Annotated in this window: 56 protein-coding genes (2 of these 56 cut by a window edge); 33 read left to right on the forward strand and 23 right to left on the reverse strand. The window is 72.9% G+C overall.

Annotated features, from left to right (window positions below; genetic code table 11):
* Positions 1-303, forward strand: partial view of a replicative DNA helicase gene (dnaB, locus tag N542_RS0109825; protein ID WP_051551575.1) — the 3' end only. 1,071 nt of this gene lie to the left of the window's left edge; the window shows 303 of its 1,374 coding nt (coding positions 1,072-1,374); the start codon falls outside the window, past its left edge; the stop codon is at positions 301-303.
* A 40-nt stretch (positions 304-343) separates the two neighbouring features.
* Positions 344-739: a RidA family protein gene (locus N542_RS0109830; protein ID WP_036507226.1), complete on the forward strand. Its 396-nt coding sequence runs from the start codon at positions 344-346 to the stop codon at positions 737-739.
* Position 740: 1 nt separating this feature from the next.
* Here the strand turns inward: N542_RS0109830 and N542_RS0109835 are convergent, their stop codons facing one another.
* A complete protein-coding gene (locus tag N542_RS0109835) occupies positions 741-1,352 on the reverse strand; it encodes a DUF1684 domain-containing protein (protein WP_028643772.1) in 612 nt (203 codons plus the stop codon).
* A gap of 24 nt (positions 1,353-1,376) precedes the next feature.
* Positions 1,377-2,024 carry a TetR/AcrR family transcriptional regulator gene (locus N542_RS0109840; protein WP_051551650.1) on the reverse strand — a complete coding sequence of 216 codons (648 nt, stop codon included), beginning with the start codon at positions 2,022-2,024 and terminating at the stop codon, positions 1,377-1,379.
* 90 nt (positions 2,025-2,114) lie between these two features.
* Here N542_RS0109840 and N542_RS0109845 point away from each other — a divergent pair, with 90 nt between their 5' ends.
* Genes N542_RS0109845 through N542_RS24235 form a run of 4 tightly spaced genes read left to right on the forward strand, consistent with a single transcriptional unit; the run spans position 2,115 to position 5,205 of the window.
* On the forward strand, positions 2,115-2,999 hold the full coding sequence (locus N542_RS0109845; RefSeq protein ID WP_051551576.1) for an alpha/beta hydrolase: 885 nt from the start codon (positions 2,115-2,117) through the stop codon (positions 2,997-2,999).
* Positions 2,996-3,493 (forward strand): GNAT family N-acetyltransferase, encoded by a 498-nt coding sequence (locus N542_RS0109850; RefSeq protein ID WP_028643775.1) that lies wholly within the window; start codon positions 2,996-2,998, stop codon positions 3,491-3,493. The genes N542_RS0109845 and N542_RS0109850 overlap by 4 nt, the downstream gene beginning before the upstream one ends.
* A gap of 13 nt (positions 3,494-3,506) precedes the next feature.
* Positions 3,507-4,157 (forward strand): GNAT family N-acetyltransferase, encoded by a 651-nt coding sequence (locus N542_RS0109855; protein ID WP_231482587.1) that lies wholly within the window; start codon positions 3,507-3,509, stop codon positions 4,155-4,157.
* Entirely contained in the window at positions 4,150-5,205 is a 1,056-nt protein-coding gene (locus N542_RS24235) for a S1C family serine protease (RefSeq protein ID WP_051551577.1), read from the forward strand. The genes N542_RS0109855 and N542_RS24235 overlap by 8 nt, the downstream gene beginning before the upstream one ends.
* Position 5,206: 1 nt before the next feature.
* Here the strand turns inward: N542_RS24235 and N542_RS0109865 are convergent, their stop codons facing one another.
* From N542_RS0109865 to N542_RS0109910, 10 genes are all read right to left on the reverse strand, one after another.
* Positions 5,207-5,782, reverse strand: a complete 576-nt coding sequence (locus N542_RS0109865; RefSeq protein ID WP_028643777.1) for a GNAT family N-acetyltransferase — start codon at positions 5,780-5,782, stop codon at positions 5,207-5,209.
* A gap of 61 nt (positions 5,783-5,843) precedes the next feature.
* The gene (locus N542_RS0109870; RefSeq protein WP_028643778.1) at positions 5,844-6,152 is read right to left on the reverse strand and encodes a cupin domain-containing protein; all 309 of its coding nucleotides are present in this window, start codon (positions 6,150-6,152) and stop codon (positions 5,844-5,846) included.
* The gene (locus N542_RS0109875) at positions 6,149-7,558 is read right to left on the reverse strand and encodes an NAD(P)/FAD-dependent oxidoreductase (RefSeq protein ID WP_028643779.1); all 1,410 of its coding nucleotides are present in this window, start codon (positions 7,556-7,558) and stop codon (positions 6,149-6,151) included. The genes N542_RS0109870 and N542_RS0109875 overlap by 4 nt, the downstream gene beginning before the upstream one ends.
* Complete coding sequence (locus tag N542_RS0109880) at positions 7,548-8,852, reverse strand: aspartate aminotransferase family protein (protein WP_028643780.1); 1,305 nt, start codon at positions 8,850-8,852, stop codon at positions 7,548-7,550. Before N542_RS0109880 ends, N542_RS0109875 begins: the two co-directional genes overlap by 11 nt.
* A gap of 119 nt (positions 8,853-8,971) precedes the next feature.
* A complete protein-coding gene (locus N542_RS0109885) occupies positions 8,972-10,465 on the reverse strand; it encodes a CoA-acylating methylmalonate-semialdehyde dehydrogenase (RefSeq protein ID WP_028643781.1) in 1,494 nt (497 codons plus the stop codon).
* A gap of 114 nt (positions 10,466-10,579) precedes the next feature.
* Positions 10,580-12,094: a class I adenylate-forming enzyme family protein gene (locus N542_RS0109890; protein ID WP_028643782.1), complete on the reverse strand. Its 1,515-nt coding sequence runs from the start codon at positions 12,092-12,094 to the stop codon at positions 10,580-10,582.
* A complete protein-coding gene (locus N542_RS0109895; RefSeq protein WP_028643783.1) occupies positions 12,091-13,077 on the reverse strand; it encodes an acyl-CoA dehydrogenase family protein in 987 nt (328 codons plus the stop codon). The genes N542_RS0109890 and N542_RS0109895 overlap by 4 nt, the downstream gene beginning before the upstream one ends.
* 14 nt (positions 13,078-13,091) lie before the next feature.
* Entirely contained in the window at positions 13,092-14,312 is a 1,221-nt protein-coding gene (locus tag N542_RS0109900; RefSeq protein ID WP_028643784.1) for an acyl-CoA dehydrogenase family protein, read from the reverse strand.
* A gap of 97 nt (positions 14,313-14,409) precedes the next feature.
* On the reverse strand, positions 14,410-15,027 hold the full coding sequence (locus N542_RS24240) for a TetR/AcrR family transcriptional regulator (RefSeq protein WP_036507228.1): 618 nt from the start codon (positions 15,025-15,027) through the stop codon (positions 14,410-14,412).
* Between the two features lie 17 nt (positions 15,028-15,044).
* On the reverse strand, positions 15,045-16,406 hold the full coding sequence (locus N542_RS0109910; RefSeq protein ID WP_036507230.1) for a cytochrome P450: 1,362 nt from the start codon (positions 16,404-16,406) through the stop codon (positions 15,045-15,047).
* An 88-nt stretch (positions 16,407-16,494) separates the two neighbouring features.
* Here N542_RS0109910 and N542_RS0109915 point away from each other — a divergent pair, with 88 nt between their 5' ends.
* On the forward strand, positions 16,495-17,103 hold the full coding sequence (locus N542_RS0109915) for a TetR/AcrR family transcriptional regulator (protein WP_028643786.1): 609 nt from the start codon (positions 16,495-16,497) through the stop codon (positions 17,101-17,103).
* Positions 17,104-17,178: 75 nt separating this feature from the next.
* A complete protein-coding gene (locus tag N542_RS0109920; RefSeq protein WP_028643787.1) occupies positions 17,179-18,711 on the forward strand; it encodes a PucR family transcriptional regulator in 1,533 nt (510 codons plus the stop codon).
* On the opposite strand, the gene N542_RS0109925 is transcribed toward N542_RS0109920, so the two are convergent.
* Complete coding sequence (locus N542_RS0109925; protein ID WP_028643788.1) at positions 18,708-19,289, reverse strand: hypothetical protein; 582 nt, start codon at positions 19,287-19,289, stop codon at positions 18,708-18,710. The genes N542_RS0109920 and N542_RS0109925 overlap by 4 nt on opposite strands.
* A gap of 94 nt (positions 19,290-19,383) precedes the next feature.
* Complete coding sequence (locus N542_RS0109930) at positions 19,384-20,028, reverse strand: LysE family translocator (RefSeq protein WP_028643789.1); 645 nt, start codon at positions 20,026-20,028, stop codon at positions 19,384-19,386.
* 64 nt (positions 20,029-20,092) lie between these two features.
* On the opposite strand from N542_RS0109930, the gene N542_RS24245 reads away from it, so the two are divergent.
* The 8 genes from N542_RS24245 to N542_RS0109970 all read left to right on the forward strand — a co-directional run bounded on the left by N542_RS24245 (position 20,093) and on the right by N542_RS0109970 (position 27,997).
* Positions 20,093-21,304 (forward strand): YibE/F family protein, encoded by a 1,212-nt coding sequence (locus N542_RS24245; RefSeq protein ID WP_051551580.1) that lies wholly within the window; start codon positions 20,093-20,095, stop codon positions 21,302-21,304.
* Positions 21,305-21,325: 21 nt separating this feature from the next.
* A complete protein-coding gene (locus N542_RS0109940; protein ID WP_028643790.1) occupies positions 21,326-22,420 on the forward strand; it encodes a carbohydrate kinase in 1,095 nt (364 codons plus the stop codon).
* Complete coding sequence (locus N542_RS0109945) at positions 22,417-23,343, forward strand: pseudouridine-5'-phosphate glycosidase (protein WP_028643791.1); 927 nt, start codon at positions 22,417-22,419, stop codon at positions 23,341-23,343. Before N542_RS0109940 ends, N542_RS0109945 begins: the two co-directional genes overlap by 4 nt.
* Before the next feature lie 212 nt (positions 23,344-23,555).
* Positions 23,556-24,668, forward strand: a complete 1,113-nt coding sequence (locus N542_RS0109950; RefSeq protein WP_028643792.1) for a glycosyltransferase family 4 protein — start codon at positions 23,556-23,558, stop codon at positions 24,666-24,668.
* Complete coding sequence (locus tag N542_RS24250; protein ID WP_155992962.1) at positions 24,665-25,525, forward strand: SGNH/GDSL hydrolase family protein; 861 nt, start codon at positions 24,665-24,667, stop codon at positions 25,523-25,525. The genes N542_RS0109950 and N542_RS24250 overlap by 4 nt, the downstream gene beginning before the upstream one ends.
* A 163-nt stretch (positions 25,526-25,688) precedes the next feature.
* Positions 25,689-25,838, forward strand: a complete 150-nt coding sequence (locus N542_RS0109960) for a hypothetical protein (protein ID WP_155992964.1) — start codon at positions 25,689-25,691, stop codon at positions 25,836-25,838.
* 12 nt (positions 25,839-25,850) lie between these two features.
* A complete protein-coding gene (locus N542_RS0109965; protein ID WP_028643794.1) occupies positions 25,851-27,500 on the forward strand; it encodes a DUF429 domain-containing protein in 1,650 nt (549 codons plus the stop codon).
* Positions 27,497-27,997 carry a hypothetical protein gene (locus N542_RS0109970; RefSeq protein WP_028643795.1) on the forward strand — a complete coding sequence of 167 codons (501 nt, stop codon included), beginning with the start codon at positions 27,497-27,499 and terminating at the stop codon, positions 27,995-27,997. The genes N542_RS0109965 and N542_RS0109970 overlap by 4 nt, the downstream gene beginning before the upstream one ends.
* A 1-nt stretch (position 27,998) precedes the next feature.
* Here N542_RS0109970 and N542_RS0109975 read toward each other — a convergent pair whose 3' ends face one another.
* The gene (locus N542_RS0109975; RefSeq protein WP_028643796.1) at positions 27,999-28,463 is read right to left on the reverse strand and encodes a group II truncated hemoglobin; all 465 of its coding nucleotides are present in this window, start codon (positions 28,461-28,463) and stop codon (positions 27,999-28,001) included.
* Positions 28,464-28,596: 133 nt separating this feature from the next.
* On the opposite strand from N542_RS0109975, the gene N542_RS0109980 reads away from it, so the two are divergent.
* Positions 28,597-29,124 carry a mycothiol transferase gene (locus N542_RS0109980; RefSeq protein ID WP_028643797.1) on the forward strand — a complete coding sequence of 176 codons (528 nt, stop codon included), beginning with the start codon at positions 28,597-28,599 and terminating at the stop codon, positions 29,122-29,124.
* Between the two features lie 36 nt (positions 29,125-29,160).
* Here the strand turns inward: N542_RS0109980 and N542_RS0109985 are convergent, their stop codons facing one another.
* The 3 genes from N542_RS0109985 to N542_RS0109995 all read right to left on the reverse strand — a co-directional run bounded on the left by N542_RS0109985 (position 29,161) and on the right by N542_RS0109995 (position 32,673).
* Complete coding sequence (locus tag N542_RS0109985; RefSeq protein WP_028643798.1) at positions 29,161-29,805, reverse strand: NADPH-dependent F420 reductase; 645 nt, start codon at positions 29,803-29,805, stop codon at positions 29,161-29,163.
* A gap of 90 nt (positions 29,806-29,895) precedes the next feature.
* Positions 29,896-31,359, reverse strand: coding sequence for an SDR family NAD(P)-dependent oxidoreductase (locus tag N542_RS0109990; protein WP_028643799.1), 1,464 nt, complete (start codon positions 31,357-31,359; stop codon positions 29,896-29,898).
* A 27-nt stretch (positions 31,360-31,386) separates the two neighbouring features.
* The gene (locus N542_RS0109995; RefSeq protein ID WP_028643800.1) at positions 31,387-32,673 is read right to left on the reverse strand and encodes an MFS transporter; all 1,287 of its coding nucleotides are present in this window, start codon (positions 32,671-32,673) and stop codon (positions 31,387-31,389) included.
* A 55-nt stretch (positions 32,674-32,728) separates the two neighbouring features.
* On the opposite strand from N542_RS0109995, the gene N542_RS0110000 reads away from it, so the two are divergent.
* Positions 32,729-33,205, forward strand: coding sequence for a DUF427 domain-containing protein (locus N542_RS0110000; protein WP_028643801.1), 477 nt, complete (start codon positions 32,729-32,731; stop codon positions 33,203-33,205).
* 64 nt (positions 33,206-33,269) lie between these two features.
* Here the strand turns inward: N542_RS0110000 and N542_RS24255 are convergent, their stop codons facing one another.
* A complete protein-coding gene (locus tag N542_RS24255) occupies positions 33,270-34,298 on the reverse strand; it encodes a glycoside hydrolase family 6 protein (RefSeq protein WP_197025921.1) in 1,029 nt (342 codons plus the stop codon).
* 16 nt (positions 34,299-34,314) lie between these two features.
* Positions 34,315-34,920, reverse strand: coding sequence for a maleylpyruvate isomerase N-terminal domain-containing protein (locus tag N542_RS0110010; RefSeq protein ID WP_028643802.1), 606 nt, complete (start codon positions 34,918-34,920; stop codon positions 34,315-34,317).
* A 100-nt stretch (positions 34,921-35,020) separates the two neighbouring features.
* Here N542_RS0110010 and N542_RS0110015 point away from each other — a divergent pair, with 100 nt between their 5' ends.
* From N542_RS0110015 to N542_RS0110060, 10 genes are all read left to right on the forward strand, one after another.
* Positions 35,021-35,368 carry a YciI family protein gene (locus N542_RS0110015; protein WP_028643803.1) on the forward strand — a complete coding sequence of 116 codons (348 nt, stop codon included), beginning with the start codon at positions 35,021-35,023 and terminating at the stop codon, positions 35,366-35,368.
* 5 nt (positions 35,369-35,373) lie between these two features.
* Positions 35,374-36,594: an RNA polymerase sigma factor gene (locus tag N542_RS0110020; protein ID WP_155992968.1), complete on the forward strand. Its 1,221-nt coding sequence runs from the start codon at positions 35,374-35,376 to the stop codon at positions 36,592-36,594.
* Complete coding sequence (locus N542_RS0110025; protein WP_028643805.1) at positions 36,591-38,498, forward strand: M3 family metallopeptidase; 1,908 nt, start codon at positions 36,591-36,593, stop codon at positions 38,496-38,498. The genes N542_RS0110020 and N542_RS0110025 overlap by 4 nt, the downstream gene beginning before the upstream one ends.
* Positions 38,499-38,860: 362 nt before the next feature.
* Positions 38,861-39,592, forward strand: coding sequence for a PadR family transcriptional regulator (locus N542_RS0110030; RefSeq protein WP_028643806.1), 732 nt, complete (start codon positions 38,861-38,863; stop codon positions 39,590-39,592).
* On the forward strand, positions 39,589-39,951 hold the full coding sequence (locus tag N542_RS0110035) for a DUF1707 SHOCT-like domain-containing protein (RefSeq protein ID WP_028643807.1): 363 nt from the start codon (positions 39,589-39,591) through the stop codon (positions 39,949-39,951). Before N542_RS0110030 ends, N542_RS0110035 begins: the two co-directional genes overlap by 4 nt.
* Before the next feature lie 150 nt (positions 39,952-40,101).
* Complete coding sequence (locus N542_RS24260) at positions 40,102-40,407, forward strand: DUF3311 domain-containing protein (RefSeq protein WP_081795156.1); 306 nt, start codon at positions 40,102-40,104, stop codon at positions 40,405-40,407.
* Positions 40,404-42,044: a monocarboxylate uptake permease MctP gene (gene mctP / locus N542_RS0110045; protein ID WP_028643808.1), complete on the forward strand. Its 1,641-nt coding sequence runs from the start codon at positions 40,404-40,406 to the stop codon at positions 42,042-42,044. The genes N542_RS24260 and mctP overlap by 4 nt, the downstream gene beginning before the upstream one ends.
* 43 nt (positions 42,045-42,087) lie before the next feature.
* On the forward strand, positions 42,088-42,612 hold the full coding sequence (locus N542_RS0110050) for a PadR family transcriptional regulator (protein WP_028643809.1): 525 nt from the start codon (positions 42,088-42,090) through the stop codon (positions 42,610-42,612).
* Positions 42,609-43,313, forward strand: coding sequence for an ABC transporter ATP-binding protein (locus tag N542_RS24265; protein WP_081795119.1), 705 nt, complete (start codon positions 42,609-42,611; stop codon positions 43,311-43,313). Before N542_RS0110050 ends, N542_RS24265 begins: the two co-directional genes overlap by 4 nt.
* Complete coding sequence (locus tag N542_RS0110060) at positions 43,310-44,647, forward strand: FtsX-like permease family protein (RefSeq protein ID WP_028643810.1); 1,338 nt, start codon at positions 43,310-43,312, stop codon at positions 44,645-44,647. The genes N542_RS24265 and N542_RS0110060 overlap by 4 nt, the downstream gene beginning before the upstream one ends.
* 3 nt (positions 44,648-44,650) lie before the next feature.
* Here the strand turns inward: N542_RS0110060 and N542_RS0110065 are convergent, their stop codons facing one another.
* Positions 44,651-46,372 carry a cholesterol oxidase substrate-binding domain-containing protein gene (locus tag N542_RS0110065; RefSeq protein WP_028643811.1) on the reverse strand — a complete coding sequence of 574 codons (1,722 nt, stop codon included), beginning with the start codon at positions 46,370-46,372 and terminating at the stop codon, positions 44,651-44,653.
* 142 nt (positions 46,373-46,514) lie between these two features.
* On the opposite strand from N542_RS0110065, the gene N542_RS0110070 reads away from it, so the two are divergent.
* Both N542_RS0110070 and N542_RS0110075 read left to right on the forward strand, forming a co-directional pair.
* Positions 46,515-47,777 carry an acyl-CoA dehydrogenase family protein gene (locus N542_RS0110070; protein WP_028643812.1) on the forward strand — a complete coding sequence of 421 codons (1,263 nt, stop codon included), beginning with the start codon at positions 46,515-46,517 and terminating at the stop codon, positions 47,775-47,777.
* Positions 47,774-48,355: a hypothetical protein gene (locus tag N542_RS0110075; RefSeq protein WP_028643813.1), complete on the forward strand. Its 582-nt coding sequence runs from the start codon at positions 47,774-47,776 to the stop codon at positions 48,353-48,355. Before N542_RS0110070 ends, N542_RS0110075 begins: the two co-directional genes overlap by 4 nt.
* 87 nt (positions 48,356-48,442) lie before the next feature.
* Here the strand turns inward: N542_RS0110075 and N542_RS0110080 are convergent, their stop codons facing one another.
* A complete protein-coding gene (locus N542_RS0110080) occupies positions 48,443-49,408 on the reverse strand; it encodes an LLM class flavin-dependent oxidoreductase (RefSeq protein ID WP_028643814.1) in 966 nt (321 codons plus the stop codon).
* 145 nt (positions 49,409-49,553) lie between these two features.
* On the opposite strand from N542_RS0110080, the gene N542_RS24270 reads away from it, so the two are divergent.
* A complete protein-coding gene (locus tag N542_RS24270; RefSeq protein WP_051551582.1) occupies positions 49,554-51,158 on the forward strand; it encodes a DUF1800 domain-containing protein in 1,605 nt (534 codons plus the stop codon).
* A 19-nt stretch (positions 51,159-51,177) separates the two neighbouring features.
* Positions 51,178-52,458, forward strand: coding sequence for a DUF1501 domain-containing protein (locus N542_RS24275; protein ID WP_051551583.1), 1,281 nt, complete (start codon positions 51,178-51,180; stop codon positions 52,456-52,458).
* Here the strand turns inward: N542_RS24275 and N542_RS0110095 are convergent, their stop codons facing one another.
* Positions 52,459-53,376, reverse strand: coding sequence for a GNAT family N-acetyltransferase (locus N542_RS0110095; RefSeq protein ID WP_036507478.1), 918 nt, complete (start codon positions 53,374-53,376; stop codon positions 52,459-52,461). It lies immediately after the preceding gene.
* A 132-nt stretch (positions 53,377-53,508) separates the two neighbouring features.
* On the opposite strand from N542_RS0110095, the gene N542_RS24280 reads away from it, so the two are divergent.
* A protein-coding gene (locus tag N542_RS24280; RefSeq protein WP_051551584.1) for a DUF1800 domain-containing protein crosses the window boundary here: on the forward strand, positions 53,509-54,861 show its 5' portion. It continues 213 nt past the right edge of the window; 1,353 of the gene's 1,566 nt are visible here — the first part of the coding sequence; the start codon lies at positions 53,509-53,511; the stop codon falls past the right edge of the window.

Raw genomic sequence — 54,861 nt, forward strand, 5'->3', positions numbered from 1 at the left:
CGGCAGATCAAGCTGCTGGCCAAGGAGCTCGAGCTCCCGATCATCGCGCTCTCCCAGCTCAACCGTGGTCCCGAGCAGCGCGGCGACAAGCGCCCGATGATGAGCGACCTGCGTGAGTCCGGCTCGCTGGAGCAGGACGCCGACATGGTGATCCTGCTGCACCGTGACGACGTCTACGAGAAGGAGTCGACCCGCCCCGGCGAGGCCGACCTGATCGTGGCGAAGCACCGCAACGGTCCGACGCGGGACATCACGGTCGCCTTCCAGGGCCACTACTCGCGCTTCGTCGACATGGCCCACTGAGGGGCACTCGCGGCGGCGGCCGATGCGCGATCATCGACGCATGGGTGTCGAGCTGATCCGTTCCGAAGCGCTGGCCGACACGGCGCCGTACGCCTATGCCGCCGTGGTGGCGCCGGGCAGCCTGGTCTTCACGGCGGGGGCCTGCCCGCTCGACGGCCACGGTGTCGTGGTGGCTCCCGGTGACGTGGCCGGGCAGGCGGCCCGCGTGATGGACAACCTGGTCCTCGCCCTGGCGGCCGCCGGGTGCGGACTCGGCGACGTCGCCACGTCCACGGTGTACGTCGCCTCCGCCGACCGGGCGGACCTGGTCGCGGCGTGGCAGGTCGTGCGGGCCGCCTTCGGCGACCACGACGCACCGAGCACCCTGCTCGGGGTCGCGGTGCTCGGCTACCCCGACCAGCTGGTCGAGGTCGAGGCGGTCGCCGTCCGGCCCTGACTCAGAGCCGCTCGCCGGCCTCGACCCGGGCCGGGATCGTGTTGCCGGCCGGGGCGAGGGGGCAGCGCCAGCGGTCGTCGTAGCGGCACGACGGGTGGTAGGCGAAGTTGAGGTCGAGCACCAGGTGCTCGTCGTCACCGCCCAGCCAGGAGCCCTTGGCGGTGTCGACCAGGTAGCGCCCGGCGCCGTACGACCCGTGGCCGGCGGTGCCGTCGCGCAGCGGGACGAAGATCCCGCCGCCGTACTGGTGCAGCCACCAGACGTCGAGGCTCCCACCGACGGGGTCCGGCAGCTCGACGCGCCCGATCCGGCGCAGGGTGACCGACCCGTCGTTGCCGCCGTCGACGTCGCGGTCCTCGGGCTCGGCCTGGAGCACCGCGAGCTCGAAGCGGAGCGCGGGGTCGTAGGGCCAGTACGAGATGCCCGACTCGAGCAGCTCGGCGGAGGCGGCGATCGGGCTCTGCGGGTGCGTCGCGAAGAGCTCGCCCCGGCCCTCGCGCCAGAGACGGTGGCCGTCGGCCGGGTCGCTCTCGGCACGCACGGCGGCGTACAGGCTGGCCACCCGCGTGCGCCAGTCGACGAGGGTGAGCGCGGAGTTCACGGGGGAGGGCATGGCCCCAGCCAACCACCGGGTCGGTCAGGGTCGGGGGGCGACTGACGACAGCCGGTCGCGGACGGCGCGCTTCGCCTGCTCGTAGACGCCGGGGCGGCCCAGGAGCGAGCGCAGGTTGGCCGAGTCCAGGTAGGCGTCCAGCTCGTAGGCCAGCTGGGTCGGATCGAGGTCGGCGACGACCTCGCCGACCTCCTGGGCACCGGCGATGGTCTCGGCGATCAGCCCGAGCCACTCCTCGTCGAGGGCGGCGAGAGCGTCACGGACCTCGCCGGGACGAGCGGCGTACTCGTGGGAGGCGCGCGCGAAGAAGCAGCCGCCGGGGAAGCGCCGGTCGCTGGAGTACTCCAGCCAGGCGTCCAGCAGCCGGCGGACGCGGGCGAGGCCGGGAGGCGTCTGCAGGGCCGGCTCGATCACGGTGTGCACGAAGATCGCGCGGGCGGCGCGGATGGTCGCGAGCTGCAGCCCCTCCTTGGTCCCGAAGTGCGCGATCAGGCCGCTCTTGCTGATCGCCAGGTCCGTGGCCAGCCGGCCGATCGAGAGCCCGTCGAGACCCTCGATGGAGGCGACGTCGACGGCGGCCGCGAGCACGGTGCGCCGGGTGCGGTCGCCGCGGCGTACGCGCCCGTCGGTCGCCGGCTGCCCGGTCGGCTCCTCCGTCAGTTGCTCGGTCATCATCGTCAGCCTACGGGCCGGAAAGGGATTGACATGGCGAACTAATAGTACGACCGTTCGATAGATAAGTCACCGTCCGAGAGGATCGCCATGACCGACACCTCCGCCCACCTGGCGGCGACCACCCGACGCCCCGGGGCGGCTACGGCGGTCATCGGCACCGCGCTGAACGCGACCGGGCGCGTCGCCCCCGCACTGGCCGGCCGGCTGGCCCTCGAGCTGTGGCGCCGGCCCGGCGGCCCGGCCGACGTGCGCCGCGACGAGCGCACCGTCCACGACGCCGCGCGCCGCAGCCGCGTCGGTGCCGACGGCGAGGTCGCCGCCTACGCCTGGGGCGACGGCTCCCGTCCGGTGCTGCTCGTCCACGGCTGGGGCGCCCGCGCGTCCCGGTTCGCCGACCTGGTGACCGGCCTCCTCGCGGCCGGCCTCAGCCCGGTGGCGTACGACGGGTGGGGCCACGGCGACACCCCCGGCTCCGCGCGCACGATCCTCGAGCACCGGCGGGTCATCGCTGAGCTCGAGCAGCTCCACGGACCGTTCGGGGGCGTCGTCGGGCACTCCTTCGGGGTGCCGGTCGCGCTGTACGCCGTCCGCGACGGCCTGGCCGCCGACCGGGTCGTGACGATCAGCGGGATGAGCGACTTCGGCTACCTGGTCGAGACGTTCTGCGCCCGGCTCGGGCTGCGTCCACCGCTCGACGACGAGCTGCGGCACGCGATCGAGCGGGCGTTCTTCGCGGGCGACACCGGCATCTGGGAGCGGTTCTCGGCCCAGCCGATGCCGGGATGCGAGGCACTCGTCGTCCACGACGCCGGCGACACCGTGGTCGACCCGGTGCAGGCCGAGCGCCTGGTGTCCGCCCTCGGTGCCACCGCCCGCCGGGTCGAGACCGGCGGGCTGGGGCACGGCCGGATCCTGCGCGACCCCACGGTCATCGCCACGACCGTGACGTTCCTCGGCAGCGGTCGGGCATGAGCGCCCTGCGGATCCGCCCGGCCGGGGTGCAGGACCGGGAGCTCGTGGCGGGGCTGCTGCGCGAGCTGTCCCCCGACTCGGCCTACCTCCGCTTCCAGACCGGGATCGGGGTCGAGCCGGCGCCCGGCCTGGTGGCCGCCCTGATCCCCGACGGGCTGCGCGGCAGCGCCCTCCTGGGCCTCGTGGACGACCGTCTCGTGGCGCACGGCCTGTGGGTGCGGGTCGGAGCCTCGCCGGTCGCCGAGATCGGCATCGTGGTGGCCGATGCCCAGCAGGGGCAGGGGATCGGGACCCGGATCGCGAGCGCGCTGATCGCCGACCTGGCGGCTCGAGGCATCGACCGCGTGGAGGTCTTCGCCAGCGCGACCAACGTGGCGGTGACCCGGATGGTGGCCCGCCAGGCGCCCCACGCCGTGCGCGACCGGGACGGCGCCACCGTCACCTACGCCTTCGCGACACCGCCTCGCCGGGTCGCCGTACGCACCGTGGCCTGACACCCTGGGGCCCGTGCCCCTGATCGAGGTCCGTCCCTACGACGTCGCCGACCGTGCCGAGCTGGTGGAGGTCGTCTTCGAGGCCGCCGGCGAAGGGGCGCCGAGCTCGGAGGTGTGGGGTCACCACGCCTCGCTCGCGGAGGTCTACCTGACGCCGTACCTCGACCTGGAGCCGGAGTCGGTGTTCGTGGTCACCGTCGACGGCCGGCCCGCCGGCTACCTGGCGGGATGTGTCGACGAGTCGGCGTTCCCGAGCGAGCAGGAGCGCACCTCGGCGGCGATCAGGAGGCACCGGCTCTACCGGATGCCCGGCCCGCGTCGCTTCTTCGTGCAGGCGGCTCTCGACGCCGCCCTCCTCAGGCTGCGTCGGGTCCCCATCGCCGGCGAGCTCAGCGACCCGCGCTGGCCGAGCCACCTGCACATCGACCTGATGCCCGCGGCCCGCGGCTCCGGCGCCGCCACCCGGCTGATGGAGCTCTGGTTCGAGCGCGTGCGGTCGGTCGGCTCCCCGGGCTGCTACCTGCAGACGTCGGCCGAGAACGACCGGGCGGTGGCGTTCTTCGAGCGCGTCGGCTTCCGGCGGTACGGCGACAACCCGGTCGTGCCGGGCATGCGGTACGCCGGCGCCCGGATGCACCAGCAGACGATGGTCTGGGATGCCTGACCGGGTGCGGCGCTGGTGGTGGCCGACGAGCGTCGCGGTCGCGGCCGTCCTCGGCTGCGCGGTCGGCGCGCTGGTCGTCGTCGCCACGCAGGACGACGACCCGCTGTCGGCCTGCCCCGCGACGACGGTCGCGCGCGACGTGCTCCCCTCGGTGGTGACGATCTCGGTGGCCACGCCCGAGGGCAGTGGCGGCAACGGCACCGGTGCGATCGTGCGCGACGGCGGCTACATCCTGACCAACGAGCACGTCATCTCCGCCGCGGTCGACGGCGGTGGGCGGCTGAGCGTCCACTACAGCAACGGCGAGACGTCACCGGCCACCCTCGTCGGCGCCGACTTCACGACCGACCTCGCGGTGATCCGAGCGGACGACGGTGGCTACCACCGGCCCCTCCTGGAGCACGGCGACTCCGACGCCGTACGCGTCGGGCAGCCGGTGGTGGCGCTGGGTGCGCCGCTCGGGCTGTCCAACACGGTGACGGCCGGCATCGTCAGCGCCCTCGGCCGCTACGTGCCGATCCCGGCCGACACCGGCGAGGTCGCCCACCTGCTCGACGCCATCCAGACCGACGCGTCGATCAACCCCGGCAACAGCGGTGGTCCGCTGGTCGACTGCACCGGAGCCCAGGTCGGGGTGAACTCCGCGATCTCGACGGTGCCGAGCGCCGACGGCGTCGCGGGCGGAGGCAGCGTCGGGCTCGGGTTCGCGATCCCGATGAGCATCGCCGACCCGATCGCCGACCAGCTGATCGAGACCGGCCGGGTGGCACACCCGGTGCTCGGTCTCGGCGCCCGTGCGGTCGACGACGATCCCACGGACGTGCCGTCGGGCCTCGAGGTGACGGCCGTGGTGCCGGGTGGTCCCGCCGCCGGGGCCGGCCTGGCGGTCGGCGACCTCATCACCGAGATCGACGGCGACCCCGCCCAGCACACCGAGCAGCTGGTGCTGGTCAGCCTGCGCGGCGAGGTCGGCGACACCGTCGCGATCACCTACCTCCGAGCCGGCGACCGGCGCAGCACCGAGCTGACGCTGGCCGCTCCGCGCTGAGCTACCGCGCCGCCCGCCACTCCTCGGCGAGCAGCGCGTAGGTCATCCCGTCGACCCACCCCCGGGTGCGGTGCAGCGAGTCGCGCACGGCGTACTCCTCGCGCCGCATGCCCAGGCGCTCCATCAGCCGCCACGACGGCGCGTTGTCGGCGAAGCAGAGCGCCTTGACCCGGCGCAGGCCCAGGTCGTCGAAGCAGATCCGGAGCAGCTCGGCGGCCGCCTCGGTGGCCAGCCCGCGGCCGGCGTACGCCGGGTCGAGCACCCAGCCGATCTCGGCCTGGCTGCCGGTGGCCGCGGCGGCGACGTCGGACTGCGCCCAGGCGTCGGTGATGCCGAGGTAGAGGTCGCCCACGACCCGGCCGTCGTGCTCGAGGACCAGGGTGCGCGAGACGCGGTCCGGGTCGGCCATCAGCGCGGCGTACCGCTCCGCGTCGGAGAAGTCGTGGCCGAGCCACTCGTAGACCGACGGGATCCGGCGGATCTGCCAGGTCGGCTCGACGTCGGCCGCGGTCATCGGGCGGATCACGAGCCGGGCGGTGCGCACCGGCCAGGCGACCGCGCTGAGGTCCTGGGTCATGGCGCCAGTGTGGTGTCTGGGGGCCGACCGCGTCGCGTGCATTTGCGCTCGGTGCCGGTGCTCAGCGGGAGACGTACACCTTGCGCAGGGTCTCGGCGACGGTCCAGGTCGTGCGCTCGCCGGCGCGCAGCCGCAGCGCCAGGCCGGGCACCAGCTCGACCACCTCGCCGTCCTCGAACCGCACCGTGCCGCGGCCGGCCAGGATCACGCAGACCTCGTCGACCTCGGTGTCCTCGACGGTGCCGGGAGCCATCTCCCACACCCCGACGTCGCAGCCGCCGAGGCGGGCGAGGGCCAGGGTGTGCTCGGGGCCGAGGTCCGCCGCGAGCAGGTCGGGGTTCAGCACCCTGCCGGCGTCCGGAGCACTCATGAGTCGAACCCCAGGCCGACCGCGTCGAGCGTCCGGAGGAAGAGGTTGCGACGTCCCCCGCGGTGGTCGGCCCGGTCCAGCGACCAGCGGGTTGCGTTGATGCCGATGGAGGCGAACGGCTCGGGCGGGAAGGGCAGCGGCGTGCGACGCACCATCTCCAGCCGGGTGCGCTCGGTCGAGAGCCCGGACAGCCGGTCGAGCATCACCTCGGCGGCGAACCGGGTCGCGCCGACGCCCAGCCCGGTGAAGCCGGCGGCGTACGCCACCCGTCCACGCGACGCGAGACCGTGGAAGGCGACGAACCGGGTGGAGGTGTCGATCGCGCCGGCCCAGCGGTGGCTGAAGCGCAGCCCCTCCAGCTGGGGGAAGGCGGCGAGGAAGTGGGTGGCCAGCGCGGTGAACGTCTCCGGTCGCTCCTCGTACGCCGCGCGCACCCGCCCGCCGGTCGGGTAGACGGCGTCGTACCCGCCCCAGAGGATCCGGTTGTCGGCGGTCAGCCGCGAGTAGTGGAACTGGTTGGCCAGGTCGCCCAGTCCCTGCCGGTGAGACCAGCCGATCGACGCCAGCTGCGCGTCGGTGAGCGGCTCGGTCATCAGCACGTAGTCGTAGACCGGCACCGTGAGCATCCGGGTCCGGCGCAGCAGCGAGGGGAAGACGTTGGTCGCCAGCGCGACCCGGTCGGCGGTGACCGGCCCGCCGGTGGTGCGGACCACGACCGGTCCGCGGGTCGGCGCGTCGAGGTCGGTGACCCGGGTGCCCTCGTGGATCTCGACGCCGAGCTCGGCGGCGACGCGGGCCAGCTCGCGGGCCAGCCGGGCCGGGTGCACCAGCGCGCAAGAGTCGCGCTCCCACTCACCGGCCAGGAAGAGCGGGCTGTCGATCTCGGCGCGGACCGCGTCGCGGTCGAGGAAGTCGGGCGACCCGCGCAGCCACTCGACCTGGTGGGGCTCCACGGCGACGCTGAGGCTGCCGGTGCGCTCGAACTGGCAGTCCAGCCCCAGGTCGCGCACGTCGGCCTCGAGGGCGTCCAGGTTCGCGGCGCCGAGCCGCTCGAGCGCGTCGTACTCCTCGGGCCAGCGGGAGCGCCCGTTGTCCTCGCCGTGCGTCAGGCTGGCCTCGCAGAAGCCGCCGTTGCGCCCGGACGCCGCCCACCCGATCGTGCTCGCCTCGAGCAGCACCACCCGGGCGCCGGGGTTGCGGCGCTTCGCGAGCACCGCGGTCCACAGGCCGCAGTAGCCGCCGCCGACGACGGCGAGGTCGGCGGTCGTCGCGCCGACCAGGGCCGGGTACGTCGTGCCGGGCGCGTCCTCGAGCCAGAAGACGCCGTGCCGCGAGCCCGCGAGGGCCGCCCGGACGACGGAGCTCGCGGGCGCGTGCTCCTCGTACGCCGTGCGGCTAGCCGGCATGCACGTCGCCCGCCTTGAGCCCCTCGTCCAGGATCGCGAGCCCCTCGCGCGCCTCGTCGTCGCTCATCGTGCACGGGGGCACGACGTGGATCCGGTTGGTGTTGGCGAAGGGCAGCAGTCCGGCGCCCTTGCAGGCGGCGACGACGTCGTTGAGGCCGGCGGGCGACAGCATCGCCCTGGTGTCCTGGTCGGTCACCAGGTCGAGCGCCCAGAACGCACCCACACCCCGGACCTCACCGACGCAGGCGTGGCGCGACGCCATGTCGACCAGGGCGGGCCCGATGACCTCGCGGCCGAGCCGGTCGGCGTTCTCCACGATGCCCTCGTCGCGCATGGTGTGGATCGTCGCGACCGCCGCCGCGCACGCGAGCGGGTGCCCGGAGTAGGTGAGGCCGCCGGGGTAGGGCGTGTGGTCGAAGGTCGAGGCGATCTCGTCGCTGATGATCACGCCGCCGAGCGGCACGTAGCCCGAGTTCACGCCCTTGGCGAAGGTGATGAGATCGGGGCGGACGTCGTACCGGTCCAGCGCGAGCCAGCTGCCGGCGCGGCCGAAGCCGGCCATCACCTCGTCGAGGATCAGCTTGATGCCGTGCTCGTCGCACAGCGCGCGGACGCCGGGCAGGTAGCCGGGCGGCGGCGCGAAGATGCCGGCGGTGCCGGGGATCGTCTCGAGCAGGATGGCCGCGATCGTCTGCGGGCCCTCGGCCTCGATCGTGCGCCGCAGGTGGGCGAGCGCCCGCTCGCACTCCTCCCCCTCGGTGGTCGCGTGGAACTCCGAGCGGTAGAGGAACGGGCCGAAGAAGTGCACGGCGCCCGCGGTCGCGGTGTCGTTGGCGAAGCGGCGCGGGTCGCCGGTCAGGTTGATCGCGGTCTGGGTGCCGCCGTGATAGCTGCGGTACGCCGTGAGCACCTTGAAGCGGCCCGTCTGCAGGCGGGCCATGCGTACGGCGTGCTCGTTGGCGTCGGCGCCGCCGTTGGTGAAGAAGACCTTCTCGAAGCCGTCCGGCGCGATGCCGGCGATCAGCTCCGCGGCCTGCGCGCGCTGCTCGTTGGCCATCGCGGGGGCGATCGTGCAGAGCCGGTCGGCCTGCTCCTTGATCGCCGCCACCACGCGGGGGTGCTGGTGGCCGATGTTGGTGAAGACCAGCTGGCTCGAGAAGTCGAGGTAGCGGCGGTCCTCGTCGTCCCAGACGTAGGAGCCCTTGGCCGCGGTGATGACCATCGGGGTGATCTCGGCCTGGGCGGACCAGGAGTGGAAGACGTGCTTGCGGTCCAGCTCGTAGGCGGTGCTCATCGTCGTACCTCTCAGTGGTGGACGGGCGAGAGTTTCATCGGCCGGCCGACAAACCTGGTGCTTGGACGACAAACCTTCATCGTCCGAGCGTGAGTTTCATCGGCCGGCCGATGAAACTCTCAGTGATTCTTGGGGAACGCCAGCTCGAGGCCGCCGGCGGTGCCGGGGTCGGGCCAGCGCGTCGTGACGACCTTGCCCCGGGTGAAGAAGTGCACGCCCTCGGTGCCGTGGGCGTGGGTGTCGCCGAAGAGCGAGGACTTCCAGCCGCCGAAGGAGTAGTACGCCATCGGCACCGGGATCGGCACGTTGACGCCGATCATGCCGACCTGCACGTCGGTCTCGAAGGCGCGCGCGGCGCCGCCGTTGCTGGTGAAGATCGCGGTGCCGTTGCCGTACCTGTTGGCGTTCACCAGGTCGAGGGCCTCCTGGTAGGTCCCGGCCCGCACGACCGACAGCACCGGCCCGAAGATCTCGTCGGTGTAGACGCTCATCGTCGGCGTCACGTGGTCGAAGAGCGTGGGGCCGAGCCAGAACCCGTCCGCCGCGCCGTCCGCGTCCACCTCACGACCGTCGATCACCAGGGTGGCGCCCTCGGCCGCGCCCGCGTCGACGTACGACGCCACCTTGTCGCGGTGCGCCCGGGTGACCAGCGGACCCATGTCGGTGTCCAGCGCGCCGTCGCCGATCTTGAGGGTGGCGGTGCGCTCGACGATCTTCTGCACGAGGGCGTCTCCGGTGTCGCCGACCGCGACCACGACGCTGATCGCCATGCAGCGCTCGCCGGCGGAGCCGTAGCCCGCGCTGACGGCGGCGTCCGCCGCCAGGTCGAGGTCGGCGTCCGGGAGGACGACCATGTGGTTCTTGGCGCCGCCGAGCGCCTGCACCCGCTTGCCGGCGCGGCTCGCGCGCTGGTAGACGTACTCGGCGATCGGGGTCGAGCCGACGAAGCTGATCGACGCGACGTCGGGGTGGTCGAGCAGCCCGTCGACGGCGACCTTGTCGCCCTGCAGCACGGTGAAGACGCCGTCGGGCAGGCCGGCCTCCTGCCACAGCCGCGCCATCCAGATCGCGGCCGACGGGTCCTTCTCGCTGGGCTTGAGCACGACCGCGTTGCCCGCCGCGATCGCGATCGGGAAGAACCACATCGGGACCATCGCCGGGAAGTTGAAGGGGCTGATGATGCCCACGACGCCGAGCGGCTGGCGCAGCGAGTGCACGTCGACGCCGGTCGAGACCTGCGGGGAGTTGCCGCCCTTGAGCAGGTGCGGGATGCCGCACGCGAACTCGACGACCTCCTGGCCGCGGGCGACCTCGCCCAGGGCGTCGGAGAGCACCTTGCCGTGCTCGGCGGTGATGATCGCGGCCAGCTCCTCCTTGCGGGAGTTCAGCAGCTCGCGGAAGCGGAACACCACCTGGGCGCGGGCGCTGACCGAGGTGCGCGTCCAGTCGATCGACGCCTTCTTGGCCGACCCGACCGCCGCCTCGATCTCTGCAGGCCCGGCGAAGGCGACCTGCGCGGTCACCAGCCCGGTCGCGGGGTTGGTCACGTCACCGACGCGGCTGCCGGTGCCGAGGTGGGTGGTGCCGTCGATCCAGTGCGCGATGGTGGTCATGCCATCATCCTGCTCCCGACGCCCCCGCACGGCGAGGGACACAGCGTCGCACGCTGGCGTCGCGGCACGACGGACCGTCGTACGGCGGTCTCCGGCGGCTGCGGGTCACCGGCGTCACTCGCGCACGATGGTCCGCACGGCCTTGCGGTCGGTCTTGCCGACGCTGGTGAGCGGTACGGCGTCGACGATGATCACCTCGCGCGGGTACTTGTACCTGGCCAGCCGGTCGCGGGCGAACTCGACCAGCTCCTCGGGGGTCGCCTCGGCGCCGGGGACCAGCGAGACGACCGCGATGACCTCCTCGCCGCTCTTGGCGTCCGGGCGGCCGACCACGGCGGCCAGGCTGACCGCGGGGTGGCCGACCAGCACGTCCTCGACGTCGCGCGGGAAGACGTTGAAGCCGCCACGGATGATCAGGTCCTTGACCCGGTCGACGACGTAGAGGAAGCCGTCCTCGTCGAGGTGGCCGACGTCGCCGGTGTGCAGCCAGCCGTCGATGATCGTCGCGGCGGTCTGCTCCGGGTCGTGCCAGTAGCCCATCATCACGCCGGGCCCGGCGATGCAGATCTCGCCGTCCTCGCCCGTCGCGACCGGTGCGCCGAGCGGGTCGAGGATGGCCAGCTCGACGTGGGGCGCCGGCCGGCCCACGCTCCCGGGCCGGTTGGCGGTGACCGTCGAGGCCGTGGCGATCGCCGTGCTCTCGGTCAGCCCGTAGCCCTCGAGGATGGTGACGCCGAATGCGCTCTCGACCCTCTCGCGCAGGTGCGGCAGGAGCGGCGCACCGCCGGAGCCGAAGGACACCAGCGAGCTGAGGTCGTGGTCGGCGTACGGCTGGTCGAGCAGCATCTGCATCATCGACGGCACCACCGGGCTGGTCTCGAGTCGGTGCTCCTGCACCAGCTCCAGCCAGCCCTGCGGGTCGAACCAGCGCTGCATCACCGACACGTGCTGGCGGTCGGAGTGCAGCCCGGCGACCAGCACGTTGAGGCCGAACGCGTGCGACAGCGGCAGGGGGAGCAGCGAGCGGGTGGTGTCGGTGGTCCGGGCGACGTCGTTCATGCCGCGCCCCGCGTGCCAGAGGCTGCGGTGGCTGAGCATGACGCCCTTGGCCCGGCCGGTGGTGCCGCCGGTGTAGAGCAGCGCCGCCAGGTCCTCGTCGTCGCGCGGCACGATCTCGCCCGGCTCGTGCTCCTCCAGCGACGCGAAGGCCACCGCGTCGACACCCTCGGGCACGTCGCCGGCGACCACCAGCAGCAGGTCGAGGCCCTCCGCCGAGCCGACGACCATCGGCACCAGCTCGGGGCTGACGATCGCCGCCTTCGCGCCGGAGTCCTCCAGGATGTGGCGCAGCTCGGTGGGCGTCTGCAGGAAGATCACCGGCGTCACCACCGCTCCCGCGCGCCAGATCGCGTGGTAGCCGACGAACACCTCGGAGGTGTTCATGGTCAGGACGATGACCCGGTCGCCGGGCTCGATGCCCAGCGCGGCCAGACCCGTGGCCACCCGTCGGGCGCGGGACAGGATCTCGCCCGACGTGTGCCAGGTGCCCTCGAAGAAGAGCTGCTCGTAGTCGCCGAGCCGCGCGAGCGCCTGCTCCGCGAGCAGCGCCAGCTGGTGCTGGCCGCTCATGCGGAGACCTGCGCGACGGCCAGGCGGGCGACCTCGTCGTACGCGTCGACATCGTCGCCGAGCAGGAAGCGGTCGACCTTCGCCCGGCGCCAGAAGAGATGGGCGTCGTGCTCCCAGGTGAAGCCGATGCCGCCGTGCACCTGCACCAGCGTCTCCGCGGCCTGCTCCAGCGTGGTCGCGGAGGCGGCCTTGACCGCGGCCGCCGCGAGCGGGAGCTCGTCGGGTGCCTGGTCGGCCGCCCAGGCGGCCCACCACACGAGCGAGCGCAGCTGCTCGACCTGCACGTAGACGTCGACCAGCGCGTGCTTGACCGCCTGGTAGGAGCCGATCGCGCGGCCGAAGGCGAGCCGCTGCTGGGCGTACTCGACCCCGATCTCCAGCGCCCGGCTCGCGGCCCCGAGGCCCTCCGCGGCGAGGACGACGCGGCCGACCCGCTCGGCGTGCTCCCAGCGCAGCCGGGCGTCGGCGGCGACGACCTCCGCGTCGGCGTCGGCGAGCGTGACGTCGCCGAGCCCACGGGTCGGGTCGATCGCGTCGCGGACCGTGGCCCGGCCGCCGGCCAGCACGATGTCGTCGCCGCGCAGCACCAGGAACCGGTCGGCGCCCGCCGCGTCGATGACCGGACCGGACCCGTCCACGACGGCGACGACGAGCGAGCCGTCGGCGAGCGCCGCGAGCCGCTCGTGGTCGCCGGCGAGCAGTACGGCGGCCCGCGCGAAGGTCACCAGGGACGGCCCGGCCAGCACCCGGCCGGCCTGCTCGGCCACGACCGCGAGGTCGAGGACCGACCCTCCTCCGCCGCCGGCGGCCTCGGGCACGGTGATCGTCGCGAACCCGCTCTCCACCAGCGCCGTCCGCCCCGGCCGCACCGGGGCGCCGTCGTCGAGCGCGGCCCGGGAGTCGGCCGGCGAGGCGGCGTCGGTGAGGAAGTCGCGGGCCGCGGCCGCGAGGTCGCGCTGCTCGTCGTCCAGGTCGAAGTTCATCGGTGCTCCTCTCCTCACGCCCGTGCGGACGCGAGGCTCTCCTTGAAGGTGATGCCCTTGTCGGCCCGTGGCTCGGCCGGGAGTCCCAGCACCCGCTCGCCGATGATGTTGCGGAGCACCTCGTTGGTGCCGCCCGCGATGGCCATGCCGGGCAGCACGGCCTGGAGGTCCTGCCAGCTGCGCGAGCCGTCGGCGGTGGCGGCGTACGCCGCGTCGTCGCCCAGCACGCGTACGGCGAGGTCCGCGAGGTCGCGGGCCACCTGGGTGCCGGCCAGCTTGCCGGCCGAGGCCTCCGGACCGGGGAGCTCGCCCTTGCTGAGCTTGGAGAGCAGGCGGTAGCCGGTGTAGCGGTTGGCGAGCGCGCCGACGTACGACCGGCCGAGCTGCTGGCGCACCAGGGCGCGACGTCCCTCGGGGAGCCCGTCGAGGTGCGCGGCCACGTGCTCGGCCACGGACGTGGCGCTGGCGCCGATCTCGGTGCCGCCGCCGCCGAGGGAGAGCCGCTCGCTCATCAGGGTGGTGAGCGCGACCCGCCAGCCGTCGCCGACCTCACCGAGGCGCTCGCTGTCGGGCACCACCACGTCGTCGAAGAAGACCTCGTTGAAGTCCGCCCCGCCGCTCATCTGCCGCAGCGGCCGCACGGTGACGCCCGGGGCCTTCATGTCCACCACGAACATGGTGAGCCCGCGGTGCTTCGCGACGTCCGGGTCGGTGCGGGTGAGCAGGATGCCGTAGTCGGCGAGGTGCGCGAGGGTCGTCCACACCTTCTGGCCGCTGATCCGCCAGCTGCCGTCCTCGGTGCGCACCGCCTTGGTCCGCAGTGCGGCCAGGTCGCTGCCGGAGGCCGGCTCGCTGAAGAGCTGGCACCACACGTCCTCGGCGCGCAGCAGGCGCCGCAGGTAGCGCGACTTCTGGTCCTCGCTCCCGTGGTAGATCACGGTGGGTCCGCACATGCCGATGCCGATCAGGTTGATCAGCCCCGCCACGTCGGCTCGCGCGAGCTCTTGGTCGACGATCGCCTGCTGCATCGGCGTGCCGCCCTGGCCGCCGGCGTCGGTCGGCCAGGTCACCCCGACCAGGCCGCCGTCGTACAGCACCGCCTGGTGCCGGCGCGCGGCCTGGTCGTCGAAGCCGCGCTGGTCGGAGCGGCGGCCGAGCTCGTCGCGGTGCTCCTCCAGGAAGGAGCGCACCCGGCTGCGCCAGGCGGCCTCGTCGGGCGTGTCGTCGAAGTCCATGGGGGTCCCCTCTCGGCACCGGGCGACGGTGTGAGCCACGCCACTCGTGAGGGGCCAGAGTGACAGAGAAGTTATCGGCACTCAAGCATGTAAGTGGTCAAGAGGGCTCCAGGGGCAGGCCGGCGAGCAGCTGGTCGCGGGCCGGCGACCACGCCCGGCGTACTGCGCGCTCGCTGCTGACCGCTCGCAGCATCCGCAGCCCCCGGATGGTGGCGATCGCCGTGGTCATCACCGACGCGAACTCCGGCCGCTCGACCAGCTGGGGCGCCACCTGCCGAGCCGCGCCGTCCAGCGTGTCGAGCACGGCCTGGTCGAACTGCACCAGGTGCCGGTGGAGGTCGGCGTCGGTGCGAGCCGCCACGAAGAGCTCGAGCTGGGCGGCCGAGACCGGGCCGCTGAAGATCTCCCACAGCCGGTCCAGCAGCACGGCGTACTGGCCCGCCGGGTCGTCGACGACGTCGATCGGCGTGGACACGAGGTCGGCGACCAGCGCGTCGGTCAGGTGGCTCAGGGCCTGCACGACGAGGTCGGCCTTGGTGGCGAAGTAGTGCGCCTGGGCGCCGCGCGTCACGCCTGCTCGCTCGCACACCAGGGTCGTCGTCAGGCCGGCGTACCCCCGGTCGACGAGCACGTCGATGGTCGCGTCCAGCAGCGCCTTGCGGGTCGCGGCCCGCCGCTCCGCCTGGGTACGGCGCGCCGGGCGGACGGTGGACACCGGCTCACGGTAGCGGTTCAGGCCGGGGCGCGGACCAGGTCGATCGGCTGGCCGTCCTTGGGGAACGGCAGCGAGTGGTTGTCCAGCGGCGCGACGTACGACGGGTCGACGCTCCAGTGGTAGCCGCGCAGCAGGCGGTGCATGATCGCCTTGATCTCGGCGCCGGCGAAGTAGAGACCGATGCACTTGTGCACGCCGCCGCCGAAGGGCGACCAGGCGTAGAGGTGCGACTTGTCCTCGCGGCGCTCGGGCGAGAACCGGTCGGGGTCGAAGGTGGACGGGTCACTCCAGTAGTCGCCGAGCAGGTGGTTGAGCTGGATGCCGATGACGACGTCGGTGTCGACCGGGATCCGCACGCCCTGGACGACCGTCTCCTTGACGGTCTTGCGGATCACCACCGGCACCGGTGCGCGCAGCCGCAGCGCCTCCTTGAGCACCAGGTCGATCGACGGCAGCGCCTCCAGCTCGGCCAGGCTCGGCTCGGGTCCGAGCGCGAGCGACTCCTGGCGGCAGCGCTCCTGCCACTCGGGGTGCTGACCGAGGAACTGCAGGATCGCCGAGGTGGTGATGGTCGAGGTGTCGTGCGCGGCCATCATCAGGAAGATCATGTGGTTGACGACGTCGTCGTCGGTGAACCGCTCGCCCTCGCTGGTCTCGATGTGGCAGAGCACCGAGAAGATGTCGTCGGTGCGCGTCGCCCGCCGGGCGGGCAGGTAGCCGCGCAGGAAGTCCTCGAGCACCCGGCGGCCGCGGTAGGCCCGGCCCCAGCGGGTGAAGGGGACGTCGGCCCGCACGATCCCGCCCGCGGCCTGGACGCAGGCGATGAACGCGTCGTTGACGCGGTCCATCTCCTCGCGGCTAGTGGACTCCGCACCGCCCATGAAGATGTCGGTGGCGATGTCGAGCGTCAGCTGCTTGAGGGCGGGGTAGGCCAGGAACTCCGGGTCCGTGCCCCAGTCGGCCATGCCGTCGGCGATCGCGGGGTGCATGCGCGCGGCGTACGTCTCGAGCCGGTCGCGGGTGAAGGCCTCCTGCATGATCCGCCGGTGGGCGTGGTGCTCGTCGAAGTCGATGAGCATCAGTCCGCCGCCGAAGAAGGGCCCGACGATCCGGGTCCACGCCGGCTGGTTGGCGAAGGCCTTGTCCTTGTTGCGGAGCCCCTGCTCGACCGCGTCGGGCCCGAGCAGCATGACCGCCCGGTTGTTGAGGGCGCGGAAGGGCGCCACCGGCCCGTAGGTCTCCCACTGGTGCCGCATCAGGGCGACCGGGTCGCGGGCGTAGTCGAAGAGGCGGCCCAGGTAGGGCAGCCCGCGGTCCTCGCGACGCTGCTCCGGGATCTCCCGGGGCGTGCCGTCGGGGATGGTCACCGGTGTGGTCATCGTCGACCTCCTGCTTCTCGAGACCCGCTCACCATGAATCAGGAAGGATGCCCTGTCAACCTTCTCGGGGTCGTGAGATCCTGACTCCATGGCGGTGCGGTCGGGGGTCTACCGGGGGGTGAGCGCGGAGACGCGGGCGGCCGAGCGTCGCGCCCGGCTGCTCGAGGCGACCCTCGCGGTCTGGGCCGACCCGGGCCTGAGCACCACGATGACCAACGTGTGCACCCGGGCGGGGCTCTCCGAGCGCTACTTCTACGAGAGCTTCACCAACCTCGACGCCGCGCAGACGGCCGTGCTCGAGGAGGTCGCCGGGGAGATCGAGGAGGTCACCCACCGGGCCGCCGAGGAGGCCGGGGACGACCTCGCAGCCCGGGCGATGGCGTCGGTCGGGGCCTTCGTGCAGCTGTTGGTCGACGACCCGCGCAAGGGCCGGGTGGCGATCGTCGAGGCGGCCGCGATGCCGTCGCTGCGACCGCGGCGGGCCGACCTGCTGCGCCACTTCGCGCACCTCACGGCCGACGCCGCCCGCGAGCTCGACCTGTCGCCGCGCAGCGGGGCCGACCACGAGCTGGTCGGCCTGCTCTTCATCGGCGGCGTCGCGGAGCTGGTCACCGCCTGGCTCGACGGGGCCGTGGCGGCGACGCCGGACGAGCTCGTCACGGTCGCCGCCCGGAGCTTCCTCGGCCTCTACCACTGACCTCCCGCCCGACGGAGGCGACAGCCTGTCGGCCGTGGACGGATCCGCGGCGACGGAGCGTCGTACGCTCGGTCCATGCCCGTCACCGTCCGCGAGGCCCTCGCGCTCCCCGTGCTGGCCGCCGGCGACCCGGTCGTCCTGGGCGGGGACGCCGGCCTGGACGCCGACATCCGGTGGGTGCACGTCTCGGAGGTGCGTGACATCGGAGCGCTGCTCGTCGGCCACGAGCTGGTGCTGACCACCGGCCTGGGCATGGCGGCCTCGCCCGAGGCCGCCGCGGACTTCGTCGACCAGCTCGTCGTCGTCGGCGCCGCCGGCCTGGTGGTCGAGCTGAGCTCGGCGTACCCCCGCATCCCGGACCTCGCCCTGCGCCGGGCCCGGGCGGCCGGGCTGCCGGTTGTGGTGCTCAACCGGAGGGTGCGCTTCGTCGAGGTCACCGAGCAGGTGCACCGCGAGATCGTCGCCGAGCAGTACGACGACCTGCGGTTCGTCGGCGAGGTGCATCAGACCTTCACCGAGCTCGGGCTCGCCCGCGCCCCGATGGCGCGACTGGTCGAGGCGGCCGCCGACCTGGTCGGCGCCTCGGTGGTGCTGGAGGACCTGTCGCGCCGGGTCCTGGTCGCGGCGGCCCGGGAGGAGCCGGTCGACCGGCTGCTGGTCGACTGGGAGCGCCGGTCGCGGCTCACGCCGTACCTCCGGGAGAGCGGCAGCGGCGGTCCGGAGCGCTGGCTCACGACCCCGGTCGGCATCCAGGGCGGTGCGTGGGGTCGGCTGGTGCAGCCCTCGGGTCGCCGCGGCGGGCGCGCCGTGCAGGTGCTCGAGCGCGCGGCCCAGGCCGTCGAGCTCGGCCGGATGATCGAGCGCGACGAGACGTCGGTCCAGCTGCGCGTGCACGGCGGGTTCCTGCTCGACCTGCTCGGCGCCCGCGTCGGGAGCGAGGCCGCCGCGGCCGCGCGCCTGCGGGCGCTCGGCGTGCCGGAGTCCGGCTCGTACGTCGGTGCCGTCGCGCGGCTGCGCTCGGAGACGTCCGTGGACCGGCTGGTCGCCGCGCTCGGCGACGTGGCCGGTCTGGTCGGCGTCCTCGACGCGGTCCACGTCGGGCTGCTGGTCCCCTCGGACGTCGACCTGGAGGTGGTGGCGCGCGCGCTCGTGCGCGACGAGCCCGACGCGGTGCTGGCGGCCGGCCCCCCGGTCGCCGGGGTGCTGGCCGCGGCGACCTCGCTGCGGTCCGCGCGCGTGGTCGCCGACGTGGCCGCGTCGATGCCGCCGTACGACGGCTGCGTGCGGCAGGCCGACATCCGGCTGCCCGGGCTCCTGATGTCGCTGCGCGAGGACGCCCGGCTGCAGGAGTTCGCCGAGTCCGAGCTGGGCCGGCTGCTCGAGCACGAGGCCCGGCACGGGGGCGGTCTCGTCGTGCTGCTGCGCCAGTTCCTCGCCGTCGGCGGCAGCAAGGCAGAGCTCGCCCGGGTCGCGCACCGCAACCGGACGTCGCTCTACCCCGCGCTGCGCCGGCTCGAGGAGCTGGTCGGCCACCCCCTCGACGACCCCGCGTCGCGGCTCTCGCTCGGAGTGGCGCTGCTGGCGTACGACCAGGGCCGTGAGCTCTAGCGGCCCCGACCGCCGCCCGGGCCATCGCCGCCGGCCTCGATCAGCGCGGCGTCGAAGGCCTTGAGCACCGAGGCCTTGTCGGCCTTCGTGAGCGTGCCCGCGGTGACGGCCGCATCCAGCCGGGTCACCAGCGCGGTCCTCGACTCGGCGCGACGCTCGGCGCGGTCGGCGTCGGCCTGCTTCTGCGCGACCGCGAGGGCCGCCTTCACCTTGGCCTCGGAGACACCCAGCTTCTTCGCCAGCGCCGTGGCCAGCGCCGCCCGGCGCTCGGCGCGCTGGGCCGCGGTCGGAGGTGTGGGCCGGGTGCCGTCGGTCGAGCTCGGCCTGTCGGGGCGCAGGTCTTCGCGCACCGCGTCCAGGGCCTTCTGGACCACGTCCTGCTCCAGGCCGAGCTCGGTGGCCAGGACCTTCGCGTCCTGACCGCGGTCGCCGCGGTGCCCGCCGGGCTCGGCGCTCGCGCTCGGCGCGGTGCTCGCCCCGTCGTTCTCGGCCGAGGCCATCGCGACGCCACCGATCGCCAGTCCGGCCCCCGCGACCGCGCCGGCCATGCCGATCCGTGCTGCTGTCGATCTGTCCATGTCTGTACCTCCTGATGGTCGGGTCTGACCTTCAGGACGATGGCTCGTCGCGCTGTGGCGGGGCTGTGCGGACGGCCAGCGTGCGCTGGGTGCGCTACTCCGACGCGACGGCCATGGTGGCGCCCAGGCCGATCATCATCACGCCTCCGGCGACGCCGAGCGTGTCCAGGCGCCGCGGCCGGCGGGCGAACCAGTCCCGCGCCTTCCCCGCCGCGAGCGCCCAGGTGCCGTCGGAGACGACCGCCATGGCCCCGAAGACCGCGCCGAGCAACGCGAGCTGCAGCCCGGCACGGCCGGCCGGCTCGTTGACGAACTGGGGCAGGAAGGCCACGAAGAAGACGATCGTCTTCGGGTTGGTCACCCCGACGACGAAGCCGATCCGCAGCGACCGGGAGGCCGGAGCGGCGGCGACGGCCCCGATCTCGACGGCCTCGAGCGCGGCCCGCGCGTCTGCGCGGTGGCGGATCGCCTGGACGCCGAGCCAGACGACGTACGCCGCCCCGACCACCTTGAGCAGCGTGTAGGCCTCGGCGCTGGCGGCCACCACCGCACCGAGGCCGACCGCGACGAGGCAGACCTGCGTCGTGAGGCCGAGCGCGTTGCCGAGCACCGAGAGCAGCGCATCGCGGCGCCCGACGGTCAGGGCCCGGCCGATCGTGAAGAGCAGGCTGGGCCCCGGGACCTGGATGAAGAGCGCGCTCGCGACGAGGAAGGCGAGCCACTGGTGGGTCGACGGCACCAGGCCAGTGTGGTGGTCGTCGCCCCCGCACGCACGGGGTTTGCGGGTCGGGAAGGATGAGCCCATGGGCGCCGGACACTCGCACGGGTCTCACCGCGCGGGTGGCGACGCCGATCTGGTGGTCGCGCGTGCTCCCCGGCTGGTGCTCCTCGCGACCCTGGCGATCGCCGGGATCGCAGCCCTGGCCGGCATCCTGCTGCTCTGGCCGAGCAGCGCCGAGGTCGACCGGGTGACCCAGGACGTGACGTTCGCGGCGCCGGGGGTCACCTTCCCGAACGCCACGGTGGAGAGCATCAACGCGCCGTGCACCGCGGCGGAGACGGGCTCGGACAGCGACTGCGGGCGGATGGAGGTCACCGTCGCCGACGGGGCGGGCAAGGGAGACCGGGCGACGGTCCAGATCTCGCCGCAGGTCCAGGACTCGGGCCTGTCGGTCGGTGACCGGGTCAAGCTGCAGCGCACGCCCGGCGCGGACGACGCCGACGCGGCGTACTCCTACTTCGGGACCGTCCGGACCGGTCCCGTGGTGGTCCTCCTGCTGGTGTTCGTCGGCCTGGTGCTCGCGGTGGCTCGCTGGCGCGGGCTCTTCGCGCTCGTCGGGCTGGCCTTCAGCGGCCTGGTGATCTGGCGGTTCGTGCTGCCGGCGCTGCTCGTCGGGGAGTCCGGGGTCGCCGTCGCCCTCACGAGCGCGGCGCTGATCATGTTCGTCGTGCTCTACACGACCCATGGCTTCTCGCTGCGCACGAGCACCGCGCTGGCCGGCACCCTCGCCGGGGTCCTGGTCACCGCGGGCATCGGCGTGGTCGCCACCGCCGCCACCCGGCTGACCGGCATCGCCGACGAGCAGGCCGGGATCCTCTCCGCGCTGGTCGGCGACCTGGGCTTCCAGGACCTCTTCGCGTGCGCGGTGATCATCGCCGGGCTCGGCGTGCTCAACGACGTCACGATCACCCAGTCGTCGGCGGTGTGGGAGATCCGCGCGGCGTCGCCGGCGATGGGACGCGCTCAGCTCTTCGCGAGCGGCATGCGGATCGGGCGCGACCACATCGCCTCGACGATCTACACGATCGTCTTCGCCTACGCCGGCACGGCGCTCGCGGTGCTGCTCGTCCTGCGCCTCTACGGCCTGCCGTGGGACGTGCTCCTCGCCACCGAGGACATCACCGAGGAAATCGTCCGGACCCTCGCGAGCAGCATCGGCCTGGTGCTCGCCGTACCGCTCACCACGGCGATCGCGGCGCTGGTGGTTCCCGGAGCCCGGTCCTTGTCGGAGTAAGCATGGCTTATGCTGACAAGCATGAGCCTGACCGACCGCGAGCAGGAGATCGTCGCGCTGCTGCGCCGCGACCCGCTGATCGGCTCCGCGGCGCTGGCGCGCGAGCTCGGCACCACCCGCGCCGCCGTCAACGTGCACCTGTCCAACCTGGGCAAGAAGGGCGTGATCCTCGGTCGGGGCTACGTCCTGAGCGAGCAGCAGTCGGTGGTCGTCGTCGGCGGCGCCAACATGGACGTCAAGGCGCGCAGCCGCCGGGCGGTCGTGGCGGCGACCAGCAACCCCGGGACGGCGTCGATGTCGGCCGGCGGCGTCGGACGCAACATCGCCGAGAACCTCGCCCGCCTGGGCACCCGCACGCACCTGGTCGCCGCGATCGGTGCCGACGGCCTCGGTGACCAGGTGCTCGCCGCGACGTCCGGGGCCGGCGTCCACGTCGAGCAGGTACGCCGATCCGCCCGCGCGACCGGCACCTACACGGCCGTGCTCGACGCCGACGGCGAGCTCGTGGTCGCCGTCGCCGACATGGCCGCGACCGACGACCTGTCGACCGAGCACGTCAACGCGGCGCGCGACCTGATCGCCGCGGCCTCGCTGGTGGTGCTCGACGGCAACCTCGCCACCGAGACGCTGGCCTTCGCCCTCGACCTGGCCACGGCCGCAGGCGTCCGGGTCGTGCTGGAGCCGGTGAGCGTGCCGAAGGCCGCGGCCCTCGCCCACCTGGTCGCCCCGGACCGGCCGCTGCACGCGATCACCCCCAACCGCGACGAGCTCGCGGCGCTCACCGACCTGCCGACCCGGACCGCCCACCAGGTCGCGAAGGCGACCCGCGCGCTGCACGACCGGGGCGTCGGGCTGGTCTGGGTGCGGCTCGGCTCCGGGGGCTCGCTGCTGAGCGGCCCCGACGGCCCGGTCGAGCTGGACGCCGTACCGGCCGCGGTCGTCGACGTCACCGGCGCCGGCGACGCAATGCTCGCCGCCTTCTGCCACGCCCTGCTCGACGGCTCCGACCCGGCCGCGGCCGCGGCGTACGGCCACGCGGCCGCGGCCCTCACCATCGCCAGCCCCCACACCGTCCGTCCCGACCTCACCGACCGTCTCGTCAGGAGCACCGCATGAGCCACCCCTCCCTCCACCTCGCCCCCGAGGTGGCCGACGCGCTCGCCGCCGGCCAGCCGGTCGTGGCCCTGGAGAGCACGATCATCAGCCACGGCATGCCGTACCCGCAGAACGTCGCGATGGCCACCGAGGTCGAGGGCATCGTCCGCGAGCACGGCGCGGTGCCGGCCACGATCGCCATCCTCGACGGCCGGCTCTGCATCGGGCTCTCGCCCGACCAGCTCGAGCTGCTCGCCAGCGACGGCAACGTCACCAAGGTCAGCGTGCGAGACCTGCCGTACGTCGTCGCGCGCGGCCAGCACGGCGCGACCACGGTCGCGGCGACCATGCGCCTGGCCGCGATGGCGGGCATCCGCACCTTCGTCACCGGCGGTCTCGGCGGCGTGCACCGCGGCGCCCAGCAGACCTTCGACATCAGCGCCGACCTCACCGAGCTGGGGCAGACCTCGGTGGCCGTCGTGTCGGCCGGCGTGAAGTCGATCCTCGACATCGGCCTCACCCTCGAGACGCTGGAGACGCTGGGCGTGCCGGTGCTCGGCCTCGGCAGCGACGAGTTCCCGTCGTTCTACTCGCGCTCGAGCGGCCACCCCGCGCCGATGCGCGTCGACAGCGCCGCCGAGGTCGCCGCGGTGATGCGCGCCAAGTGGGACCTGGGCATCGAGGGCGGCATCGTGATCGCCAACCCGATCCCGCTCGAGGACGAGATCCCCGCCGACGAGATCGGCGCGATCATCGACCAGGCCCTCGGCGACATGGACGCGCTCGGCATCCGCGGCAAGGAGGCGACGCCGTACCTGCTCGGCCGGATCGTCGAGATCACCGGTGGCGCCTCGTTGACCGCCAACATCGCGCTGGTGCGCCACAACGCGCGGCTCGGTGCCGCGATCGCGGTGGCGTACGCCGGCTCTGGCACGCCCGCCTGAGGTCGGCTGAGGTGTGGGCTGAGGTCGGACTCCTCGGGCACTTCCTCAACTCCTCGGGCACTGCAGAGGCCGAGAAGTTCAGGGATACCCGGTTAACCGGGTATCCCTGACCAGGCCCCCGACCAGCCCGACCGCCGCAAGACCACCAGCACTTCGCTCGACCCTTCCACCCAGGTCGCCGGCCGTTCACCGAGCGCGCGCACCGTGGAGGCATGCGCGTCGCCATCGTGACGGAGTCCTTCCTCCCGCAGGTCAACGGTGTCTCCAACACCGTGCGACACGTCGTCGACGAGCTCGTCGCCGCCGACCACGAGGCACTGGTCGTGGCCCCCGGACCCGGGCCCGCCCACCACGAGGGGGTCCCGGTCGTCCGGGTCCGTTCGGTCGGGATGCCGGGCTACCGGTCCTTCCCGATCGGGCTGCCGGACGCCGCCCTCGGACACAGCCTCGACCGCTTCGGTCCCGACCTGGTGCACCTCGCCAGCCCGATCGCGCTCGGCGCGGTCGGCCTGCGCGCCGCGCGCCGGCTCGGGGTCCCGACGGTCGCGGTCTACCAGACCGACATCTCCGGGTTCGCCCGGCAGTACGGACTCAAGGCCGACCTGGTGGTCGACCGGTGGGTCGGTCGGTTGCACCGACGCGTGGACCGCACCCTGGTGCCGTCGTCCGCCTCCCGGGACCAGCTCGCGGCGCTCCACGTGCGCGACCTCCACCTGTGGCGCCGCGGCATCGCCCTGGACCTCTTCGACCCGTCGAGACGCAGCGATGTGCTGCACCAGCGGTGGACCGGCGGGAGCCGTCTGGCCGTCGGGTACGTCGGGCGGCTCGCTCACGAGAAGCAGGTGCACCGGCTCTCCGTGCTGGCCGGCCTGCCGGGCGTCCAGCTCGTGGTGGTCGGCGAGGGACCGGCCCGCGCGGAGCTGGAGCGGCTCCTGCCGGACGCGATCTTCACCGGGATGCTCGGCGGCGGCGCGCTCGCGGCGGCGTACGCCTCCCTCGACGTCTTCGTGCACACCGGCGACAGCGAGACCTTCTGCCAGACGGTCCAGGAGGCCCAGGCCAGCGGCGTCCCGGTGGTCGCCCCGGCCGCCGGCGGTCCCCTCGACCTGGTCGACCCCGGCCGCACCGGGTTGCTGTTCGACCCCGGTGACCTCGGCTCCCTCCGCGACTGCGTCGCCTCGCTCCTCGGCGCGCCCGGCAGGCGCCGCGACCTGGCCGACCGCGCCCGCGCCGCCGTGGCCGGGCGCACCTGGGCGGGCGTCGTCGGCGAGCTCGTCGACGTCCACTACCGGGCGGTGCTGGACGGCGCCGCCGCCGCCGCGTGAGCGGACGCGCCTGGCGACGGACGGCATGGGGCCTGGTCGTCGCCGCGGCCGCGACGGTGACGACGGTCGCCGCCTCGGCGTACGCCCTGAGCCGCCAGGCCGACGCCGCGCGCGCCGTGATCGGCAAGCCGCTCGGGGAGCAGGCGCTGCGGGACGACCGCGTCTACAAGAAGAAGTACGGCGACCCGGTGGACCTGCTGCTCCTCGGCGACTCGATCGCGGCAGGCCTCGGCGCCGACCGCGCGGGTGACACGCTCGGTGGGCAGCTCGCGCGCCGGGTCGCGAAGGCGACCCACCGCGCGGTGCGGCTGCACACCGGCGCGGTCGTCGGCGCGGAGAGCTCGGGGCTCGCCGACCAGCTCGCGGCGCTGCCGGCGGCGTACGTGCCGCACGTCGCCGTGATCGTCGTCGGCGGCAACGACATCACCCACCGGGTGCGCACCGCCGACTCCCGCCGCCACCTGGGCGCCGCCGTCCGGGCGCTGCGCGAGTCGGGCGCGGGGGTCGTCGTCGGCACCTGTCCGGACCTCGGCGCGCTCCAGCCGCTGCCGCAGCCGCTGCGCTCGCTCGGCGCCCGGGCCTCGCGCCAGCTCGCGGCGGTGCAGCGCGAGGTGACGACCGAGCTGGGTGGGCACGCGGTCTCGCTGGCCGACGTGGTCGGGCCGTTCTTCATCACCCGGCCCGACGAGATGTTCGCGCTGGACCGCTTCCACCCCTCCGGTGCCGGCTACCGGCGTACGGCGAAGGCGATGCTGCCCAGCGTGCTGGCCGCGCTGGGGTACGCCGACGCGGTGCCGTTCGGCCACCACCCGCCCCTCCCGAGATCCGATGCAACCGACCTGGTCGTCCAGGCGTAGACCTCTCGCAACCGGATCCGTCGTCTGCGGTCTGAGGCACCTCAGATTCCGTTGAGGACGCCGTATCTGGGTGCGATGTCGGGACTCCTCCCGATGTCCGGGCGGCGCCTCATCGGGGAGCGTGAGCCGCCCGAGCACCTCCGGCAACCACCAGAAGGCAGTCATGAACCCCCTCACCGTCAACCCCGCGATCGTCCTGGACCAGGCGCTGCGGCTGACTCCGCAGCGGACCGTGCGTCGTACGCGCCGCTCCGGTCGCGCCGTGCACGCCGCGCGCACCGCCCGGGTGGCCCTGGAGCGCGCCGGGCTCTGACAGGCTGGCCCCATGCACTTCGTCGGGATCGACCTCGCGTGGGGAGAGCGCCAGCCCACCGGGCTCGCGGTGCTCGACGAGGATGCCCAGCTCGTGCACGTGTCGGCGGTGCGCACCGACGAGGAGATCCGGGCCGCGCTGGCGCCGTACGTCGAGGGCCCCTGCCTGGTCGGGATCGACGCCCCGCTGATCGTGGTGAACCCGACCGGGTCACGGCCCGCCGAGCAGGCGCTGACCCGGGACTTCCGCCGGTTCGAGGCGGGCGCGCACCCGTCGAACACCGGCAAGCCGGAGTTCGCGAACGGCACCCGTGGGGCCCGCGTCTGCAAGATGTTCGGCCTCGACATGGATCCCCGCTCGGGACGCAAACGGCGCGCGATCGAGGTCTACCCCCACCCCGCGACCGTCGTGCTCTTCGGGCTCGGCAAGACCCTGAAGTACAAGGCGAAGCCCGGTCGCAGCCTCGAGCTGCTGCGCTCCGAGCTGCTCGTGCTGATGGACCACGTCGAACGCCTCGTCACCACCGACGAGACCTGGCGCGACCTGCGCGCCCAGGTCGAGGGCGCCACCCGCAAGGTCGACCTGCGCCGGGTCGAGGACCAGGTCGACGCGGTCGTGTGCGCCTACGTCGCGCTCTTCGCCGAGCGCTGGCCGGAGCGCACGACGACGTACGGCGACGTCGAGCACGGCTACATCGTCACGCCCACGCTGCCCGACGCGCACGCCACGATTCGCACCGCGATCGAGGAGTACGCCCGGCTGCACCCCTCGCGCATCCGGGACGCCCAGGAGTACGCCGCGCTGGTGACCGAGATCCTCGACGAGGCCGGGATCAACTACCTGACCGTCACCGGCCGCGCGAAGTCCGTCGACTCCTTCGCCGCCAAGGCGGGGCGGGTGGCGGAGGGGCAGCCGGTGTACGGCGACCCGCTGCGCGACATCGCCGACCAGATCGGGATCCGGGTGATCACCTACGTGCGCAGCGACGTGGCGGCCGTCGCCGAGGTGCTGGGCTCCCAGCTCACCGTGCTCGACGACCGCGACCTGGGCCAGGAGACCGCCAGCGAGGGTCGCTTCGGCTACGCCAGCCGCCACCTCCAGGTGGCGCGCACCGGTGCGCCGAACGCGCAGGTGCAGGTGCGCACCGTCCTGCAGCACGCGTGGGCGGAGTTCGAGCACGACATCCGCTACAAGGGCACGGTGCCCGAGGAGCACGCCCGCGACTTCGACCGCCGCTTCACCCTCGCCGCCGGGCTGCTCGAGCTCGCGGACCAGGAGTTCACGACCATCCGCGACCGCCTGCGCAGCGGGTCGGTCACCGAGCCCGAGATCGACGCCGACGGCATCACGCCGCGCGAGCTCGCGGCGTACCTCGCCGGTCAGTACCCCGACGCCGAGTGGTCCCGCACCGACCACTACGCCTGGATCGCAGGCCTGCTGCCCGATCTCGGCATCACCACGCTCGCCGGCCTCGGCGACGTGCTCGCCGACGTCGACCCCGAGCAGGTCACCGCGCGCATGGACTACCGGTACCCGCCCGGCGCCGTGCGCCGGCTCGACGACGCGCTCCTCGCCGCCTTCGGGGAGCGGTACGTCGAGCTGCCCGGCAACGCCCATCGCGAGGCGCTGCTGGGGGCACGGCTGGAGCGGATGCGCGGATGACCCAGCCTGCCGTCCCCGCCGACGACCGCCTGCCCCGCTCGGCGTACGTCCTGGCCGGGCTCTTCCTCGCCGACCAGCTCCTCCAGCTGCAGGACCACGGCCTGAGCCGGTCAGACGGGGTCTGGGTGCTGCTCTCGATGGTCCTCAGCGCGGCGGTCGTGGCGTGGTTCGCGGCCGGCGTCCTGCGGGCCCGGACCGTCCGGTTGGTCGTGGTCTGGGTGCTGCTCGGCCTCGCCGCGCTCCTCGGGGTCATCGGGACGCTGTCGGGGCCGGACGTCCGGGGGCTGATCGACCTGGCCTTCACTGTCGGCGAGCTGGTCGCCCTCGGGGTCTTCTGCTCCACGCACTACTTCCAGCGGCAGCGCGCGCGGGCCCCCGGACCGGGCGCCCACCTCGGCGCCGTCCTGGCCGTGTCGGCCGTCGTCGGGCTGCTGGGCGGCCTCACCGCGCCGACGGACGGCGACAACCCGCCCACCCAGCTGCGCATCACGCTCTGACTCAGGGTCGGTACGGCGGCGCGACGCCCCATCCCCACCGCGGCACCGGCGCCTGCTCCACGACCGCGGCGCCGGGCTGGGAGTTCTCCACCGCCAGCCGGGTGCCCCACTCGAGGTAGCCGACGAGCGCGGCCCGGAACTCCGGGTCCGCCGGCAGGCCCGCGTCGTCGGCCGCCGCGCTCATCGTGGAGGCGAAGCGGTGCCGCTGCTCGCCGGTGATCGCCAGGTCGCGGTGGTGCGCGAGCATCCGCTCGTACCCGCCGTGCTCCTCGGTGTAGGCCGCAGGACCGCCGAAGACCTCCGACCACCAGGCCGCGACGTGGGCGCGGTGCTCCTCGGTGACGCCGCCGGGGAAGAACCCGCGGAGCAGCTCGTCGCGCTCGACGCGGTCGTAGAAGCAGTCGATGAGTCGGCGCAGCGCCGGTCCGCCTCCGGCCCAGTCGTAGAGCGTCGGGTCGTCAGCCATCGGTCCTCCAGCGGGGGTGCGGTGTCGCGGTCGGTCATCTCCCATGGTGGTCCCCGCCGCAACCGGATTCGGCGGAGCTGGTGGCGCGGGGGCCTCGGGGCGGATGTCACCGGCACTCGCTACCGTCGACGGCATGACACCAGCAGACGTCCTCATCGACTTCTTCGAGCGGATCCGGGACAACGGCGTCGCCGCGGTCGACGGCCTCAGCGAGGAGCAGCTCGCGCACCGGGTCGCGCCCGACGCGAACTCGATCGCGTGGCTGATCTGGCACGCCGCCCGCGTGCAGGACGCCCAGATCGCGCACGCCGCCGGGACCGAGGAGGTGTGGCGCAGCCAGGGCTGGGTGGAGCGCTTCGACCTCGACCTCGACCCGGCCGACCACGGCTATGGCCAGACCAGCGAGCAGGTCGGCAAGGTGCGGGCGCCGGCCGGGCTGCTGGCCGACTACCTGCGGGCCACCCACGAGGCGACGGTGGCCTACCTGCGCACCGTCACCGAGGCCGACCTCGACGAGGTCATCGACCGGAGCTGGACGCCGCCGGTCACCCGGGGCGTCCGTCTGGTCAGCATCGTGGACGACGACGCCCAGCACGTCGGCCAGGCGGCGTACCTGCGGGGGCTGCTCGGCGCCGACCTCGAGGCCCGGACCGACGCCTAGCCGGACGCCAGCCCGACATGGTCCGGGTCAGCCGGGTCAGGCGGAGGCGCGCTTGGCCTGGGCGAGCAGATCGGTGAGACCGGCGGCGTCGACCTCGGGGCCGTACGCCGGCTGGTCGCGGTCGAAGCGCCAGCCCTCGGCCAGCGGGCCCGCGTCGACGACGTCGTACCCGATCTCGTCGGCGAGCGCCGCGACGGTGGCCTTCGCGCCGGCGTCGTCGCCGACCAGCGGGAGCGCCCGGCGCCCGGCGGTGCCGGCGGGGACGCCCTGGGTGGCGAGGTGGCCGGCCTGGATGGCGTTGAAGAGCTTGACGACGTGCGACTCCGGCAGGTGTGCCTGGAGGATCTCGCTCGGCGTCGTGGAGCCGTCGTCGATCTCGGCGACGTGGCCGTCGCGCTCGAAGTAGTAGTTGTTGGTGTCGATCACGACCTTGCCCGCCAGCGGCGCGACCGGGACCGTGTCAACGGCCAGGAACGGGATCGACACCACGACGATCTCCCCGGCCTCGGCCGCCTCCGCTGCGGTGACGGCCCGCGCGCGCTCGCCGATCTCCGAGACCAGGTCGGCGAGCGTCTCCGGCCCGCGCGAGTTGCTGATGACGACGTCGTACCCCTGCTCCGCGAAGAGCTTGGCCAGGGTGCCGCCGATGTTGCCGCTGCCGATGAATCCGATGGTGGTCATGCAGGGCGAACGGCGTACTGCGCCTGCTTGTTCCACCCTCAGGGTCGCGTCACTCCCTCAGTTTCACCGGGTAAGCGGTGAAACTGACGGCTACCACGGACTGGGCTTGAAGTCCTTGAGGAAGTGGCCGTACAGGTCCTCGCCGGCCTCGCCCCGCACGATCGGGTCGTAGACCCGGGCCGCACCGTCGACCAGGTCGAGCGGCGCGTGCCAGCCCTCGGCGGCGATCCGCAGCTTCTCCTGGTGCGGGCGCTCGTCGGTGATCCAGCCGGTGTCGACCGCGTTCATCAGGATCTGGTCGGTCTCGAACATCTCGCCCGCGCTGGTGCGGGTCAGCATGTTGAGCGACGCCTTCGCCATGTTGGTGTGCGGATGCCCAGGACCCTTGTAGGACCGGGAGAACTGGCCCTCCATCGCGGAGACGTTGACGACGTGGGTACGCCGCGCGGTCGAGGACCGCAGCGAGGCCCGCAGCCGCGAGATCAGCAGGAACGGCGCGGTCGCGTTGCACAGCTGGACCTCGAGCAGCTCGAGCGGGTCGACCTCGTCGACGGTCTGGGTCCAGGAGTTCGTGGTCTGCAGATCCGGCAGCAGCCCGCCGGCGTCGACGGCCGTCCCGGCCAGGTGCGCCTCCAGGCTGGCGCTGCCGGCCTGGAGGGCGAGCGCCGTGATCGAGGCCGGGGTGTGTGCGGGCGTCTCGTGGTGCGCGATCGCGTGCTGGCGGAGGGTGCCGGCGATGGCGGCCGGGTGGGCCTCGCTGATCCGGTCGAAGGACACGATCTCCGGCAGCGCGATGCCCGTGGGCAGCGGCGCGAGCTCGGCGTCGACCAGCGGCGCGTAGGAGCCGGGCGTACGCCGTACGGTCTGGCACGCGTTGTTGATCAGGATGTCGAGCGGGCCCGCGGCGGCCACCTCGTCGGCGAGCGCGATCACCTGGGTCGGGTCGCGCAGGTCGATGCCGACGATCTTGAGCCGGTCGATCCACTCCGCGCTGTCCTCCAGCGCCGAGAAGCGGCGTACGGCGTCGTGCGGGAAGCGGGTCGTGATCGTGGTGTGGGCGCCGTCGCGGAGCAGCCGCAGCGCGATGTACATGCCGATCTTGGCGCGGCCGCCGGTGAGCAGCGCGCGGCGCCCGGTGAGGTCGGTGCCCTGGCCGCGCTTCGCGTGCGACATCGCGGCGCAGTCGGGGCAGAGGTAGTGGTAGAACGCGTCGACGAGCGTGTAGTCGGTCTTGCAGATGTAGCAGCCCCGCGGGTTGATCAGCTCGCCCGCGAAGGCACCCGGGGCCGTCGACACCAACGGGATGCCGAGGGTCTCGTCGTCGATCCGCATCGGTGAGCCGGTCGCGGTCGCCTCGGTGACCGCGCGGTCCGCGGCGAGCTCGGCCTGCCGCTTGCGCGTGCGCCGCTCGGCCTTGAGTGCCTTGTACATGTGCGACGCCGCCCGCTTGACCGTGGTGATGTCGGGGTGGTCGTCGGGCAGCTCGTGCAGCTGGGTGAGCACGCGCACGGTGACGGCGAGTTCGTCGGGGTCGATGCCGTCGGTCTGGATCACCGGAGGATTCTAGGTGCGCGGGGCCGCTCAGACCGCTTCCGCGGCGGGGCGGGTGATCCGGTAGCGCACGAACGACGGCACCAGGATCGCGGCGGTCATCGTCCCGATCACCACGAGCACGCCGCCGCCGGCCGCGGCCGCGGCGGTGCCGACCATCGCGGCGCTGGCGCCGTGCACCACGTCCGCGATCCGCGGTCCGCCGGCGACCACCACGATGAAGATGCCCTGGAGCCGGCCGCGCACCGAGTCGTCGGCGGCGCTCTGCAGCATGCTCGTGCGGAACGCGGCCGAGGCCATGTCGGCCGCGCCGCCGATCACCAGCATCAGCAGGGCGACGACGAGCGCCGCGCTCTGCCAGTACGACGCCAGCCCGACCGCGATGCCGAACCCGGTCATGGCGACCCCCCAGATCAGGATGCAGATGATGACGGCCCGACCCTGCCGGTCGACCCGCGAGACCCAGCCCGAGAACACCCCGCCGATCACCGAGCCCGCCGGGATCGCGGCGAAGAGCAGCGCGAAGACGATGCCACCCTCGTCGGGGCCACCGAACGACGCGTGCGCGATCTCCGGGAAGAGCGCGCGCGGCATGCCGAAGACCATCGCGATCAGGTCGACGACGAAGGACATCATCAGGACCGGGTGGCCGCGCAGGTAGGTGAAGCCCTCGATGACCGACCGCAGGCCGGGGGTGCCCTTGGCGGCGTCCTCGACGGGAAGCCTCGGCAGCCGCACCACCGCGCTCAGCGTCGCGAAGAGCGTGAAGGTGTCGACCAGGTAGAGCCACTGGAAACCGAAGACCGGGATCAGCACGCCCGCGACCAGCGGGCCGCCGATGGCGCCGGCCATCATCACGGTCATGTTGAGCGAGTTCGCCGCCGGCAGCAGCTCGGTGGCCACCAGCTTGGGGATCACCGCGCTCCGTGTCGGCTGGTTGACCCCGAAGAACGCCTGCTGCACGGAGAAGAGGCCGAGCAGCAGCCACACGTTGGTGTTGCCGGCCGCCGCCTGGAGCCAGAAGAGCGCGCTGGTGCCGATCAGCCCGCTCGTGGTGATGATGAGCATCGTGCGTCGGTCGAAGACGTCGGCGAGCGCGCCGCCCCACAGCCCGAAGACCACCAGCGGCACCAGTCCGAAGAGGCCGGTGAGGCCGACGTACGCCGAGGAGCCGGTGTCGGCGTAGATCTGGGCCGGCACCGCGACGACGGTGAGCTGGGCGCCGACGACGGTGATGATGTTGGCCAGCCACAGCCGGCGGAAGTGCTCGTTGCGCAGCGGTCGGGTGTCGGCCACCAGGCCCCGGAGGTTGCGCACGATCACCGAACCTAACCTCGTGGGCGGATGTTCCCCCCAGCGGTAGCGTCGGAGCATGACGCAGCCCACGGTGGAGTCGGTCTGGGACTACCCGCGCCCGCCGCGGGTCGAGCCGAGCAGCGAGCTGGTCGAGGTCGAGCTCGGCGGACAGGTGATCGCGCGTACGACGACCTCGTGGCGGGTCCTCGAGACCAGCCACCCACCGACCTACTACCTGCCCGCGGACGCCTTCGGCCCGGGCGTGCTGCGTGCGACCTCCGGCAGCTCGTGGTGCGAGTGGAAGGGCGCGGCGTCGTACTTCGACCTCGTCAGCGGGGACGTCGTGGCCGCCCGCGCGGGATGGACCTACGAGCGCCCGACCGCCGGCTTCGAGGTGATCACGGGGGCCGTGGCGGTCATGGCCGCCCAGCTGGACCGGTGCACGGTCGACGGCGAGGTCGTCCTGCCGCAGCCGGGTGGCTTCTACGGCGGCTGGATCACCAGCCGCGTGGTGGGCCCCTTCAAGGGTGGCCCCGGCACGGCGGGCTGGTGAGCGGCGAAGGCCATCACCGCAGCGCAGAAGCCCGAGACCCGCGCCGGCCGCGTCGAGACGGCGCTCAGCAGCGGCCGGAGTCGACGCGGGAGAGGAGCCGGTCGGCCAGGCGGTCGCACCAGCGGCCGGACGACGGTCCGTCGTTGACGGGACCGTCGGACTCGCCGGGGTGCTTGACCCACAGGGTCCCGTCGAACGCGCCCCGGAAGACCAGGCGCGGCGCCTTCCCGACGCGCGCCCACCGGGGGTTGATCACGTCGTTGCCGTCGGCGCTCGGCTTCGCGCCGTTGCGAGACGTGTCGATGACGTAGTGCTTGCCCCGCACCTTGAGCCTGCTCAGGCCCTTGAGCAGCACGGCGGCGTACTTCTTCTCGGCCGTGGTGGACCGGAAGTTCGAGACGTTGGTGCTGAAGCCACGGGCGTAGGCGATGCCGGCGCTCTTGAGTGCCGCGGCGCGGGTGTCGTACGGCGTCCAGTTGGAGTGGCCGGCGTCGAGGTAGACCCAGGCGCCGCTCCTGGTGAGGGTCTTGGACGCGTACCTCAGCATCGCCTGCCAGCCGGCCGGCTTGGTCGCGCAGGTCGTGACGGGGCTGCTGAAGAGCGGCAGGGCGTCCGGCTCCAGGATCACGATGGCGCGCTGCTTGCGCAGGGCCAGCGAGATCTGGGCGATCCACTTCCGGTACTGCGCCGCCGTGGTGATCGGGTTGCCGGAGGAGTGGCTGCCGCAGTCGCGACCCGGGATGCCGTAGACCGTGATGACGGGTGTCTTCTTCGCGGCGAGGGCGCGCTTGGTGTAGGCCCGCACCTTGGACCGCACCTGCCCGGTCGGGTAGGCCTCGGGGATCACCCAGAACGCCTGAGACTTCGTGCCGATCCTGGTGCGGTAGACGCCGCCCTGCTTGGCCGCGGGCATCAGCCGGTCGACGAAGAGCCCGCGGGTCCGCCGCGGGTCCTTGGCCTTCTTCGCGGCCACGGTCCGCTCGGTGTGCGCGGGAGCCGGCTGCGCCTCCACCGGAGCGGTCAGGCCGAGGGTCCCCACCGCCAGGACCGTCAGCAACACGAGGGCGCGAGGGGTCCGGGTCCGAGAGAGCACGCCTCAGGGTACGTGCTCAGGGCGTCGGCTGGTCATCCTCGCGAGGACCGAAGATGCACAGCTCGTCGAGCTGCTCGGCCGACAGCGGCAGCCCCCAGGCCTGCATCTGGGCGCGCGAGCGCCGGGAGAAGATCGCCCGGAAGACCTCGTAGTCGTCGAGGTCCGCCGGGACGCCCGCCGTACCGAACTTCATCGGCGCGACCGCCGCGAGGACCGGCGCCCACATCTCTGCGGGAGGTACGCCGAGCCCGAGCGCCTCGTGCAGGTCGGCGTGGTGGACCGCGATGTCCCAGACGACCGCAGGCCGCGGGTTGTCGACGGTCGACTCGGCGACCGCGTCCTGGTTGGCGGCCATCTCGTCGGTGAGCTCGCCGAGGGGCCGTCCCCGGCGTTCGGCGACGTGCCGCGCGGTCCACGTCGGCCCGGGCGCGCCCTCGGTGCGACCCGACAGCGAGTCGGCCGGTCCGCCGGCCAGGTGGGCGACCACGTCCTGCACGGTCCACTCCGGGGACCCCGGCACCGTCGTCGCGAGGGCTGCCCGGTCCAGGCCGCTCACCAACCGGGTGACCGCCGCGACGTTGGCACGGTAGAGATCACCCCATGCCGTCTCGCGCTCAGCCATGACCTCACGGTAGGCACCGGCAGGCATTTCGGGAAGGGTGGTCGTAGCGAGGTCGCGCCGTTCGTGGTGAGGGTGAGGACACCACCACCGAGGAGGAGCCATGACGCAGTACCTGTTCAGCGTGCACCACGGCAGCGAGGCCTACGACCGGACGCCGGAGGAGATGCAGCCGTCCTGGGACGCCACCGGGCGCTTCAACGACAAGGCCGTCGCGGCCGGCGTCTTCGTGTTCGCCGGCGGCCTGCAGCCCGCCGAGACCGCCACCACCGTCGACGCGCGGGGGGAGGCGCCGATCATCACCGACGGTCCCTACCTCGAGACCAAGGAGTGGATCGGTGGCTTCTGGGTCCTCGACCTGCCCGACCTGGACACGGCGCTCCGGTGGGCGACCGAGGCCTCTGCCGCGTGCGGCGAGGCCGTCGAGGTCCGCCCGTTCCACGGTGACTGAGCGCCGTGGGTGAGCAGCCGCTCCTCGCGGTCGAGCGGATCTACCGCGAGGAGTACGGCCGGATCGTCGCCTCCCTCGTCCGCCGCTTCGGCGACCTCGACGTCGCCGAGGACGCGGCCGCGGAGGCGCTGCTCGTGGCCCTCGAGCGGTGGCCCACCGACGGCGTACCGCCCAACCCCGGCGGCTGGCTGACGACGACGGCGCGCAACCGCGCCATCGACCGGCTCCGTCGGGAGTCACACCGCGACGCCAAGCACCAGGCGGCCCTCACGATGCACGACGACACCCCGCACGAGCCGACCGGCCCGGTGGAGGACGACCGGCTCCGGCTGATCTTCGCCTGCTGCCACCCCGCCCTCGCGCCCGAGGCCCGGGTGGCCCTGACCCTGCGGCTGCTCGGCGGGCTCACGGTGGCCGAGGTGGCTCAGGCGTTCCTGGTCGCCGAGACCACGATGGCCCAGCGGATCACCCGGGCGAAGCGGAAGATCAAGGACGCCGCCATCCCCTTCCGGGTGCCCACCGCCGACGACCTGCCGACCCGGATCGAGGCGGTGCTCGCGGTCGTCTACCTGGTCTTCAACGAGGGCTACCTGTCGTCGTCGGCCGACGCCGACCCGGTCCGCGCGGAGCTGACCGGCGAGGCGATCCGCCTGGGCCGGATCCTGCGCGGGCTGCTGCCCGAGGAGCCGGAGGTCGCGGGTCTGCTCGCCCTGATGCTGCTGACCGAGTCGCGGCGTACGGTCCGGGTCGCGGGCGGCGAGCTCGTGTCCCTGCACGAGCAGGACCGCGGCGGCTGGGACCGGGCCCTGATCGCGGAGGGACACGCGCTGGTCCGGGAGTGCCTGGCGATCAACCGCCCCGGGCAGTACCAGCTGCTCGCCGCGATCAACGCCGTCCACACCGCCGCACCCGAGGCGTCGGCCACGGACTGGTCGCAGATCGCCGCGCTCTACGCGCAGCTGTACGCCGTGGTGCCCAGCCCGGTGGTGGCGCTCAACCGGGCGGTCGTGACCGCCGAGCTCGACGGCCCGGAGGTCGCCCTGGCGGAGGTCGACCGGCTGGGCCTGACGACGTACCACGCCTGGCACGCCACCCGTGCCGACCTGCTGCGCCGCCTCGGCCGCAGCGCCGAGGCGCGGGCGGCGTACGACGACGCGATCGCCGCGACCGACAACGTCGCGGAGCGCGCCTACCTCGCCCGCAGGCGTGGCAGTCTGGCCCCATGACGCCCCTGGTGCTCCCCGCGGACGACGACGCGCAGGACTGGGTCGCGACCCGTACGACGGACGGGCTGGCCGCCGCGCGCACGCTGGTCGACCGGCTCCGCGAGGCCCCACCGGACACGACGCTGGAGCTGGTGCGGCAGTGGGACGAGATCTCGCGCCGGCTGGGCGACGTCGCGGCCGTCTCGTCGCTGTGGGCCAACGTGCATCCCGACGAGGCGGTGCGCACCTCGTGCGAGCAGGCCGAGGTCGAGGTGGACCGCCTGGTCACCGAGCTGCGCCAGGACCGCGCGCTCTACGACATCGTCGCGGCGGCGGATGCGACCGGCCTCGACCCGACGGCCGCCCGGCTCCTCGACAAGACGCTCGACGACTTCCGGCGCGCGGGCGTCGACCTGGACGACAAGAGCCGCCGGCGGCTGAGCGAGATCAACGAGCGGCTGACCGAGGTGGGCCAGGAGTTCGGCCGCACCATCCGCGACGACGTGCGCACGGTCCGGGTGCCTGCGGAGCGGCTGGCCGGGATCCCCCAGGACTGGCTGGACGCCCACCCCGCCGACGCCGACGGCCTGGTGACGGTGACCTCCGACTACCCGGACTCGCTGCCGGCCCGGATGTTCGTCCACGACGCCGACGTCCGCCGGCAGGTCACCGTCGCCTTCCTGCAGCGCGGCTGGCCGGTCAACGAGCCGCTGCTCGACGAGCTCTTCGCCCTGCGCCAGGAGCTGGCGACCCTGGTCGGCTACGCCGACTGGGCGTCGTACGACGCGGACGTGAAGATGATCAAGCGGGGCTCGGCGATCCCGGAGTTCATCGACCGGATCGCCGAGGCGGCCGACGCCCCGATGCGGCGCGACCTCGAGCTGCTGCTGGAGCGCTACCGCCGCGACGTGCCCGGCGCCACCGCGATCGACACCGCCGACTCGCTGTACTACGAGGAGCTGGTCCGGCAGGAGCGCCACGACGTCGACTCCCAGCGGGTGCGGACCTACTTCGACTTCCCGAAGGTCCAGCAGGGGCTGCTCGACGTGACCGCCCGCCTCTTCGGCGTGACCTACGAGCCCGTGACGGACGCGAGCGTCTGGCACGACGAGGTCACGGCGTACGACGTGCTGCGCGACGGCGCGCGGATCGGCCGGATCTACCTCGACCTGCACCCGCGCGAGGGGAAGTACAAGCACGCCGCTCAGTTCACGCTCGCCGACGGCCTGGCCGGGCGGCAGCTCGCCGAAGGTGTGCTGGTCTGCAACTTCTCCCGGGGGCTGATGGAGCACGACCACGTCGTCACGCTCTTCCACGAGTTCGGGCACCTGCTGCACCACGTGCTGGCGGGTGCGGGGGAGTGGACCCGGTTCGCCGGGGTCGCGACCGAGTGGGACTTCGTCGAGGCGCCGAGCCAGATGCTCGAGGAGTGGGCCTGGGACGCCGACGTCCTGCGGACCTTCGCGACCTCCGCCTCCGGGGAGCCGATCCCGGCCGACCTGGTCGCGCGGATGCGCGCGGCCGACGACTTCGGCAAGGGCTACCAGGCCCGGACCCAGATGTTCTACGCCGCGATGTCGTACTGGTTCCACACCGACCGTCCGCGCGACCTGACCGCCGCGATGCGCGAGCTGCAGGCCCGGTACTCGCCGTTCGCCTACATCGACGACACCCACATGTTCGCCAGCTTCGGCCACCTCAGCGGCTACTCCTCGGCGTACTACACCTACATGTGGTCCCTGGTGATCGCGAAGGACCTCTTCTCCGCCTTCGACCCCGACGACCTCTTCGCCCCCGAGGTCGCCGGCCGCTACCGCGACCGGGTGCTCGCCCCGGGCGGCTCCCGTGACGCCGCCGACCTGGTCGCCGACTTCCTCGGCCGGCCGTACACCTTCGACGCGTACGCCGCCTGGCTGGCGCGGTAGCCCGCTCGGACTTTTTCGGTCCGGGGTCACTCGTCGGAATCACCGGTTCACCGGGGATCCCCTCACTTCTCGGCCGTTGCAACGCCTGAGAAGTGACGGGTTCACCGGTGCACAGGTGAAACCGACGAGCATTGACGGCCGGACGTCCCGGCCGAGGTCGCCTCGTCCTGATGGCGCCCGGGCGCGCCGCACCCCTCAGGCAGTCTCGTCACTTCTCGGCCGTTGCATCGCCTGAGAAGTGACGGTTTCACCGGTGCACCGGTGAAAGCCCCTTGTGCCGCCATCACCCCCGACTTACGCTCACGATATATCGCGAGCGTTACCGCGATACTCACAGACATTCTCAGCAAAGGAGTTCCGACATGGGACACCCCGGATTCAACCGACAGTGGGCGCAGTACGGCGACCAGGAACGACGCCAGCACGGAGGCCGCCGCGGCGGCGGTCGCGGCTGGGGCGAGGGCCCGTGGGCCGGCTTCGGGCCGGGCGGCTTCGGCCGACCGGGGCACCCCGGACCGCCGCCGTGGGTCGCAGGCCTCTTCGGCCTCGCGCAGGGCGACCGACAGCGGGGCCCGCGGGTCCGCCGCGGTGACGTGCGCGCGGCCATCCTCGACGTCGTCCGCACCGCCCACACGACCGATGAGCCGGTCAACGGCTACCAGGTCATCCAGCAGATCGCTGAGCGCAGCAACGGCGGCTGGCGCCCCAGCCCCGGCTCCGTCTACCCGACCATCTCGCAGCTCGAAGACGAGGGACTCGTCGAGACCGACGACACCCGCGGTCGCCGCAGCCTGCGGCTGACCGCCGCCGGCGAGACGTACGTCGCCGAGCACGCCGACGAGCTTGCCGCCGTGTGGGTGCCGTTCGAGCGGGGCGGCGACGACGAGGGCGACGCCATCACCGACATCAAGCCCGAGATCGGCCAGGTCATGGGCGCGGTCTGGCAGGTCGTCACGACCGGCAGCGAGCAGCAGCGCGCGGCCGCCGCGGAGATCCTCGCCGACACCCGCCGCCGCCTCTACGGCCTGCTCGCCGACGGCGACGAGGCGCGGGTGGGCGAGGACGAGACCGACGAGACCGACGCCGAGCGATGAACGGCGACCAGCTCCGGATCGGTGACGTCGAGCGCGACCAGGCGGCCGCCGCCCTGGGCGAGCACTACGCCCAGGGGCGGCTGACCGTCGACGAGCACGCCGAGCGGCTCGACCAGATCTGGAGTGCCCGCACCCGTGCGGACCTACGGCCGGTCTTCCGTGACCTGCCCGAGGCGCACCAGCCCTCGGCACGCCGTACGACGGGCCGCCCGCGGCTGCTCGTCCCGGTGCTCGTGGCGCTCCTGGTGCTCACCGTGCTGACCCACGCGCCGTTCCTGCTGGTCGCCGTCGTGGTCGGCCTCGTCGTGCTCACGCGCCGCCGCCGGTGGCGCGGGCCGGCTCGGCAGTGGTCCCGCTAGCGGTCCGCACCAGGAGCGTCGACCACCGACTCACCCACCAGGCCCGTCCCGGCTCAGCCGGGGCGGGCCTGGGTGTGTTCGGACGACCTCGAGTGGGTATGTACGAGCGGTGGTGACGGAGGTCACTGCTCGCCTATCTCGGAGGTGTTCATGTCTGACGTGCCCGGACGTCCCGGCCGGTCGTTGTCGCCCCGCTGGGTCGCGATCGGAGCCCTGCTCGCGCCGGCGGTCGTGCTGCCGCTCTGGGTGGCGCTCTACGACCGCGCGGACCCCACCCTCTTCGGCTTCCCCTTCTACTTCTGGTTCCAGTTCGCGCTGATCCTGCTGGCGGTCTGCCTCACGCTCCCGGCGTACTTCATCGCCTCGCACGCCGACCGCGCGGACCGGGTCCGCCACGGGCTGCCCGCCGTACCGGACGGCTCCGGCACCGACCGCAAGGCGGGTGACGCGCTGTGAAGGACGTCAACGGCGTCGTCTTCGCCGTCTTCATCTTCTTGTTCCTGCTCGTCACGGTCCTCGGCTTCGCGGCCGCGCGCTGGCGCCGCGCGAAGGCACTCGACAGCCTCGACGAGTGGGGCCTGGGCGGGCGCGGGTTCGGCACGTTCATCGCCTGGTTCCTCATCGGCGGCGACATCTACACGGCGTACACCTTCATCGCGGTGCCCGCGACGCTGTACGCCGGCAGCGCGGTCGGCTTCTTCGCCGTGCCGTACACGATCGTGGTCTACCCGCTGATCTTCCTCTTCCTGCCACGACTGTGGTCGGTGAGCCACCGGCACGGGTACGTCACGCCGGCCGACTTCGTCGAGGGCCGCTACGACAGCCGGCCGCTCGCCCTGGCCGTCGCCGTGACGGGCATCCTCGCGACGATGCCCTACATCGCGCTCCAGCTGGTCGGCATGCAGGTGGTGCTGGAGGTGATGGGCATCGGCACCGACACCGGCAACTGGTTCGTCAAGGACATCCCGCTCTTCATCGCGTTCATCGTGCTCGCGGCCTACACCTACTCCAGCGGCCTCCGCGCGCCGGCGCTGATCGCGTTCGTCAAGGACACGCTGATCTACGTCGTCATCATCGTCGCCGTGATCTACCTGCCCTCCCAGCTCGGCGGCTGGGACAGCATCTTCTCCACCGCCAACGACAGCTTCGCCGCGTTCAACAAGGAGAACGCCGACGCGATCGCGGCCGGCGACGCGGCCCCCAAGGCGATGATCCCGCCGGCGACGGCCCAGTGGGCCTACGCCTCGCTGGCCCTCGGCTCGGCGCTGGCGCTCTTCATGTACCCGCACTCGGCGACCGGGGTGCTGTCGACGCGCAGCCGCTCGGTGATCCGGCGCAACGCGGCGCTGCTCCCGGCGTACTCGTTCCTCCTCGGCCTGCTCGCGCTGCTCGGCTTCGTCGCGATCGCGGCCGGGGTCAAGGTCGCGAACCCGCAGCAGTCGGTGCCGCAGCTGTTCGAGAACGAGTTCTCGCCGTGGTTCGCGGGCGTCGCGTTCGCGGCCATCGTGATCGGCGCCCTGGTGCCCGCGGCGATCATGTCGATCGCGGCGGCCAACCTGTGGACGCGCAACATCTACAAGGCCTTCATCAACCGCGGTGCCACGCACGCCCAGGAGGCCAAGCAGGCCAAGCTGGTGTCGCTGCTCGTGAAGTTCGGGGCCCTGGTCTTCGTGCTCGCGCTGTCGAAGGACTTCGCGATCAACCTGCAGCTGCTGGGTGGCGTCTGGATCCTGCAGACCATGCCGGCGATCGTGATCGGCCTGTACACGCGGTGGATGCACCGGTGGGCGCTGATGGCGGGCTGGGCCGTGGGCATGGCGTACGGCACCTGGCTCGCGTACGGCGTGAAGTCGCCCGTGCAGGACCACTTCGGCGGACCGCTGGTCAACTTCCCGGGCACGGAGACCAAGGTCTACATCGCGCTGGTCGCCTTCCTGCTCAACCTGGTGGTGGCGGTGGTCCTGACCGTGGTCCTGCGGGCGATGAAGGTCGACGAGGGCGTCGACCGGACCCGACCGCAGGACTACCACGCGGACGCCGGCGACCCGGGGGTCGAACCCGAGCTCGACCCGGAGGTGCCGGCGCACGCGTAGCGGCTATTCACAGGCTGTATACACCTAGTGTATATATGGGGACATGTCACTCGGCACGGTGCTCCTGGGAGTTCTCGCGGACGGCCCCCTGCACGGGTACGACCTGAAGCGTGAGCACGACGAGCGTTTCCCCGCGGCCCGACCGCTCGCCTACGGGCAGGTCTACGCGACGCTGACCCGGCTCCAGCGTGACGGCCTGGTCGAGACGTTCGAGACCCGTCAGGAGGCAGGACCCGAGCGCACCGTCTACGCGATCACCGACCTGGGTCGCGACGAGTTGGCGCGTTGGCTGGACGAGACGGAGCAGCCCGGTCCCTATGCCGCCGACGAGCTGGTGCGCAAGACCATCACCGCGCTGCACGCCGGGGCCGACAGCCAGCGCTATCTTCGTCGCCAGCGCGCCGTCCACCTGACCGCGATGCGCGACCTCACCCAGCAGCGTGCGGCGGCGGCCGAGGTCGGCACCCGGATCGCGCTCGACCACACGTTGGCCCACCTGGACGCAGACCTGCGGTGGCTTGAGGAGACGCGCGAACGGATCGCGCACGACGATGGGGGACCCACGTGACGACCGATCCGGTGGAGCCGATCCTCTCGGCCCGAGGACTCCACAAGTCCTTCGGTCGTACGCCGGCGCTCAACGGCGCGTCGCTGGTGCTGCAGCCTGGTGAGTCGGTGGCGATCACCGGCCCGTCGGGCAGCGGCAAGTCGACCCTGCTGCACTGCCTGGCCGGAGTCGTCCGCGCGGACAGCGGCATCGTCACCTTCCGTGGGACGCGGCTCGACGAGCTGACGACCGACGACCGGACTCGGTTGCGGCGGGTCAGCTTCGGCCTGGTGCTGCAGTTCGGGCAGCTGGTGCCGGAGCTGAGCGCGGTCGAGAACGTCGCGCTCCCGTTGCTGCTCGAAGGGCGTCCGCGGGCCGAGGCCGCAGCATCTGCCCTCCAGTGGCTGGAGCGGCTGGAGGTGGGACAGGTCGCCGGCTCCCGCTCGCTGGCGATGTCGGGCGGCGAGGCGCAACGGGTGGCGATCGCCCGGGCCCTGGTCACCTCGCCGGACATCGTGTTCGCCGACGAGCCGACCGGCGCACTCGACACCGTGACCGGCGAGCTCGCCCTCGACGTGCTCGTGAAGGCGATCAAGGAGACCGGCGCCGCACTCGTCCTGGTGACGCACGACAACCGGGTCGCCGCGGTCGCCGACCGCGAAGTGGTGCTGCGAGATGGAGTCGTCGAAGACGAGACCGACCACCCGGGCGCGGCCGGATGAGACCGCTCGCGCTCACGATCGTGCTCGCCGCGGGCCGAGGCCGCGCCGCGCTCGTCGTCGGCACCACGGCCGTCACCTCCGGCCTCCTGCTGGTCGCGATCTCGATCGCCCGCCTCCCGGGCTACGACTACGCGAATGCCAGTGGGTACTCCTACAGCAACCAGGACCGGCTGCTCGCGCCGCTCGCCGACCCGGGCACCCGTCCGGGTGCCGTGCTCGCCGTCATCCTCCTCATCGTCCCCGTGCTGCTGCTCCTCGACCAGGCGGTCCGGCTCGGGTCGGCCGGCCAGCACCGGCGCTACACCGCACTGGCAGTCGCCGGTGCGACCCGCCGGGACCTGAGGGGCTGGGCCGCGACCGAGATCGGCGGTCCCGCTCTGGCGGGGGCCACGCTCGGCATCGGCGTGTGGTGGCTCCTGCGCGAGCTCCTCGGCAGGCAGCTCTCCGAGCACTCGGCGGCCTTGGTGCCGACGTCGGTTGGACCCGGGCCCTGGACCATCCTGGTCGTCGTCGCCGTGGCGGCGTACGGCGCCCTCGTCGGCCGGCGTGCTGGCTCACGGGCGACGGCCGACATCGAACGCGGTCGGGACCGGCCGCCGCCGCGACCCTGGCCCGCGCTGCTGCTGGTCGCCGGCTGCCTGGTCCTCAGCGGCCGCCTGGGGATCGAGGTCACCGATCTCGCCGCGATACTCGCGGCGGTGGTGTTCTTCGTGGCGGGTGCGATCGGACTGGCCCCCTGGGCCGCCTACCGGGCGGGCGGCCTCGCCGCCCGGCACGCGCGCAGCGCCCGGATGCTCCTGGCGGCCCGTCGGCTGCAGGCCGACCCACGGCCGGCGGGGCGCGCCGCCGCTGCCGTGGGTGCGGTCGCCCTGGCGGCCGGGGTGCTCGGGGTGTTCGTGGTCGACATCGCGACTGCCGGCGACTACGGCGACGTCGAGGAGTACCTCGTCCCCGCTGCGATCGTCGGGGTGTGTGCCCTGCTGGCGGCCGCGATGATCGCGGTCTCCATCGCCGTCCACTCGGTCGAGACGACGCTCGAACGCCGGCGCGAGATGGCCGCGCTGGTCGCGACCGGCGTGCCGGTCGCGACGGTGGGCGACGCCCAGCGGATCGAGGGCTTCCTCACCACGCTGCCACTCACGGTGGCTGGATCCGTCGTTGGCGCACTGGGGTACGGCTTCTTGATCGCGGCGTCCGGGATCGCCTTCGCGGGCGGGCTGCTGGCGACGCTGGTCAACGTTCTCGTGGTCGCCTTCCTGGTCTGGCTAGCGAACGTGCTCGTGCGTCCCTGGCTCGACGCGGCCGTCGAGCCAGGGAACCTGCGCACCGAGTAGGGCCTACAGCAGCAGCCTGTCGACGAACGCGCTGGTGAAGACCCGAGCCGGGTCCAGGATGTCGAGCATCGCGCGCGCCGAGTCCCAGTTGTCGTTGAGCGGGTAGCCGGTGCGGAACGTGGTCGGCACCTTGGTGTCGACCACGTCGTCGGACGTCCAGGCCCCAGAGCTGGTGTAGCCCCAGCCCTTCGACCACTCGGGCCGGACGTCGGCGTACGACGCGTAGTTGCTGTAGATCCACTGCTCCATCTCGGCGTAGAACTCGTCGGCGTACGGCGTGCCGGGCAGCGTGAGGATGTCGAGCCAGACGGCGCTGTCCCACTCGGGGTGGTCGGGCCGCGGCCGCAGGGCCGACAGCTGCGCCGAGCGGGTCGCGCCGACGTCGCCGGGCCGGTCGACGCCGGTGACCCGGATCTCGACCGGCCCGTTCATCGGGAACCTGCCCTGGCTGCGGTAGTCGTCGAGCCGGGTCGAGTAGCGGGACGTGAACTCATGGATGACCCGCTGCACGTCGGCCCGCTTGCAGAGGATGGCGTAGCCGTTGGCCGTGACGCGCAGGGTCGAGGGGCGCACGTAGAGCAGCAGGTTCTTCGACCAGCCCCAGATGTCGTAGGTGAACGTGGTGACGAGCCCGGCGGCGACGATGTTGTAGTTGAGGTCGCCGAAGCCCGGGGTGTTCGCCGGGTTGCTCGAGACGATCTGCGCCGACAGGTCGAAGATCGACTGCGGCAGGTTGTCGCTGAAGGTGTAGTTGTACGGACTGGTGACCTGCCGGGAGAAGAACGGCTTGGACGGCGCGACGCTCCACACCTTCAGCCACGGCTTGGCCGTGAACGGGAACCAGATCGCCTCGACGCGACCGGCGGAGCGGAGATAGCTGTCGAAGGTCTTGCCGCCGGACCCCGCCGGGGCGAAGAGCTCGGTCGCGGGGACGTCGAACCAGCTCTGGCAGCGCAGCCGCTGGTTGGCGCCGGCCTGCAGCACGACCTCGGTGATGAACGACCGGCCGACGTGCGCCATCAGGGCGCCGGCCTCGACGTCGTTGCGCTGGTAGGTCCGGAGCACGTACGACGAGGTCGCGGCGTCCCAGACGACCGCGGTGATCTGCTGGACCAGGTTGCTGACCGAGCCGTACGTGTGGCCGGCGGGCCTCGTCTCGCCGGTCCTCGGGACGGCGGTGCCGTGGCCGTCGATGGCGAGGACGCCGCCCACGGTCAGGTCGCCGGGGGCGGGGGTCGCCGTGAGGCCCAGGCCGGCGGCCTCCAGCGCCGTGAGCATCGCCAGCATCGTGGCCCCGGTCTGCACCCGGACCCGCGAGGTCGCGGTGTCGACCGAGATCGCGGTCAGCCTGGACTTGGTGTCGACGAGCACGACGTCGGCGGCGTCGCTGCCGTCGGCGGCGAGGGAGAGGGGTGACCAGTTGTGCGAGCTGCCCTTCGCCCGCAGTCGCCAGCCGTGGGCGCGCGCCCAGTTGGCCAGCGTGACGACGTCGGCCGGGGTGCTCGGCGTACACGTCCAGACGCCGTCGACGGCGATCGCTCCCGACCAGTTCCGGTAGGACTGCTGGAAGAGCGGGATCCCGCTCGGGAAGGTCGGTGGCGTCGGCAGGGCCGCCTGCGCTGCCGGGATCTGCTCGAACGGGATCCAGGCGGCGACGCCGACGGCCGCCGCTCCCTGCAGTACTCGTCTTCGCGAGAATCCGCGCTGGCTGGTGTCGTCGTTCATGGGCGGGTGCTCCCTCTCCGGAGTGTCCCCACATCCCGGTGTGACGCAGGTCACTGTAACGAGTTCTAGTTTCGGGCCGCACTGGTCATTTCGGGCCAGTCCGGACGCCTCCTTGTGCGGTGGCCGCGGGTAGCCTCGCGCCGTGAGCACCCCTGCATCGACGGAGCCCTCGTTCGACCTCGGCCAGGACCACCTGGACCTGCGCAGCTGGGTCCACGACTTCGCCGCGGAGGTGGTCCGGCCGGCGGCCTCGGAGTGGGACGAGCGCGAGGAGTTCCCGTGGCCGGTGCTGGAGGAGGCCGCGAAGATCGGGCTCTACTCGCTGGACTTCATCGCCTCCCAGGCCGCGGACGAGACCGGGCTCGGCTTCCCCATCACCATGGAGGAGCTCTTCTGGGGTGACGCCGGGATCGGGCTGTCGATCGTCGGCACGTCGCTCGCCGCCGCCGGCGTCCGCGCCAACGGCACCGACGAGCAGGTGATCGAGTGGGTGCCCCAGATGTACGGCTCCCCCGGGGACCTCAAGCTCGGTGCGTTCTGCTCCTCGGAGCCCGACGCCGGCTCCGACGTCGGCGCGATGCGGACCCGCGCGACGTACGACGAGGCCACCGACGAGTGGGTCCTCAACGGCACGAAGACCTGGGCGACCAACGGCGGCATCGCCGACGTGCACGTCGTGACCGCGGTCGTCGACCCGGACCTGCGCACCCGCGGCCAGGCGAGCTTCGTCGTACCGCCCGGCACCGCGGGCCTGAGCCAGGGCCAGAAGTTCAAGAAGCACGGCATCCGGGCCTCCCACACCGCCGAGGTCGTGCTCGACCAGGTGCGGGTCCCCGGCCGCTGCCTGCTCGGCGGCAAGGAGAAGCTCGACGCCCGGCTGGCGAGGGCGCGCGAGGCCGTCCGGGACGGCGCGCTCGGCGCCTCCCCGGGGACCGGGGTCAAGGCGAACGCGTCGATGGCGACCTTCGAGCGCACCCGTCCCGCCGTCGGCGCCCAGGCGATCGGCATCGCGCGCGCGGCGTACGAGGTGGCCCTCGACTACGCCAAGACCCGCGAGCAGTTCGGCAAACCCATCATCGAGAACCAGGCGATCGCCTTCATGCTCGCCGACATGGCCGTCTCCATCGAGGCCTCGCGGCTGCTGGTCTGGCGGGCGGCGTGGATGGCGCGGCAGGGCAAGCGGTTCGACCAGGCGGAGGGCTCGATGTCGAAGCTGTTCGCGGGCGAGACGGCCGTCAAGGTCACCGAGCGGGCGATGCAGATCCTCGGCGGCAACGGCTTCACCCGCGAGTACCCGGTCGAGCGGATGGCGCGCGACGCCAAGATCTACACCATCTTCGAGGGCACGTCCGAGATCCAGCGGCTGGTGATCGCGCGCGCCGTCTCGGGTGCGCCGATCCGGTGAGCCGCTTCCGCGGCCACATCGCCGGGGTGGGTACGACGAGCGGCGTGCGGGTCGTCGTCGGGCGCTGGGACGAGTCGCCGTACGGCACCTTCGCCGACGTCATGATCGAGACGGCCGCCGGGCACCGGGTGCTGCTCGCGCCCAGCCAGGAGGTGGCCGACTTCGTCGCGTCGACGTACACCTTCGACGAGGTGCGGATCGAGCCGATCGCTCTCGACGGCTGGGTCGTCGGCTCCCCGTCCCTGTCGATCGAGCTGGCCGTGGGCCGCCGGACCGGGCTCGGTCGACTGCTGCGGCTGGTGCCGGCGCGGCTCGCCGAGAGCCCCGCCTGGTGCACCCTCACCGACCCGATCGCGCGGGTGGTGCTGCGCGGCGTACGCACGCGGGGGTCGGCGGGCAACGGTCGTCGCGAGTGGTACGGCGCGACCGACGCGCACGAGGTCACCGCCGCGGCCGGCAGCTTCGACGGCGCCGACCTGGGGACCCTGCGGCCGGTCACCCCGGCACCGCGCTTCGGCTTCTCCTCCACTCCGGCCCGCCCGTCGGTGACGGCGGTCGTCACCACCGTCAGCGACTGACTCCTCGGGCACTTCTTCAGGTTCTCGGGCTCTGCAGAGACCCAGAACCTCAGGGATACCCGGTTAACCGGGTATCCCTGGCCGGGCTCACCCCCGCACCGCTGGCAGCACGACCTCGCAGACGGCGCGCAGGCTCTCCCACGAGGGCTCGGCCGGGAGGCCGCCGCAGGCGGGGTGGCTGGTGACGAGCCGGACCTCGCCGGAGCGGCAGCGCTCGACCAGGTCGTCGGCGGTGACGACGAGGTAGACCCCGGCCGCGCGCATCTCCTCGACGGTGCGCGAGTGGTCGACGACGTACGACCCCGCCTCGCCGTGCCACTCCTGGTACGCCGTCGCGTCGGCCAGCAGGTGGTGACCGTGGCGCTCCCAGAACTCGTCGGGACGCGCCGCGACGAAGACGTTGGCCGGGCCGCCGTCGGGGGCCTGGAGCACGAAGCCCGGCTCGCGGCCGGCCCCGCGCGCGGTCTCCTCGTATGCCGCCTTCAGCTCCGCCGATCCGTGCTGGGGCTGGAAGTTGAGGCCCAGGCGCGCCGCTCGTCGAGCCGCCGCGAGCGAGCCGCCGCCGTAGAAGAGGAAGGGGTGCGGCTGCGAGTACGGCGCCGGCGTGGTCGTGCCGGACCGCCAGGCCTCGAGCACGGCGGTGATCCGGTCCTCGATGTCCGCCCCGCGGCTCGACCACGACCGCCCGTAGAGCTCGTACTCGACCGGTCGGTAGCCGAGTCCGAACGTGTAGGCGACCCGGCCCCGGCTCAGGTGGTCGAGCACGGCGATGTCCTCGGCCAGCCGCACCGGCTCGTAGAGGTTGACCAGCAGCGCCGAGACCGTGATCGGGACCGTGCTGGTCACCGCCGCGAACGCCGAGGCCACCAGCAGCGGGCTGGGCAGGTAGCCGTCGTCGGCGGCGTGGTGCTCGGAGATCATCAGCGCGTCCATGCCGTGGGCGTCGACGTACGCCGCCTGCTCCACCGCGCGGGCGAAGATCTCCTGCCGCGCGGCCGGGTCGGCGCCCGGGGCGCGGAAGTCGTAGCGGGTGGCGAACTGCGTACGAGGCATGGGCCCAGCCTCCCAGAGGTACTGGAACTTGTTCTCGTTCCAGTCGATCGTCGGCCGACTCCTCAGGCCCGGGTGGGCGCCGCCGATCGAGGAGGTGTCCGAGACGGAGCTCGGACCTCGATCGCAACCACCCTGGGGGACACGGATGTCCGCGCACCCGATCGCCGACCTCTGGCGCGCCTCGAAGAAGAAGCCGAAGAAGCACCGGCCCACGAAGCACAAGCCGAAGAAGAAGAAGCCGAAGCGCAAGCCGACGCCCAAGCCCAAGCCCAAGCCGACGCCCAAGCCGACGCCGACCGGCTACACCCCCGGCAGCTACCCGCGCACGCCGCTGCTCGCGACCCCCGCGCGGCACCTGGCGAACCGGTTCAGCTACGGCATCACCCCCGCCCTCGCCGACGAGGTCCGGACGGCCGGTGGCCACCTGGCGTGGTTCGACCAGCAGCTCGCGACGGCGTACGACGGCAGCGCCGACGACCTGTGCGACTGGTGGCCCGACCTGCACCGCGACGCGGCCGACCTCTACCAGCGCAGCGTCAACAGCGTCCGGAGCGGCTCCGAGGTCGCCCAGGACTACGGACGACGCTCGCTGATGCGCCGGGTCACGTCGCCGCGCCAGGTGCTGGAGGTGATGACGGAGTTCTGGGAGAACCACTTCCACGTGCCGGCCACCGGCGACAACACCTACGTCTTCCGGGCGCCGTACGGCGAGGTCATCCGCGCCGGCGCCCTCGGCCGGTTCGACGACCTGCTCAAGGCGGCCGTCCTGCACCCGGCGATGCTCTTCTACCTCGGTGCCCACGCATCGACCCGGACCAAGCCCAACGAGAACCTCGGGCGCGAGCTCCTCGAGCTGCACACCGTCGGGATCGGCAGCTACGGCGAGGACGACGTCAAGGCCTCCGCCCGGATCCTCACCGGCTACAAGGTCGACGCCTACAAGACCTGGGCGGCGTCGTACGAGACCTCGTGGCACTGGACCGGCGCCGTGCAGGTGATGGGCTTCTCGGACCCGAACGCCGGCTCCGACGGACGGTCCACCACCCAGGCCTACCTCACCTACCTCGCCCACCACCCGGCCACGGCACACCGGATCGCGCTCAAGCTCGTGCGCAACTTCGTCAGCGACACGCCGCCGGCGGCGCTGGTGGACCGGCTCGCGCAGGTCTACCTGGACAACGACACGGCGATCCGGCCGGTGCTGCGGGCGCTGGTCCGGTCGGCCGAGTTCGCGGCCGCCGTCGATGCCAAGCTCCGCGACGCCGACGAGGACATCGCCGCCACCTACCGGCTCCTCGGCGTCCGGGTGGCCGTCCCGACCGGGCCGGACTCCGGCGCCAACCAGATGTACTGGCAGGTGCGAGCGTTGGGGCTGGCGCCCTTCTCGTGGCCGCGCCCGGACGGCCAGCCCGTCGACAACGCCGCGTGGGCGTCGCCGACGCGGGTGATCGCCTCCATGTCGCAGCACTGGAGCATGGCCGGCGGCTGGTGGCCCAACCAGGACGTCACGTTCCGGACGCCGGCGTCGTGGCGACCGCAGCCCACGCCGGTGGCCTTCCGGGACCTGGTCGACCACCTGTCCCGGCTGCTGCTGCACCGCCCCTCGACGGCCCGTCTGCTGAAGGCGTGCTGCGAGGCCGCCGAGCAGAGCCCGGGTACGCCGATCGGCGCCACCCACGACCTCTACGGCTGGCGCTGGCCGCGCCTGGTCGGCGCCATCCTCGACAGCCCCGACTTCTACGCCCGATGACCGAGAGGAGACGATCCCGATGACGACTCACGACACCACCGCCACCGACGGCGCGTGCGGCTGCCCCGACGGGCCCCGGATCGCCGCGACCCGGCGAGGAGTGCTCCGTGGGGCCGCGCTCGCCGGTGCCACGATGGCCTTCGGGTCGACCATGGTCACGCTCGACGTACGGCGTGACCCCGCGGCGGCGGCCACCGCGGCCAGGTCCGCCGTCGTGCTGCTGTCCCTGCGGGGCGCGGCCGACGGGCTCTCACTGGTCGTGCCGCACCAGGAGGCCGCCTACTACGCCGCCCGCCCGGGGATCGCCGTACCGGCCGCCTCGCTGCTCGCGAAGGACGCGACCTTCGGCCTGCACCCGTCCCTCGCACCGCTGCTGCCCCTGTGGGAGACGGGCCGGCTGGCCGCGATCCACGCCACCGGTCTCCCGGTCGCCAACCGGTCGCACTTCTCGGCCATGGAGGAGATCGAGGACGCCGACCCCGGATCCGCGGCCCGGGTCGGCTGGCTCAACCGCCTGGTCGGCGCCGCGGCGTCGGGCTCCACCCTCGAGGCCCTCGCCGTCGGCAACGGCCTGCCGGCCTCGATGCTGGGCCCGGAGCCGGCGATGTCCTTCCGCTCGCTCGAGTCCGCCACCATCGGCGGCGCCGACAAGTGGGACCCCCAGGCGACCCGGATGCGCTCGCTGCAGACGCTCTGGGGCTCCTCGACGTCGCCCCTGGCCGGCGCCGCCCGCACCGCCCTGAGTGCCGTGGTCGACCTCGGGCCCGCCAAGGCCCAGCCCGACCACGTCGCGGCGTACCCCAACAGCGACCTGGGCCGCGCGCTCTCGGCGGTCGCCCGCACGCTGCGCGCCGACCTCGGGGTCTCCGCGGTGACGGTCGACAGCGGCAACTGGGACATGCACGTCGGCCTGGGCCGGTCGACCGGGGGCTGGATGCAGCGCAACGCGACCGACCTGGCCGCGGGGATCGCGGCCTTCTTCGCCGACCTCGGGGGCATGGCCGACCGGGTCACGCTGGTGACGCTCAGCGAGTTCGGGCGCCGCGTCCAGGAGAACGGCACGGGTGGGCTCGACCACGGCTGGGGCAACGTGATGTTCGCGGCCGGCGCCGGGGTGAAGGGCGGTCGCTACTACGGCCGGTGGCCGGGGCTGCAGAACACCGGGGACGCCGACCTGTCGGTGACGACCGACTTCCGCAGCGTGCTCGCGGAGGTCGTGCGGGCCCGGACCTCGGCCAGCGTCGCCACCGTCTTCCCCGGCTTCGCGCCCGAGACCGTGGGCTTCATGACGGGCCTGTGATCAGAGGTCGATCGCCCGGTTGACCCAGGTCTGGCTCACCGTCATGCCGACCTTCTCGTAGAGGCCCAGGGCGCCGGTGCGGGAGTCGGTGCTCAGGCCCGAGGTGGTCGCACCGTGGGAGCGCGCCACCGCGAACGCGTCCACCAGCATCGCCTGCGCGATCCCCTTGCCACGCTGGTCCTTGCGGGTCGCCAGCCGGTCGACGTACCCCTCGGTGCCGAACGGGTAGATGACCGTCACGCCGACGGTCGCGCCGGCGGGGTCGACGACCATCCGGAGGTTCCAGGCTTCGAAGCCCGGACGCCCGACGGTGCGGGCCAGGAAGTCGTCGTACGGCTCCCGGTCGCGCACCGACCACTCGAGGAAGGCGTCCTCGAGCACGGTCCAGCAGGCGGGGTAGTCGTCGGGGGTCGCCTCGCGGATCGCGTAGCCCGCGGGCAGGTCCCGCTCCGGCACGGTCGCGCCCTCCGGCAGCTGGAGCACCCAGCTCTCCCAGCGCACGTGGTAGCCCAGCGCGCCGAGCAGCAGGTCGCCGGCGGACCCGCGCGGCACCGGCATCCCGACGACGGTGGCACCGGCCGCGCGGGCGCGGTCCTGCATCCAGCCCGCGAGGGCCGTGCCGATGCCGCGGCCGCGGTGGTCGGGATGCACGGCGGCGTCCCCGCGGTCGGCTCCCATGTGCTCGGCGTAGGCCACCAGGCGATCACCGTCGAAGACGCCGACGGTGCCGGCGCCGACGTCGTACGACGGCCGCTGCCAGTCGCCGACGATGTCGGCCTCCTCGATGCTGACCTCGCCGGTGTCGTGGAGCTCCTGGGCCGCCATCACCTCGGCGACCGCGCCGGCGTCGGACATGGTCAGGGGGCGCGCGGCGAGGCCGGCGGGCAGGTCGAGCGAGCGGTCGACAGGTGCTGGCATGACCGCCATCCTCGCGGCACCGGTCCAGTCCCGTCAGCCGATTTCCCTCCGGAACCTCAACCCGTCGCCCCACGGGCCGATCGGAGGGGTGCTCGACATGGATATCGACCCCCTAGGACACGGACGTCCGCGATGACTACTGATGCGCCCACGCGCCGCCATGCCCTCCGCCTCGCCGGAGGCGCCACCGCTGCTGCCGGCACGCTCGCCACCGGCGCCGCCTCGCCTGCCGAGGCCGCACGGCTGACCTACGGCCCGGGCCGCTACTCCCGCACGCGGCTGCTGAGCGTGCAGCAGCGCCACCTCGCCAACCGGTTCAGCTACGGCATCACGCCCCGGCTGGCCACCGAGATCCGCTCGGCCGGTGGACACCTCGCGTGGTTCGACCGGCAGCTCGCGACGGCGTACGACGGCAGCGCCGACCGCCTGTGCGACTGGTGGCCCGACCTGCACCGCAGCGCGGTCGAGCTGTGGACCCGCACCAACGCCGGGGGTCGCGGTGGCTGGGAGGTCATGTGGGACTACGGCAACCGGACGATGATGCGCCGGATGGTGTCCCCGCGCCAGGTGCTGGAGGTGATGACGGAGTTCTGGGAGAACCACTTCCACGTCGCCCTGACCTCCGACAACATCTACACCTTCCGCGCCGACTACGGCGAGGTCGTGCGCCGGCACGCGCTCGGCCGGTTCGAGGACCTGCTCAAGGCCGCCGTCCTGCATCCCGCGATGCTGATGTTCCTCGGCAACGCGACCTCCACGAAGGCGCACCCCAACGAGAACCTCGGCCGCGAGCTGCTCGAGCTGCACACGGTGGGGATCGGCAGCTACGGCGAGGACGACGTCAAGAGCTCCGCCCGCATCCTCACCGGGCATCGCGTCGACCTCTACCGGACGTGGGCCGCCTCCTACGTCCCGAGCGACCACTGGACCGGCCCGGTGCGGGTCATGGACTTCACGCACGACAACGCCGCCGCGGACGGTCGTGAGGTCTCCGACGCCTACCTCTCCTACCTGGCGCACCACCCCGCGACCGCGCACCGGATCGCGACCAAGCTGGTCAAGGCCTTCGTCAGCGACTCCGTCCCGGCCGGCCTGGTCGACCGCCTCGCCACCGTCTACCTCCGCAACGACACCGAGATCGTCCCGGTGCTCAAGGCCTTGGTGCGTACGCCGGAGTTCAAGTCGGCCGTCGACAAGAAGGTGCGCGACGGCGACGAGGACGTGCTCGCGACGTACCGCCTGCTGGGCGTCGGGGTGAAGAGGCCCCGGACCGAGGTCTCGGCCGCCAACCAGGTCTACTGGCAGACGGCCATGCTCGGCCTGGCGCCGCTGACCTGGCCGCGGCCGGACGGACAGCCGGTCGACAACGCCTCGTGGTCCTCGCCGACCCGGGCGCTGGCGTCGATGAGCTTCCACTGGGACGTCATCAACGGCTGGTGGCCCGGCGACGCGGTCACCTTCCCGCGGCCGCGCTCGTGGATGCCG

This window comes from Nocardioides sp. URHA0020, assembly GCF_000620705.1.
Taxonomy (GTDB): domain Bacteria; phylum Actinomycetota; class Actinomycetes; order Propionibacteriales; family Nocardioidaceae; genus Nocardioides.

Excerpts from the sequence above, each read along its gene's own strand:
- N542_RS0110025 (WP_028643805.1), top strand. The coding sequence starts at position 36,591 with ATGACGCCCCTGGTGCTCCCCGCGGACGACGACGCGCAGGACTGGGTC.
- N542_RS0110065 (WP_028643811.1), bottom strand. The coding sequence starts at position 46,372 with ATGAACGACGACACCAGCCAGCGCGGATTCTCGCGAAGACGAGTACTG.
- N542_RS24275 (WP_051551583.1), top strand. The coding sequence starts at position 51,178 with ATGACGACTCACGACACCACCGCCACCGACGGCGCGTGCGGCTGCCCC.
- N542_RS0109870 (WP_028643778.1), bottom strand. The coding sequence starts at position 6,152 with ATGAGTGCTCCGGACGCCGGCAGGGTGCTGAACCCCGACCTGCTCGCG.
- N542_RS0109970 (WP_028643795.1), top strand. The coding sequence starts at position 27,497 with ATGACCCAGCCTGCCGTCCCCGCCGACGACCGCCTGCCCCGCTCGGCG.
- N542_RS0110080 (WP_028643814.1), bottom strand. The coding sequence starts at position 49,408 with ATGCCTCGTACGCAGTTCGCCACCCGCTACGACTTCCGCGCCCCGGGC.
- N542_RS0109835 (WP_028643772.1), bottom strand. The coding sequence starts at position 1,352 with ATGCCCTCCCCCGTGAACTCCGCGCTCACCCTCGTCGACTGGCGCACG.
- N542_RS0109840 (WP_051551650.1), bottom strand. The coding sequence starts at position 2,024 with ATGACCGAGCAACTGACGGAGGAGCCGACCGGGCAGCCGGCGACCGAC.
- N542_RS0109985 (WP_028643798.1), bottom strand. The coding sequence starts at position 29,805 with ATGACCACCATCGGATTCATCGGCAGCGGCAACATCGGCGGCACCCTG.
- N542_RS24270 (WP_051551582.1), top strand. The coding sequence starts at position 49,554 with ATGTCCGCGCACCCGATCGCCGACCTCTGGCGCGCCTCGAAGAAGAAG.
- N542_RS0109925 (WP_028643788.1), bottom strand. The coding sequence starts at position 19,289 with ATGGACAGATCGACAGCAGCACGGATCGGCATGGCCGGCGCGGTCGCG.
- N542_RS0109960 (WP_155992964.1), top strand. The coding sequence starts at position 25,689 with ATGAACCCCCTCACCGTCAACCCCGCGATCGTCCTGGACCAGGCGCTG.
- N542_RS0109945 (WP_028643791.1), top strand. The coding sequence starts at position 22,417 with ATGAGCCACCCCTCCCTCCACCTCGCCCCCGAGGTGGCCGACGCGCTC.
- N542_RS0110095 (WP_036507478.1), bottom strand. The coding sequence starts at position 53,376 with ATGCCAGCACCTGTCGACCGCTCGCTCGACCTGCCCGCCGGCCTCGCC.
- N542_RS0109920 (WP_028643787.1), top strand. The coding sequence starts at position 17,179 with ATGCCCGTCACCGTCCGCGAGGCCCTCGCGCTCCCCGTGCTGGCCGCC.
- N542_RS0109880 (WP_028643780.1), bottom strand. The coding sequence starts at position 8,852 with ATGAGCACCGCCTACGAGCTGGACCGCAAGCACGTCTTCCACTCCTGG.
- N542_RS0109845 (WP_051551576.1), top strand. The coding sequence starts at position 2,115 with ATGACCGACACCTCCGCCCACCTGGCGGCGACCACCCGACGCCCCGGG.
- N542_RS0110000 (WP_028643801.1), top strand. The coding sequence starts at position 32,729 with ATGACGCAGCCCACGGTGGAGTCGGTCTGGGACTACCCGCGCCCGCCG.
- N542_RS24245 (WP_051551580.1), top strand. The coding sequence starts at position 20,093 with ATGGGCGCCGGACACTCGCACGGGTCTCACCGCGCGGGTGGCGACGCC.
- N542_RS0109885 (WP_028643781.1), bottom strand. The coding sequence starts at position 10,465 with ATGACCACCATCGCGCACTGGATCGACGGCACCACCCACCTCGGCACC.
- N542_RS0109830 (WP_036507226.1), top strand. The coding sequence starts at position 344 with ATGGGTGTCGAGCTGATCCGTTCCGAAGCGCTGGCCGACACGGCGCCG.
- N542_RS0109890 (WP_028643782.1), bottom strand. The coding sequence starts at position 12,094 with ATGAGCGGCCAGCACCAGCTGGCGCTGCTCGCGGAGCAGGCGCTCGCG.
- N542_RS0109910 (WP_036507230.1), bottom strand. The coding sequence starts at position 16,406 with ATGACCACACCGGTGACCATCCCCGACGGCACGCCCCGGGAGATCCCG.
- N542_RS0109900 (WP_028643784.1), bottom strand. The coding sequence starts at position 14,312 with ATGGACTTCGACGACACGCCCGACGAGGCCGCCTGGCGCAGCCGGGTG.
- N542_RS0109875 (WP_028643779.1), bottom strand. The coding sequence starts at position 7,558 with ATGCCGGCTAGCCGCACGGCGTACGAGGAGCACGCGCCCGCGAGCTCC.
- N542_RS0109850 (WP_028643775.1), top strand. The coding sequence starts at position 2,996 with ATGAGCGCCCTGCGGATCCGCCCGGCCGGGGTGCAGGACCGGGAGCTC.
- N542_RS0110015 (WP_028643803.1), top strand. The coding sequence starts at position 35,021 with ATGACGCAGTACCTGTTCAGCGTGCACCACGGCAGCGAGGCCTACGAC.
- N542_RS0109940 (WP_028643790.1), top strand. The coding sequence starts at position 21,326 with ATGAGCCTGACCGACCGCGAGCAGGAGATCGTCGCGCTGCTGCGCCGC.
- N542_RS0110030 (WP_028643806.1), top strand. The coding sequence starts at position 38,861 with ATGGGACACCCCGGATTCAACCGACAGTGGGCGCAGTACGGCGACCAG.
- N542_RS0109915 (WP_028643786.1), top strand. The coding sequence starts at position 16,495 with ATGGCGGTGCGGTCGGGGGTCTACCGGGGGGTGAGCGCGGAGACGCGG.
- N542_RS24235 (WP_051551577.1), top strand. The coding sequence starts at position 4,150 with ATGCCTGACCGGGTGCGGCGCTGGTGGTGGCCGACGAGCGTCGCGGTC.
- N542_RS0110060 (WP_028643810.1), top strand. The coding sequence starts at position 43,310 with ATGAGACCGCTCGCGCTCACGATCGTGCTCGCCGCGGGCCGAGGCCGC.
- N542_RS0109980 (WP_028643797.1), top strand. The coding sequence starts at position 28,597 with ATGACACCAGCAGACGTCCTCATCGACTTCTTCGAGCGGATCCGGGAC.
- N542_RS0109865 (WP_028643777.1), bottom strand. The coding sequence starts at position 5,782 with ATGACCCAGGACCTCAGCGCGGTCGCCTGGCCGGTGCGCACCGCCCGG.
- N542_RS0109895 (WP_028643783.1), bottom strand. The coding sequence starts at position 13,077 with ATGAACTTCGACCTGGACGACGAGCAGCGCGACCTCGCGGCCGCGGCC.
- N542_RS0109950 (WP_028643792.1), top strand. The coding sequence starts at position 23,556 with ATGCGCGTCGCCATCGTGACGGAGTCCTTCCTCCCGCAGGTCAACGGT.
- N542_RS0110010 (WP_028643802.1), bottom strand. The coding sequence starts at position 34,920 with ATGGCTGAGCGCGAGACGGCATGGGGTGATCTCTACCGTGCCAACGTC.
- N542_RS24260 (WP_081795156.1), top strand. The coding sequence starts at position 40,102 with ATGTCTGACGTGCCCGGACGTCCCGGCCGGTCGTTGTCGCCCCGCTGG.
- N542_RS0109965 (WP_028643794.1), top strand. The coding sequence starts at position 25,851 with ATGCACTTCGTCGGGATCGACCTCGCGTGGGGAGAGCGCCAGCCCACC.
- N542_RS0110035 (WP_028643807.1), top strand. The coding sequence starts at position 39,589 with ATGAACGGCGACCAGCTCCGGATCGGTGACGTCGAGCGCGACCAGGCG.
- N542_RS0109975 (WP_028643796.1), bottom strand. The coding sequence starts at position 28,463 with ATGGCTGACGACCCGACGCTCTACGACTGGGCCGGAGGCGGACCGGCG.
- N542_RS0110050 (WP_028643809.1), top strand. The coding sequence starts at position 42,088 with ATGTCACTCGGCACGGTGCTCCTGGGAGTTCTCGCGGACGGCCCCCTG.